Origin of the sequence: Paenibacillus sp. PAMC 26794, assembly GCF_000316035.1 — a bacterium.
In the GTDB taxonomy this organism is placed as follows: Bacteria; Bacillota; Bacilli; order Paenibacillales; family Paenibacillaceae; genus Paenibacillus.
Map to the genome: position 1 here is coordinate 1 of NZ_ANHX01000076.1, position 57,671 is coordinate 57,671.

Here is a 57,671-nt window from a genome sequence, read left to right on the forward strand (position 1 = left end):
TCAGCAACTTTTATATCTTACCACATCCGAACCAACTTTGCAAGCTCTTTTTTTAAGTTTCTTTCGAAGCTTATTTCATTTGCTTGCCGCACCGTGTGAACCGTGTTTTCTTGGCCGGACTTAGAATATATCATGTACAGATTTACATTGCAAGTCTTTTTTTTATTAATTATAAATCTTTCTATAATCTTCGTAGTATATCTACATTCCCACCACATTTATCTCACTTAAAAGGCCTCTCTATAAAAGAAAGGCCCTCTCATCAAGTTACTTTAATATCTATTGTTATCCGATAACCTCTTGGATGTGAAGCTGCCGTTGCTGCATCAGGTTAATGATGGTTCCTTCTACTGACACCATAGGCCGTGTAGGATGATCTCGATCAGAGAATACGATCTCTCCAATTTGGTTATTGCTGAGTTTTACTCGAATGCCATTATGAATCTGAGTCGACCGTTGAACAAATACACTTACGATTGCAGGATCCAATTTCCCAAATGCCTCACTTTGGATCTGTTCTAGGACTAGGTATGGTGATTGTGCCTTGCGGTAGATCTTCTCCAGCGTCATGGCGTGGAAAATATCAGCGATAGCTACAATCTTGGCATAAATATGAATCTGCGTCCCACTAAGCTGCAACGGGTAGCCTGATCCATCCACTTTTTCATGATGCTGCAAAGCTGCAAGTCTGGCTCCCTCATTAATGGACTTTGCCTGTTTAAGGATCTGATAACCATACTTCGTATGCTGACGAATCTCTTCCTGCTCTGTAGCCGTCAACGTGGATGGTTTATGGAGAATCTGCGGATCTACCTTGTTGTTACCAATATCATGGAACAAACCTGCAAAAGCAACTTGCATCCAATCCTTGGAGGGGAGATCGATCCATTGAGCCAGTTGATAGGATGTGATCGCGCTCAGTACGGCATGGTGATATACATAATCATGTTCTTGCATTACTCGTGGACTGAAGGTAAGCACATTATATTGTTTGAGATGTGCAAACACAGCCTCCAACTGTGTACGTAACTCATAGACCGGTAATTCAGCCGCCAAAGAGGACAGGAAAGCATTTTTCGTTAGTCCGACCATCTTCTCATACTCATCCTGCAAAGACGTTACTACAGGAGTTGTGGTGACGTTCCCTGTCTTCCCTGCCCGTTCACCATTGTTGTCATTGGCAGAACTTCCTGCGGACACAGATGCACCTTTGGTTCCTGTACTACTCGACGCCATTCTTTCTTGTTCAATATCTACCTGTTGAATCATAAAGGCTCTGAGCACTTCCATATCCTTGGGTAAAATGACTTTTCCCTTCTGAAGCAGAACGTTGCCGCGAAGTGTTTGCACATCACTCCCAAGTTTGAGTCCTGGTTTGACTTTTGACAGGGTGATTAATCCCATGTGTATTCCCCTCACTCATCGTTCTTCTATGTTAATACAAACAAGACCATAGTCCCGGTTTTTCATGATATTTCCCATTATATTATTCAGGAATCAGGCTGTACATCCCAGATTCGGAAGAATAAAAAGAAGAGATTCCTTTATACAAACAAAAGGGCTCCCCGTGGGAGCCCTCGCAATCTTCTTCCAATCTCAAAGAGATCAGTCTTTATAAAATTCTATTCTTATGCTTCCGAACCGGAATCGTCGTCCTCAACTTCAGCATCAGCGTCCGCGTCAGAAACGGTGCCTTCTTCCAGGCTTAGTGCAGGAGCTTGGGTTTCCCCGCCTTCCAAGCCTTCAAGTGACTCATCGTCTGGTTCTTCTTCATTTTTGTCAATTCGGCTGACTGTAGCTACCGAATCCTCGTCACGAATATGAATCAGCTTCACACCCTGCGTGTATCGACCCATAGTGGATATGCCTTCCATGCTCATCCGGATCAACGTACCGCTAGACGTGATAATCATCAGATCCTCTTCGGTTTTAACCATTTTGAGGCTGACTACTGAGCCGTTCTTCTCTGTGACATTAATAGTCTTGATCCCTTTACCGCCACGAGTCTGCATCCGATAATCACTGACAGGTGTACGTTTACCGTAACCTTTGGCTGTAACGATCAGAACATCAAGCTCTTTATCAACTACATCCATGCCGATAACAGCATCCTGTTCATCCAATGTAATCCCCTTAACTCCGGTTGCACTACGTCCCATGGAACGTACGTTACCTTCCGAGAATCGAATAGACATTCCGTGAGCTGTACCCATGATGATCTCTTGCAATCCATCGGTCAGCTTAACATCGATCAGAACGTCATCATCACGTAAGGAAATACCGATCAAGCCACCTTTACGAATATTGGTGTAATCCTCAAGTGGCGTCTTCTTCACAACCCCTTGGCGGGTAGCAAAGAACAAGTATCTGTCACTTTCGAATTCCTGAACCGGAATTACGGCATTGACCGATTCGCCCTGCTCGATCTGGATCAGGTTGATAATCGGCGTTCCCCGTGCGGTACGTCCAAGCTCTGGAATCTCGTAAGCTTTGAGACGGTACACTTTACCTTTGTCGGTGAAGAACATGAGGTAGTTGTGAGAGTTGGTCACAAACAGATGCTCGACAAAGTCGGTATCTTTCGTATCCATTCCCACAACCCCACGTCCACCGCGTTTCTGGCTACGATATGTGGATACTGGCAGACGTTTCACGTAGCCTGTATGGGTAATCGTGATGATAACCTCTTCACGCGGAATCAGATCCTCATCCAGAATGCTTTCTTCACCTACAGTGATCTCTGTACGGCGATCATCGCTAAAGCGATCGCGAATCTCTTGCAGCTCCGTACTGATTATCTCAAGCACCAGATGCTCATTGCCCAGAATTTCACGATACTCCTTGATTTTAACCATCAGTTCGTTATATTCATTCTCAATACGTTCCCGTTCCAGACCTGTAAGGCGTTGCAAACGCATATCGAGAATGGCTTGAGCTTGATCATGACTGAGTGAAAAACGCTCAATCAACCCTTCTCTGGCTGCATCTGCATTGCTGGATGAACGAATTAATTTAATAATTTCGTCGATATGATCCAGCGCAATACGTAAGCCTTCCAGAATGTGTGCACGAGCTTCAGCCTTCTTCAGATCAAACTGCGTACGTCTGCGAATAACCTCAATCTGATGCTGCAGGTAGTGATACAACACTTCACGCAAGTTCAGAATTTTAGGTTCTTTATTAACAATCGCAAGCATGTTAATCCCAAAAGTGGATTGCATCGATGTATGCTTGTACAGGTTGTTCAGAACAACCCCCGGATTCACGTCTCTGCGGAGCTCAATCACGACCCGCATACCGTTACGGTCAGACTCATCACGAAGGTCTGTAATACCATCAATTTTTTTATCACGTACCAACTCAGCAATTTTCTCAACGAGTCTCGCCTTGTTCACCTGATATGGGAGTTCCGTAACGATAATACGGGCCTTGTTATTATTTTCTTCGATATTGGTTTTGGCCCGCATTGTTACAGATCCGCGTCCGGTCTGATACGCCTGGCGAATGCCTGAACGTCCCAAAATATAACCGGAAGTAGGGAAATCTGGCCCTTGAATGTAATCCATTAATTCCATGGATGTGATCTCGGGATTCTGAATCATCGCCTGTACGCCGTCAATGACCTCTCCCAGATTATGAGGAGGTATATTGGTTGCCATACCTACCGCGATCCCGCCGACACCATTCACAAGCAAGTTGGGGAAACGAGCTGGCAGAACGATTGGTTCGTGTTCTTCACCATCATAGTTCGGCTGGAAGTCAATCGTATCCTTGTTGATATCTCTGAGCATTTCCATTGCAATCTTGGACAGACGAGCCTCGGTATAACGCATAGCTGCTGCCATATCACCATCGACCGATCCAAAGTTACCATGCCCATCTATATGCATGTAGCGCAGGGAGAAATCCTGTGCCATCCGTACCATCGTTTCGTATACGGCAGAGTCACCATGCGGGTGATACTTACCGATAACTTCGCCGACGATTCTGGCTGATTTTTTATGTGGTTTATCGGGTGTCATGCCGAGCTCTGACATCGCGTAAAGAATACGCCGGTGAACCGGCTTCAATCCATCACGCACGTCAGGTAAGGCACGGCTAACGATGATGCTCATCGCATAATCCATAAACGATTCACGCATCTCGACGCCTATATCCCGATCTGTAATCTGAGAGTTCATTTCTTCCGCCATGCTGGACCTCCTTCTTGTCCTTCAACAAACGTTCCATTCCGTCATGCAAAAAAGTTGATTATATGTGAAAAGCCTAACAAGGCTAAAACCGCGCAAGAACGCTACTCTTTATTATATTACTTTCACAAAAGTTACACAATTAAACGTCCGCTGGGCAATAGCCTTTCTTCCGGGAACTTCTGCGTGTCTGGGGATACGCCCTGCCTTCCTCCCCAATTGCACATACAATGCTAGAAAAAAGGCATATGTACTGTGCCTACCGAGGCTAAAGCCATTCCCGTCCTACGATCAAACTGCAAATTGTGCAGCTCATCGCACAAAACGCCATATTTCTCTATTATACCACTGAAATCGTCTCTTGTCCTTTGATTTCTCCGTGTCTTTCCCTCTTTAGAACTGAACAAAACATGAAAGGACTGATGAATCTTGGGTATCCAACGCGTCTCCAGCAAATGGGCCAAAACAGCTGTGTTACAACGCAGTCGCATTGTGAATGAATATATCCCAGTGACCCGAAAATATAGCCGTCAAACTTTGGAACGAATGACTGAATTATTTGAGTCAAACTATATCAAACCGGACCGTGGTACTTACGGTAATGGCGTTATGCGGGTGAAAACAACCCGTTTATACGAACCTATTGTTAATTCCGAAGATTCCACCACAGATGCAGAGGTTTCGGAAGAAACCAATGATCGGAACCTGGCTGATGAACCCGAAGCAAGTGCTGTTACCTCCAGAGCTACCTATCTCACAACAACATATCAACTCCAATACGGTACAGAGGAGAGATCATTTCATTCCCTGGACGAACTCGAACGAGCACTGAATGATCGCATTCAGGAACGTGATTATATCATTCAACAGGGAATCTCGCTGATGAAGCATGGAGATTTGCCTTTTGACTTGCGTGTGTTAACTCAGAAGAATCTGCAACACAACTGGGAAACAACAGGTATTCTGGGACGTGTTGCTGCGCCAGGCAAAATCATCACCAACATTCATGGCGGTGGGCGATTGGCCACGTTTGAAGAACTCGTACTCCCCCATCTTCACCAGGATGGCTTCAAAAAACTTCGCACTGAGCTTTACCGCTTAGGTGTTCATACCGCTGTGCAATTGCAAACATCATTTCCAAGACTCAAAGAGATTGGTATAGATATTGCGCTAGACGAAGCAGGGCGTCCCTGGATTCTTGAAGTCAACACACTGCCAGGCATTTACGCCTTTGGCTTATTACCGGACAAGGAGACGTACCGGAAGATCAAACGCTATGCAATTGCGTACGGTCGTTTGCCCTCCAAAAAGAGTAAGAGTTCTCGTCCATCCCCCAAAGCACAGGCCTCGTCTACCAAAAAACGTGTACGTCGATAACAAAGGGATACAAAAGTCTACTGCTTCCTATTTCGTGATTCCAATAATATAAAAAGGCGCCCTCGCAGGCGCCTCTTCGAATATCGTTAAATGTCGAGGTTTTTCACGTATTTCGCATTTTCCTGAATAAAGTCACGACGCGGTTCAACGTTATCCCCCATCAAGGTGTCGAACATGGTATCGGCAAGTATGGCATCATTGATCGACACTTGCATCATGGCCCGGCTTTCCGGATCCATCGTCGTTTCCCATAATTGTCCGGCATTCATCTCACCGAGACCTTTGTAACGCTGAATGTTGAATTTCGCATTTTCGCCGAGCGTAGCAATAATTTCATCACGCTCTTTCTCGGAACCGGCATAGCGAATCACTTTGTTACGCTCAATCTTGAACAATGGCGGCTGAGCAATATATACATAGCCTGCCTCAATGATTTTACGCATGTACCGATACAGGAATGTCAGCAACAGTGTTCGGATATGAGCACCATCGACATCGGCATCGGTCATCAAAATGATTTTGTGATAACGGGCTTTGGCAATATCGAAGTCATCACCAATACCTGTACCCATCGCCGTAATAATTGCTCTAATCTCGGCATTACCCAATATCCGGTCAAGACGAGCTTTTTCCACGTTCAAAATCTTACCACGCAACGGCAAAATCGCTTGGAAATGACGATCCCGGCCTTGCTTCGCTGATCCGCCTGCAGAGTCACCTTCGACGATGTACAATTCACTGATTGAAGCATCCTTGGATGAACAGTCTGCCAGTTTACCTGGAAGTGAGCTTACTTCGAGTGCACCTTTACGACGTGTCAGTTCACGGGCTTTACGGGCAGCCTCACGCGCACGTGCTGCTTGCAGCCCTTTTTCCAAAATACGACGGGATACGGAAGGATTCTCTTCCAGAAATTCCTGCAGCTTCTCGGCAAACAAGGATTCGACAATACCACGCACTTCGCTGTTTCCCAGCTTGGTCTTCGTCTGTCCTTCAAATTGCGGTTCCGGAATCTTGACCGAAATAATGGCCGTCAAACCTTCACGCACGTCATCTCCGGAAAGGTTCCCCGTGCTGTCCTTGATTACACCCGCCTTACGAGCATAGTCATTGATGATCCGTGTAAGGGCACTCTTGAAACCTGATTCGTGCGTTCCGCCCTCATGCGTGTTGATATTGTTCGCGAAGGAATAGATATTCTCGGTGTAGTTGTCATTGTATTGCAGGGCAACTTCCACCTGGATGTTATCTCTGGAACCTTCAACGTAAATTGGATTCTCATGCAGTACTTCGCGCTTCTGGTTCAGGTAGGAGACGTATTCGATAATGCCGCCTTCGTACATGAAAGAGTTGGTTGCACCGGTACGCTCATCCGTCAATGTAAGACCGATGCCCTTGTTCAGGAATGCCAGCTCACGAATCCGGGCAAGCAAGATGTCATATTCGAACACTCTTGTTTCCGTGAAAATTTCAGGATCTGGATGGAATCTAACCGTTGTTCCCGTTTCTTCTGTTGTACCAATCGTTCTCAGATCATATTGTGGAACACCACGGCGGTATTCCTGTTGATACACCTGGCCATCAACCTTAACTGTAACAATGACTTTCGCTGATAGAGCATTGACGACCGATACACCTACCCCATGTAGACCACCGGATACTTTGTACCCACCACCGCCAAATTTACCACCAGCATGCAGAACAGTCATAACAACCTCAAGCGCAGGACGTTTCATTTTGGCATGTTCGCCGACAGGAATCCCCCGCCCATTATCGACTACAGTGACGCTGTTATCTTCATGAATAGTAACTTCGATATGATCACAATAACCTGCGAGTGCTTCGTCAATACTGTTGTCCACTACTTCCCAAACGAGATGATGCAGACCTCTGGCACTGGTGGAACCAATATACATCCCCGGTCGTTTACGTACGGCTTCCAGCCCTTCAAGTACCTGAATTTCATCTGCACCATATGACGGTTGATTCATAGACATGCTTTCACCTACTTCTATAGATTCAATATCGTAAATATGCGTTAACTAAGAATGTTTGCTGAAATAGGCAACGTCCTTCATTTCAGCCAGCTATCCAAATTTAAAGACAAGCAGCAAAAGAGACATCTTTTATGCCACACAACGCTAGAGATCAGGAAAAATGTGAGCCCGCTTCTTCAGCGTGGCTGAGGAAATAGGCGAGTAGTACACAATGTTTTTGGTCACCACAATGGACTTGGCTTCCTCTTCGCCGATGTGTTCCACTGTTTTTTCCTGCTCGGCATGCGTGACATACTGCTTGGAGATCTTTGAGGATTTTTCAATCGATATATCAAAAATAGCGACCAATTCGGAAGAACGGATGATCTTCTCACCGCCCAGATGAATGTACATAAGCCCTCACTCCTTAGCGTTCAACCTGTCCGGCATGAACGTGATAAATACTGGCATCTTTGAGCTTGTCAACGTTCAGGCTCTCAATCCCCGTAGCCGTAATAAAGGTTTGCACCTTGCTCTGGAACGTTTCGATCAGCTGCGTCTGGCGAAAAGGGTCCAGCTCGGACAGAACATCATCCAGCAACAGAACTGGATATTCTCCGATTTCTTCATGAATCAGTTCAATTTCCGCAAGTTTAAGGGACAACGCCGTTGTGCGCTGCTGCCCCTGCGAGCCATATGTTTGTACTTCCCGATCGTTAATGAAAAAGGACAGGTCATCCCGATGCGGCCCACTAAGGGTTGTGCCTCGGCGAATCTCCTGCTCTTTCATTTGTGATAATTTTATCATAAATTGGTCCATTAAGACAGCTTCATCTTCCTCAGCGGCTTCGCTGAAGGAAGGAAGGTAGGCCAGCCGCAAGACTTCTCCGCCTCCGGTGATCCCCTGATGAATCGTTTCTGCCCACTTTTGCAGTTTCTTTATGAATTGTTTCCTTTTTTTGACGATTTTAACACCATGCTCAACCAGTTGTTCGTTCCACACCTCAAGCATGGTCTGGGCCGATGCCCCTTTTCCCCATAACTGCTTAAGTAAATTGTTTCGTTGGACGAGCACTTTTTGATATTGCTGCAGATGATACAGGTAGCCTGGTGCAACCTGTCCGATCTCCATGTCAAGAAACCGGCGGCGGACCCCCGGTGTGCCTTTTACAATCTCCAGATCCTCCGGTGCAAACATCACAACATTGAGCGCTCCGACAAAATCACTTAACTTGCGCTGCTCCAAGCCGTTAATCTTTGCTTTTTTGCCTTGTTGCGACAAAGATAGTTCAAGCTTGACCGATCCGTACTTTTTGTCGACCTCTGCTGCAAGTCTGGCACGTTCCTCACCGAAACGAATTAACTCCTTGTCACGGGATGTACGGTGGCTCTTGGTGAGTGCAAGTACAAAAATCGCCTCTGCAAGATTGGTCTTGCCTTGGGCATTTTGCCCGATCAACAAGTTTACGGGACCAAAAGAATCCAGTCTCAGATGTTCATAATTGCGGAAATTCTGCAGATCAATGCTGTTCACAAACACGCGGTAACCTCCCTTTTATCCCGTCCGTCAGGAGGCAGCAGGATCGAACTGGTCTTCTTATTCTGCAGCAACTTCGTATGTGCCTTCTCCGTCCACTTCAACGATATCCCCAGGGTATAACTTACGTCCCCGGCGTTCCTCAGGCTCTTTATTCACACGTACAAGACCTTCCTGAAGCAGAGCTTTGGCCATACCTCCAGTTGGGATGCAATCAGCCAATTTCAAAAATTGATCAAGCTTAATATATTCCGTACGAATCGTAACTTGGTTCACTGTGATCTTCCTTTCGTTAGTTGGTCGTCCGATATGGCAATATCACGTAAAGGCTGTGACTGTCATCCAGCGGTTTCAAGATAATTGGACTCATGACTCCTGTAAAAGCGATCATCAGCTGCTCACTTTCAACAACTTTCAGCACATCCAGCATGTATTTGGAGTTGAACGAGATTTTTAACGGATCTCCTGTAAACTCGGCAGGTTCGATTTCTTCTCTTACTTTACCTAGCTCGGAAGAGCTTGAAGAAATTTCAACGGATCCTGAATCCATCGTCTGCATACGCACGATGTTTGTTTTCTCTTCACGCGACAGCAAATAAGCCCGGTCAATGGATTCGCTTAATTTTTTTGTATCTAAAACAAGTTCTGTTTTGTATGACGTTGGAATAATTCTAGAAGTATCCGGATATGTTCCGTCCAAAATACGGGAGTAGAACAATACACGGTCGATTTTGAACAGGACCTGATTATCTGCAACAACGATATCGACAAGGGTATTTTGATCCGGAACGATTTTGCTGAGCTCGTTCAGCGTTTTACCGGAAATGACCACGTTGTTGAAGCGGATACCTTCTGCATTATCCAGCATTGCTGATCGAGTAGCAAGACGGTGACGGTCTGTTGCCACAAATTTCAATTCGTTGTCACCCAAACTCCAGAGTACACCTGTCAGGATTGGAGTAGTCTCATGTGTGGAAATCGAGAAGACGGTTTGTTTGATCATATTTTTCAGCAAATCTCCTGGAATGGAGACCGTTTGGTTTTCTTCGATGCTTGGCAGTACCGGGAATTCTTCCGGATCAAGACCTACCAGTTGAATCTCGGTAGCACCTGCGGAGATAAAGGTGTTGAAGTTCTCTTTGACTTCCATGTGCACTTCCTGTGATGGCAGCTTCTTAATGATCTCCACAAAAAACTTGGCTGGCAAAACTACACTGCCGGGTTGATCTACCTGAACTACGCTTTTATCTCCATCTTCAAGCGGGATGAAGGATTGAATGGATATATCGGTGTCACTTGCTGTCAACGTTACACCTTGATGATTCACGTCGAATTTGATACCGCTCAGAATCGGAATCGTTGTACGGCTCGAGATCGCTTTGGATACTTGCTGTATGGAATCGTTTAAGTAGTTTTTCATTATGCTGATTTTCATGGTTTCACTCCTAGCTGATTTTTTGGGTGTTGGGGTGTTAAAAGGCGTTTTTCGAAGGCCGAAGGCTAAGCTCCGAAATGGCTATTTTGGAGATGATATCTTTAAGATCTTTTTAGTAATAATAGTAATAGGGGCACTGAATATGTGGATAAGTGGGTATAAACCCGTACACCCAAGCCTATCCACATGTGTATACGTTGTGCATAGGCTTGGGACTTGTTCAGGTTGGATTCTTTATTTTTTCGGTTAAGTTGTTGATAACTTTATAGAGATCCTGATCGATTTTAATCGCTTGGGATATTTTTTCGTGCGCATGTATGACAGTGGTGTGATCTCGTCCTCCGAATGCTTCTCCGATTTTGGGCAGAGAAAAGTCTGTCAGTTCACGAGAGAGATACATGGCAATCTGTCTTGGGAAGGCAACTGCCTTGGTCCGTTTCCGTGCTTTGAAATCTTCAAGCTTAAGGCTATAATACTCGCCGACCTTTTGTTGGATGTCATGAATAGTGATCATTTTGGGACGACTGGAAGGAATGATGTCCTTCAGTGCTTCAGCTGCCAGATGAGTGGTTACATCTTGATTAGTCAGCGAAGAATAAGCAACGACCCGAATCAGGGCACCTTCCAGTTCACGTATGTTGGTGTCAATCTGGTTGGCAATGTACATCATCGCTTCATTCGGAATATCCAGGTTCTCCGCACGTGCCTTTTTACGCAAAATAGCGATCCGTGTCTCCAAATCTGGAGGCTGGATATCCGTAATTAACCCCCATTCAAAGCGAGAACGAAGTCGTTCTTCCAGTGTCGGAATTTCCTTCGGTGGTCTGTCGCTGGAGATGATAATCTGTTTCCGTTCCTCATGCAGCGCATTAAACGTATGGAAAAATTCCTCTTGTGTCGATTCTTTTCCCGCCAAGAACTGAATATCATCAATGAGCAGAATGTCGACGCTCCGGTATTTGTTACGGAAGCTTTCCCCGCGGTTGTCACGGATCGAGTTAATGAATTCGTTTGTGAATTTCTCAGACGACAAATAAACGACTTTGCTGCCCGGATCATGCTCCAGAACATAATGTCCGATCGCATGCATCAAGTGAGTTTTACCGAGTCCTACTCCTCCATACAGAAAGAGAGGATTGTAAGCTTTGGCGGGCGCTTCAGCGACCGCCAGCGATGCGGCATGGGCAAAACGGTTGCCCGGCCCGATGACAAATGTATCGAACGTATATTTCGGATTCAACATGCTAAGCACCGCTTCTTCCTTTACAACAGTCGGCGTTGGCGCCGGCTGTTGTGGGTCCGGTTCAGCAGGTTTGTTCTCTTCGATGACAAATTTCACATCGACTTGTTTGCCAAGCAGCTCGTATACCGTCGAGCCAACCAATTTGGTGTAACGGCTCTCCAGCCATTCGACGGCAAACGTGGTTGGAGCGGAAATGACGATTGAACGGTCATTCAGCTTGGTTGCTTTGGTTGCTTTGAACCAGGTGTCAAAGCTGGGTTTGCTGAGTTTGTTTTGTATAATTGATAAAATTTGCTGCCATAAATCAGAAGTATGGCTGTCCACAGACTGTCACTCCTTTTACATGTTCCAAGTGTGGCTTAAGCCATGATGCAGTGTCGAAATACGAGATATATTGTTGAATTTATCCCCAAACCCCCGCAGGTCGAAAACAAAAAAAGTCTGAACAACTGAAAATTGTTCACAACTTTATCCACAGGCTGTTGATAATATTATGAGTCAGATCACATATTCACATCCAAAAGTAATACAATCATAGCAAAAGAAGCCTCGCATTTCAACGTATCGTGTGATTTTATCCACAAATTCAATAACTTGTGTATAATTTTTAGTCACAACACAATATATTGTTTATAAACTGTTTAACTTTCGACAGAATGACCCAAAAACCAAAAATTTTTTATCCACAGGTTATCCGTCAAATGATGCAAATTGTGTGTGAAAGTATTCTTGGTTTGTGAATAACCTGTCTGTGGATAACCGTGTAGTGAAAATGAAGCATGATCGAGATCGGAAAAAGAGTGACCTCTCACCCTCGTGTTTTTCTTGCCAATGGGACGATGATGAAATCCACGAATTCAGTGTCAGGATGGGAGACGGAGAGGGGAGTAAACTCATGCCTTTAATTGAATAAGATCAGTGGTGTGTTTTCTGAGCAGATGATAATTCTGTGATGGCAATGTATAAGAATAATGGACATGGATGACTTCATTTTGAGACATATGTAATCTAAATTATCAGGAACAAGAGGTAAGCTGATGCTCGAATATGGAGGTTGAAGTATATGAATGTATGATATGAATCCAAAGGACATTTTATGAATTTATATCAAAAGAGGGTGTCCCCTGAAACCGATTTTTGGTTTCAGGGGACACCCTCTTTTTTTGGTGCAGAGACGTAGTATGGATTGATGATTTAGAGACGGGGAAGGGACATCTTACGCTGGAATTCAGCGATATCTGCGTATTCCTCTTCCAGTTTGCGAGAGATCCGAATAAAGATGGGCAGCAGCTCTTGGTAGAGTACAGCATTCTCTTTGACAGGGGTATGCCGATGCGTTGTACCCACCATGGAAGAAACGGCATGAAGCGATTGGATCCGCCCTGTAGCGTACAAACCAAGCACGACGGCACCCAGACAGGAACTCTCGAAGCTCTCGGGTACAACCACTTCCTGATTGAAGATATCGGACATCATCTGGCGCCAGAGAGGAGAACGGGCGAACCCACCTGTGGCTTGAATGGAGGTAGGTTGCCCAATCTGTTCTTCCATGGCGAGCAGTACCGTATATAGGTTGAAAATAACCCCTTCCAGGACAGCACGGATCATATGCTCTTTCTGGTGATGGAGTGTTAAGCCAAAAAAGGAACCACGGGCATCCGGATTCCATAAAGGGGCACGTTCGCCCGAAAGGTACGGATGAAACAGAAGTCCTTCCGATCCCGGCCGGACACGTTCGGCAATTTTGGTCAGAACATCATAGGAATTGATGCCGAGTCGCTTCGCTGTCTCCACTTCAGACGCGGCGAATTCATCCCGTACCCAACGAAACAGCATGCCACCGTTATTCACAGGTCCACCAATGACCCAAAGATTCTCTGTGAGGGCATAACAGAAGGTTCGACCTTTGGGATCGGTAACCGGACGGTCCACGACAGTGCGAATGGCCCCGCTGGTTCCGATGGTTGCTGCGACAACACCAGGTTCAATGGCGTTTACGCCGAGATTGGATAAAACCCCATCACTTGCGCCAATAACAAAGGGCGTGGAGGGGGAGAGAGCCATTTTTTCAGCCGATTCGTGATTCATTCCTTCTAATATATGTGTTGTAGGTACGAGCTTCGAGAGATGGTCGGGTGTAATGCCTGCAATCTCAAGGGCCTCTGCGTCCCAGTCCAGTTGTTCCAGATTGAGCAAACCTGTGCAGGATGCGATGGAATGGTCGACGACATATTGTCCGAATAGACGGAAGAATAGATATTCTTTAATCGAAATAAATTTGGCGGTGCGCTCAAAAAGTTCAGGTTCATCGTGGCGCAGCCACATTAATTTGGTCAGCGGTGACATGGGATGGATCGGTGTACCTGTGCGCAGGTAGATGCGATGGCCCAATCCATTCTCTTGCAGCTGGGCAGACCAAGCTGCACTTCGATTATCCGCCCAGGTGATGCAACGGGTTAAGGGTTTGTTATCCTGTCCCATGGCAATGACACTATGCATAGCCGAGCTGCAGGATACAAACAGGATCTGCTCGGCAGCAACACCACTCTGATCCATGACTCCTTGCACAGAGCGGAGGGCTGCTTGCACAATCTCTTCAGGGTCCTGTTCGGCAACATCGGGTGCAGGGGTGTACAAAGGATATTCCTGCGTTGAGGTACTGACGACGGAGCCTTGCTCGGTAAATAACACGGATTTGGTACTGGTGGTACCAATATCGATCCCAATCATATAGTTGTTCATGTATTTAATCCTTCTTTCTCCAGAAAGCGATGAGATTTAATTTCTTTCTACTATAGAGAGTCCATTTATACCACTGTACTCAGGAGCAAAATAAAGATCAGTCCGACTACGGACAATAGTGTTTCCATAACGGTCCACGTTTTCAATGTCTGGGAAACGCTCATACGGGACCTGCAATAATCGCTGTAGGAATACCAACAATAAGAGAGTACAAAATGGTTTTACCCAGATCCGCGCTGAAGGCTTCAATTGCTATCATTGGCGCCGGGTGTGGTGGAACCAAACCGTGTACAGTCGACAGACCCGCCAAAATGGGAATACCAATCTGCAGCAAAGACATGTTGGTTTTACGTGCAACGGTAAAAATGATGGGGATCATCAAAATCAAGCCAACTTCGAAGAAAACGGGAATACCAACGATAAATCCAACAATCATCATGGCCCAGTGCACACGTTTCACACCAAACCGATCAACCAATGTAGTTGCAATGCGCTCGGCACCGCCAGATTCGGCCATCATCTTACCAAGCATTGTACCGAGAGCAATAACAATTGCGATGGTTCCAAGTGTGCCTCCAAGTCCCCCGGTAATGGAAGAGATCACATCGGCAGGTTTCATGCCTGTAAGCAAACCGAGCATTAATGCGGACAACAGCAGGGTGATAAAGGGATTCCATTTATACTTGGAGATCAAAACGATCAGAAAAACGATCGCAATTAACGTCCAAACTAATAATGTTGCGTTGTGGGATAGTCCAAAAAGAGTGCTCATGATGTTGTGTGCTCCTTTATTTCTGATATAGAACGCTTACAAGTGAAATTATCGTCAACAATTAAAGTTGTGCCCATACTGAAGAAGAGGTGTTGGCGAAAAATGTAGTTTTATCATCCCAAATTTGAAACAAAATCGCATTTTGTATACTTGTCGACAAGTTAAGCTGCAATCATTCACGACGGATATGATTGCAAACGCCTTGCACCGATTAGGAATCAAAGCTTTCGTGCAGGGTTTTGCCGGAATCTTGAAAATACGTGCGGACTCCAGCCTGAATGAGCATCTTGTCACCTGATTCAAGTGCTTCAACGAGCAAACGATGTTTCTCAATTACAGCGCTTACTTTCTGCTCGCCTTGAACAAATACTCTGCGCGTCGTGAGCAGCATAACGGTCATCACAACATATCGAATACTCTTCCATAGATGTGAAATACGGGAATGCTGGGCAGCTTCAATGATGGTTTCGTGGAAAACGAGATCCTGATAGGCGAATTCGACGGCGTCCTGATGCCGTCCAGCAAGTTGCATTTTGTCGATCACGTTACGCAACTGGGTGATTAATGATTCTGGGACATCACCAGCAAGTCGCTGCTGCACAAAACTTTCAATCAGGAAACGGACATCATACAATTCTTCGACATCCTTGATTCGTAGTCCAATGACAACGACACCCATACGTTCAAGTCGAATAAGACCTTCATTAGACAATGTTCGTAACGCTTCACGGACAGGTGAACGACTGCTGTCAAAATCAGCCGCAATTCGATTTTCCGACAAAATTTCTCCAGGACGAAGGGTACCGCTAATGATCCGCAGCCTTAATTCGCAGGCAATAGCTTCACCACGGGAAGCTCCTTGGAGCCAGGAAGAAGGAAATAACATATGGCTAACGCTCCTATTAATAAGTAATCAGTTCATTACTGATCATAGCATAACTATTTTGCGGACTGGACATTCAGTTCAATCCATAGTCTGTAGCTACAAGCTAACGGCTAATTGTTTTTTTCAAAGGACTACTTGTATACAAGATGTGATTTTTATCCTACACCTTTCTCAAAAGCTTGTAAACCTTAATTGAAGCGGATACAACCTGAATAGAATTCGACGATATTAATAGCTTATAATCATTATCCACATGTGAATAACTTTAAACAGGATGTAATGAAGGAGATAACAGGTATTGGAGGGTGTGGATAACTAAAAACGCTGAAATATGGTGATCTGATCAGGGTCTGGGGATAACTTTCAGGACTCTCTTCGGGGCTTGATCATGGTGTTGAAGTGAACGGACTGTGGTCATTACTATGGGTGGGATGGAGAGCGTATATAAAAGAGGGAGAAGCCTTGCGCCTTGCAGTTGACTTTTCCAGGTGGTCATGGTTAAATATATAAAGGTGTTTTCTGTGAAGATGAAAGTGATTCATCACATAAGTATTTCCTTGTGAGGAGGTGCAATACATTGAGACCTACATTCAAACCGAACGTTAGCAAACGTAAAAAAGTTCATGGTTTCCGGAAAAGAATGAGCACGAGCAACGGCCGTAAAATTTTGGCCGCACGTCGCCTTAAAGGCCGTAAAAACCTGAGTGCTTAATGCATTGAAGACCACCGAGGTGGTCTTTTTTTTCTTAATTAGCTCAAATCAGACTGGATGCTGCTACAGATCAGGTCTGAATGGTCTGCGAAAAAGTGCTGAATATACACGATGTATGTTGAGTGAGTTTTCCATTTTTCGAAAACTTACCTTATATAATGATGAACGTTTATTCAAGTAACCGTTCAACAATCATCCGGGATGATTGTTTGCTCAGTTTAAGTAGCTGGCCAACAATCATCCAAATGAAGTTGTCGCCAAGACGGTTTACCGTCATTCAAGAAAGCCTATACTAAATCAGTAATGAGGCCTCCGTCAATAACATTGGTGGAGAACAGCAAGGAGAAGCGCCGTGTATAAAAGACTGCGTCTACGAAACCGGGCGGATTTTAGCCGCGTATACCGGTATGGAAAATCGTTTGCCAATCATCAATTCGTGGTGTATGGCTGCCGCCGTAAAGATACGGAACAATTTCGAGTGGGCGTATCATGCAGCAAGAAAATCGGAAACGCTGTCGTACGCAACCGGATGAGACGCATGATTAAGGAAATTGTTCGTCATCATGAGCATGAGATCGTCACGCAGATGGATCTGATTTTTATCGTCAGAAAAGGTGCACTGGACATGCCCTATAAGGAAATGGAAAAAAGCCTGCTACACGCGATGCGTAAGGGCTCTCTTTTGAAGTCGGGCAAGCGGTAAGCTTCGGTTTATTTGTCCTCCTAATTATGGTATGATTTTACGATGGAATGGATTGGTTAAGAGAGGGGTTATGAAGTGTCGCGATTGAAGACATCAAAGGGGAAGTGGATTCTCCTCATTGCAGTCATTGCAATGGTCACTGTACTCGCCGGATGTACTCCACAAGGAGCCGGGGTTACAACGGAAGATCTGAAGAATAGTGATTCTTTTTGGCAAGCTAATGTTATTTACTGGTTCTCACTGGCGCTCGATACATTCGCCAACTGGTTCAACGGTGAATATGGACTGGCCGTCCTCGTGATGGTGCTTATTGTACGGACATTGATTTTACCATTAACAATGAAACAAGTCCGTAGCTCCAAAGCTATGCAGGCAATTCAGCCGCAGCTGAAGGAGATTCAAGCCAAGTTTAAAGATACACCTGAGAAAGTTCAGCAAGAAACGATGAAGTTGTTCCAGGAGAACAAAGTTAATCCGATGGCCGGTTGTCTGCCACTTATCATTCAGATGCCGATTTACATCGCACTTTATAACTCAATTTACGGAAACTCCAGTCTGAGAACGCATGATTTCTTGTGGCTCCAGCTCGGATCACCCGATCACCTGTTTATTTTGCCAGTGCTGGCCGCTATTACAACATTCATTCAAACATGGATGATGATGCGTATGAACCCTGCACAGCAAGTGGGACCGATGCAGTTTATGCTGTGGGTGTACCCGATTTTGATCTTCGTGATGTCTTATCAGTTCCCGTCAGCGCTTCCGCTGTACTGGTTCTACAGTAACATCTACACGATCGTGCAAAACTATTTCCTTTACCGGAATAATGATAAAATCGTGGCTGAGGTCAACGTGAAGCAGAATAGCTCTTCCAAAAATGGAGCTAAACGCAAAAACGGTGGCAAAGCGACCGTCTCTGGAAAAGGGTCGAAAGGGGCCAAAAAATCGAAATGACCAAAGTCATTACGTCAGGAAAAACCGTTGAAGATGCTGTAAACCAAGGATTGACCGAGCTTGGCGTAAGTCGGGACAAGGTCGAGATACAAGTGTTAGAGCAGCCGTCAAAAGGATTCCTGGGTTTGTTCGGGGTGAGGGCGGCCAAAGTTGAAGTGAAATTATTGCCTGTACCGGAAGTTGTTCCACAGCCGATCAAACCAGCTGCATACAAACCTGAAGTAGATGCATTACTTGAGGATGTCGCAGCTAAAAATCCCTATGAAGAAGCGGCTGCTTTCTTGAAAGAGGTCGCAGCAGGTATGGGACTGGATGTTGAAGTGCATATCAAAAAACAGCGGGATGGACATATCTTCAATATTGCCGGCGAAGATCTGGGCATGATTATTGGCAGACGTGGACAGACGCTGGATGCGCTTCAGTATCTAACGAACATTGTAGCGAACCGATATTCGGAAAGCTTCGTTCGAATTGTGCTCGACGCGGAGAATTTCCGTCAACGTCGGCGGAAGACACTGGAGGATCTGGCTGAACGGTTGGCTGGACAAGCAATCCGTACCGGTAAGGAAGTTGTACTGGAACCAATGCCTCCGCTCGAACGAAAAGTCATCCATGCAAAACTGCAAAATCACCCGCAGATTAAGACGTTAAGTAAGGGCGAGGAGCCTAATCGGCGTGTGGTTATTACGACGAAATAACACGAAATTGAAGACGCAATGGCTTCCTGCCCGGTGCAGAAGCCATTGCTTTTTTCGTACAGAAGCAATTTGATAAGGTGCTTAGAACAAGTAAAGAGTGAACTTAATACGATAAGTGACATGTCATATGATATATCATTAATAGATTTGAAAATGGATATGGCGTCCCCCGAGGGGCGGCAATTTTAAAATAGAGCAAGGAGAGATAACCATGATCAGTGATACGATCACAGCGATATCAACGGCTGTCGGAGAGGCGGGTATCGCCGTGATCCGGGTCAGCGGCCCGGAAGCAGTGTCGGAGACGGAAAAGATTTTTCGCAGCAAAACCCCTTTAACTCATGCAGCATCTCATACGGTTCATTATGGTCATATCATAGATCCTGTTAATGGGGAGAAGATCGAGGAAGTGCTGGTAACAGTCATGCGAGCACCACGCTCGTTCACAACAGAAGATGTGGTGGAGATCAGTGCGCATGGCGGTGTAGTGTCTGTAAAACGGGTCATGGACCTGTTGTTGCAGCTTGATATTCGTCTGGCTGAACCTGGTGAGTTCACGAAGCGTGCTTTCCTTAATGGGCGGATTGACCTGTCTCAGGCTGAAGGTGTCATGGATCTTATTCGTTCCAAATCGGACCGGGCTTTCTCGGTTGCATTGAAACAGGTTGAAGGCAAACTTTCTTCCAAACTGCGTGATCTACGATATACATTGGTGGAAACACTGGCTCATATTGAAGTGAATATCGATTATCCCGAGCATGATGTGGAGTCGTTAACGTCTGATTTTATTAAAGAAAAGTCTAGTCAGGTTATGACTGAAATTGATAAATTGCTGACTACAGCAGAGCAAGGTAAGATCCTGCGAGAAGGTATCACGACGGCTATCGTTGGAAGACCTAACGTGGGTAAATCCTCATTGATGAATACACTGGCTCAAGATAATCGAGCTATCGTCACGGACATTCCAGGAACAACTCGTGATGTAATTGAAGAGTTTATTACGATTAATAATATCCCGCTCAAGTTGCTTGATACGGCAGGAATACGGGAAACGATGGACGTTGTAGAGAAGATCGGGGTAGAACGTTCTCGTTCTGCGGTAAGTGAAGCCGATCTGATCCTGATGGTTGTGAATGCTGCTGAGCCACTTCATCCCGATGAGATTGAATTATTGGAACAAATCCGCGGTAGACAATCGATAATCATTATGAATAAAATGGACTTAACGCCACAGGTAGAACGTGACGTGCTGCTTCGTTACATTCCGGAAGAACGGCTTGTGCCGATGTCAGTGAAAGATGATCTGGGTGTGGATCGGCTGGAAGATGCCATCTCTACGCTATTCTTCAGTGGTAAACTGGAGTCCGCAGACCTGACCTATGTCAGTAATGTGCGTCATATTGCTTTGCTCAAAAAAGCGAAGCAGTCCCTGGTTGATGCCTATGAAGCAGCAGAACAGTTCATTCCGATCGATATGATTCAGATTGATGTTCGTTTGGCGTGGGAGCATTTGGGCGAGATTGTTGGAGATACAGCACATGATGCATTAATTGATCAGATTTTCTCCCAGTTCTGTCTAGGAAAGTAAAAATAATATACTGCCGATTGACTTAGATCGTAGTGTATGATAGAAAGGTACAATTTCTGCCTGTTGTCAAAGGATGGAATGATGTTGTAGCCATTACGTGTTGGTTTCATATAGATAGGAATGCAAGTTCCGATGAACGGTTAGAAGTAGTTTCATGATTGTAGAACGTGATCCGCCTGTGTGAGTTACACCAAATGCAGCGGAATAAGGAGGTAAACGGGAATGGCTTTTGATGGCGGCAGTTATGATGTAATCGTCGTTGGTGCAGGACATGCTGGTGTGGAATCCGCGCTGGCCGCAGCTCGTATGGGGTCCAAAACACTAATGATTACGATCAATCTGGACATGGTGGCCTTTATGCCTTGTAACCCATCTATTGGGGGACCGGCTAAAGGACATGTTGTCCGTGAGATTGATGCACTTGGTGGAGAAATGGGACGGAATATCGATAAAACCTTTATTCAGATGCGGATGCTTAATACAGGTAAAGGACCTGCTGTTCACGCGCTTCGTGCTCAGGCAGATAAATTCTCATACCAGCATAAAATGAAGGAAACGATGGAGAATGAACGTAATTTGACGATGCGTCAAGGTATGGTTGATCGCCTGATCGTTGAAGACGGAAAGTGTGTAGGAGTTGTGACTCAGACCGGAACAGAGTATCGGGCCAAAGCAGTCGTTCTGACAACAGGCACATACTTGCGCGGCAAAGTGATCATGGGTGAGTTGATGTATGAGAGTGGACCAAACAATCAACAACCCTCTCTTAAATTGTCAGAGAATCTGCGTGAACTGGGCTTTGATCTGGTTCGTTTCAAAACAGGTACACCACCACGTGTGCATAAGGATACGATTGATTTTAGCAAAACCGAAATTCAGCCTGGAGATGACAAGCCGAAGTTCTTTTCCTATGAGACAGAATCTTCCGATAATGAGCAACTGCCTTGCTGGTTGACGTATACATCTGTGGAAACACATCAGATTATTAATGATAATCTGCATCGTGCTCCGATGTTCTCGGGTCTTATTGAAGGAACCGGACCACGCTATTGCCCTTCCATTGAAGATAAAATTGTTCGTTTCAGCGACAAACCGAAACATCAGATTTTCCTGGAGCCGGAAGGCAAGAACACATCCGAGTATTACGTACAGGGGTTGTCTACGAGTATGCCAGAAGACGTTCAACTGGCTATGCTGCGTTCAATTCCAGGTATGGAAAAAGTGGAAATGATGCGTAATGGTTATGCGATTGAATACGATGCGATGGTGCCTACACAATTGTGGCCTTCACTGGAAACTAAACGTCTACCAGGTCTGTTTACGGCGGGTCAGATTAATGGTACCTCCGGCTATGAAGAAGCAGCAGGACAAGGTGTTATGGCTGGAATCAACGCTGCACTCAAAGTACAGGGGAAAGAGCCGGTAATACTGGATCGTTCCCAAGGTTATATTGGCGTGCTGATTGATGATCTGGTAACAAAGGGTACAAATGAACCGTATCGTCTGCTGACTTCACGTGCCGAGTATCGTTTGTTGCTTCGTCATGATAATGCAGATATGCGTTTAACGGAAATCGGACATGATATTGGCCTGATCCCTGAAGATCGTTATGCCAAATTCCTGGATAAAAAGGCGAAAGTCGAGCAGGAAGTCGCGCGTCTGAAAGTGGCTAAAGCTCGCCCGGTTGAAGTGAATGCCAAGTTGGAAGAGTACGGATCTACACCTATTCAGGATGGTAGTACGTTGCTTACCTTGCTGCGTCGCCCGGAGCTAGGGTATGAACTGATTGAACAGATCTCACCATCTGAGGTAGAACTGACAGCAGATATGAAAGAACAAGTCGAAATACAAATTAAATATGCGGGTTATATTGAGAAACAATTGATCCACGTGGAACGTTTGCAAAAGATGGAGAAAAAGAAAATCCCGGACACCATCGTATATGATGAGATTCATGGTCTTGCTATGGAAGCCAAGCAGAAGCTTGCTACGATTCGTCCAATCTCGATTGGTCAGGCTTCTCGTATTGCTGGGGTTACTCCTGCCGACATCTCCATTCTGCTGGTCTACCTGGAGCATTATAACCGTGTAACCGCAGCAAGGGGACAATAATGGACGATATTCAACAGCAACTGCAGCGGCGCTTAAAGAAACATGGATTAGAGCTGGGAGAACTCCAATTGGAGCAATTCGAACTGTATTATCAGGAGCTGGTATCCTGGAATGAAAAGATGAATCTGACCGGAATTACGGATCGTGAGCAAGTGTATACCAAGCATTTCTATGATTCGGTATCGCTGGCCTTTTATACAGACATGACCAAAGTGAATAAGTTTGCTGACATTGGATCTGGAGCGGGTTTTCCTGGATTGCCACTGAAAATCTGTTTCCCGCACATTAAGCTGACGATCATTGATTCATTAAATAAACGGATTGGCTTCCTACAGCATGTGGTAGATATCCTTGGCCTGACAGACGTGGAGTTGGTCCATGGACGTGCTGAAGAGATTGGACGCAAAGAAGGGTATCGTGACAGCTACGATCTCGTTACGGCGCGTGCAGTAGCCAAGCTGGCTGTGCTAAATGAATTCTGTCTTCCTTTTGTTCGTAAAAGTGGAATATTCGCTGCCATGAAGGGTGGAGATCCGCGTGAAGAAATGAAGGAAGCGGAGTTCAGCTTCAATCAGCTGAAAGGACGGGTTAAGGCTGTTCATCCATTCCAGCTGCCGGTTGAAGAATCAGAGCGTCATATCATTCTGATTCAAAAATTTGATAAGACACCATATAAATATCCGCGCAAACCAGGTACTCCAATGAAGACTCCGCTGATATAGTTGCTGGATGGTTTTGAAATCAGTCAAAACAAAATAGAATTTTAGACATAGATAAAGAGAATGTTTCACGTGAAACATTCTCTTTTTTTTGTTTTCTGAAATGGAGGACTGGATTAACATTACAGATACTCTGTATTACATATGTCTTAAAGAACCCTGTAATGATGAATTTTATGCACAGTAGCTCAGGAACATTTTCAGGAATTCAATGTGTACAAGTCGTCATATTTTCAATATTCACAAAGAAAAAGCAGGAAAATTAGCAGAGTTTAAAGAATAGGTAATCATAGGATTATGATAGAAAAGATGATAGAATAGAAGTATCCGATCCTGGGTCACAGCGATCATAGATTATATGTATAGATAGATGGATATGCGTTCGATGTTGCATGACAGGAAGCGTTATGAAAGGCAAAACTTATTCCAAGAACGATGCATGTGAAGGGTCGCTTATTGAATAAGAAGCACCTGCAAAGACTGTGGGAGCTATTACGAAACTAGGTGGTAATCTGCGGAATGAAAGAACAATTTTCGAAGTTGTTTGGTTTGGCGGAGCGCAATAACGGAGATGAGATCAAACAAATTCCGGTTAATGAAATTGTGAGCAGCCCATATCAACCCCGTACTATTTTTGATGATGATAAAATTGATGAGTTGTTGCAGACGATCAAAACACATGGCGTAATTCAGCCTATTGTCGTGCGCGTGCGAAATGGATCATATGAGATTATTGCCGGGGAACGTCGCTGGCGTGCAGTTCGAAAACTCGGTTTGGATACCATTCCAGCCATTGTGCGTGAATTTAATGATTCACAGGCTGCATCTATTGCACTCATTGAAAATCTTCAACGTGAAGGGTTGACCTCCATTGAAGAAGCAGTTGCTTATCAGAAGCTGATCGACTTGCATCAACTGACACAGGAGAGCCTTGCACAACGATTAGGTAAAAGCCAGTCTACCATCGCGAACAAAATTCGGTTGTTAAATCTTCCGGATGGAATCAAGATGGCACTGATGGAACGCAAAATTTCTGAACGGCATGCAAGAGCATTACTTTCTCTCGATACGGAAGAACTGCAGATGAAGTTGCTCGGCGAGATTATCGAGAAAGAATTGAATGTGAAACAGACAGAGGTACGTGTTGCCTTCTACAAGGAATCTTCCAAGATCAAAAAAACTAGACGTGTTTCTTTTACCAAGGACGTAAGACTTGCACTTAATACGATTCGCCAATCCATTGATATGGTAACTGGCTCCGGTCTGGACATCAAAACAAAAGAAGCAGACCATGAGGATCATTATGAGATCGTTATCCATATTCCAAAACGCAAATAATTGAAGCTTATGGCGGCAATGGGCCGCTTTTTATGTCTATAAAGCAAGTTAGGTCTGACATTTTTAAAGAACGGTCGGTATATTGATGGAACGGTAGTTGTTGTTTGTGTGGACGATAGCCGCCTGCTTTTTGTTAACAATATCTCACAACCTACAGAAAAGACTCCTATTTTATTTGAGGTGAAGTAATTGTCTAAGATTATGGCCGTAGCAAATCAAAAGGGCGGTGTGGGGAAAACGACGACATCTGTTAACTTGGGTGCAGGACTGGCTTCACTCGGGAAAAGAGTATTGCTTGTCGATATTGACCCTCAGGGGAATACAACCAGCGGAGTCGGAATCAATAAAGCAGATGTGGCTAATTGTATATATGATGTCATTATTAATGAGGTTCCTCCTCAAGAAGCGATTGTGGAGACTCAGATTGAAGGACTTCATATCATACCTGCAACGATTCAGCTTGCCGGAGCCGAGATCGAATTGGTGTCCACGATATCACGGGAAGTTCGCCTGAAAAAATCACTCGCCATGGTGAAAAAAAACTATGATTACATACTGATCGATTGTCCACCATCTCTTGGTATGTTAACGATCAATTCGTTGACTGCTTCCGATTCGGTGATCATTCCGATACAGTGTGAGTATTATGCACTTGAAGGATTAAGTCAGTTGCTCAATACGGTTCGTCTGGTACAGAAACATCTGAATACATCCCTGCAGATTGAAGGGGTATTGCTAACGATGTTTGATGCGCGGACCAATCTGGGGATTCAGGTTATTGAAGAAGTGAAAAAGTATTTTCAACAAAAAGTATATCAAACGATTATTCCGCGTAACGTACGGCTTAGTGAAGCACCATCTCATGGTCAATCCATTATTACGTATGACCCTCGTTCAAGAGGGGCGGAAGTGTATTTAGAGCTCGCAAAGGAAGTGATTTCTTATGAGTAAGCGGCTTGGAAAAGGTCTTGATGCCCTCATTCCTTCGCTTTCAATTAATGACGATGATAAAGTCGTAGAAATCCCGATTAGTCAACTGCGGGCTAACCCCTATCAACCACGTAAAGTATTTGATGAGGGCGCAATACATGAACTGGCTGAGTCCATTCGTCAGCATGGTGTCATACAACCCATTATTGTTCGTCCTGTATTACGAGGTTATGAGATTATTGCCGGAGAACGACGGTTCAGAGCTTCGCAATATTGTGGTAATGCCACGGTACCTGCTGTAGTTCGCAACTTCAGTGATCAGCAGGTAATGGAGATTGCGTTGATTGAGAATCTGCAACGGGAGAATCTGAACGCCATGGAAGTTGCAGTTGCTTATCAGGGGTTAATGGATCAATTCGCGTTGACTCAGGAAGAGTTGTCTGTAAAAGTAGGTAAATCACGTTCTCACATTGCTAACTTCTTGCGTCTGTTATCATTGCCCGAAGAAGTAAAAGACCATGTTTCACGTGGAACATTATCAATGGGACATGCACGTGCAATCGTGGGTGTGAAGGACGAGGTTGTGGTGAAGCAACTTGCCAAACAAACCATTGATCAGCAATGGAGTGTACGTGAGTTGGAGGAAGCTGTTCAACAACTGGATCGTTCCAAAACAGGTGAGGCTAAAGCCAAATCGAAGTTAAAAAAGAAAGATCCATTCATTGATACATTGGAAGAATCTCTGCGTGAACGTTTCAAAACAACAGTGAAAATCAAGCACAATAAAGATAAAGGTAAAATTGAGCTCAACTACTACAGTCAACAGGATCTGGAACGGCTATTGGAATTGTTACAATAACAGTCGGGTCTAAGATTCATTAACAACATGCGGGGCTTACTCATGTCATGACATATCGCCTCTGTACCATGGAGAAACGATATGTCATTCTTTGTTTATAGGGTTATATGTGCAATATGTGCAGGCGAATTATTAATTTATGGGACAGAGGTGGTTGTGAGGTGGAGGGAGTTATCTATCTAGATCATGCAGCAACATCTTGGCCCAAACCACCTGCTGTCGGTGATGCGATGTTGAGTGCATTGGAGATTGCCGGAGCCAATCCTGGCAGAGGAAGTCACCGTATGGCTGTTCAGGCAAGTCGTGTATTGTTCGAGGCGAGAAAATCCATATCCAATATGTTTGGTATCAAAAATGCGAATGATGTTGCCTTCGGATCAAATACGACAGAAGCGCTAAATCTAGCTATTCAAGGTTCGCTCAAAGAAGGCGACCATGTGATTGCCACCATGGCTGAACATAACTCAGTCAGACGACCACTGGAATACATGCGCAGAATCCGAAATGTGGAGATTGATTATGTACCTGTTAATGCTGCGGGAGACATTGATCTGATGCAAATGGAACGTATGTTTCGTTCGAATACCAGATTGGTGGTATGTACACATAGTTCGAATCTGCTTGGCAGTATTCTTCCTATTGGAGAAATTTCGCTCCTGTGTCGTAGACATCGGGCGATCTTGTTGGTAGATGCGGCTCAAAGTGCTGGGGTTATGCCTGTGAATGTACAACAATTGGGCATTGATATGTTGGCTTTTCCAGGGCATAAGGGACTGCTCGGTCCTCAGGGTACAGGGGGCTTGTACATTGCTCCAGAGCTCGATATAGAGCCTTTACTTCATGGAGGAACAGGAAGTCAGTCAGAAGCTCTCGAGCAGCCAAAGGTCCGTCCTGATCGGTATGAAGCGGGGACGCCGAATACAGTCGGGATCGCAGGGCTGAATGCGGGTGTGAAGCATGTACTTGAGATGACACCAGCGGTCATCTACCAACATGAGTGGGAACTGACCCAACATATAATGGATGGGCTGTCATCCGTTAAGGGCATTCGAATGCTTGGTCCAGAGATTGGACAGCCACGCACCGGATTAGTATCTTTTACTGTAGATGGGTATGATTCAGCACAACTCGCCTTCCGTTTAGATCGGAATTATGGGATTGCGGTTCGCTCCGGTTTTCATTGCACACCGCTTGCACACGAATCTGCTGGTACAACCGCTACCGGAGCAGTAAGGGCCAGTGTGGGGTACAATTCAACTAGAGAACATGTGGAATCACTCGTTAAGGCAGTGTTGGAATTGACTGGGGCAGACTAAATTAGAGTTGAAATGGTGAACTCATCTGGTACACGGTTGCATGATTAAGCTTATGGATATCGGGTTGATTTATAATGAATGATAATATTACAGGACCGACGTTAATCTGATCAAAAATATAGAGGGGTAGTTGCACTTACATGACTGAATTAAACGAGCTGATTCTGGAACAGCTGTTATGGATTATTGGCGGAATGGCATTACTTACGGTGATCTTGCTGATTGTGAGTATTGCTCAAGGGGCAAAGTTACGAAAGTTTAAACGTAAATATGAAGCCATGATGGCTGGCAGTGGAGTAGAGGACCTGGAATCGTTGCTGATTAATCTGAAAATTCAGATGGACAGCATTGAGGATGAACACAAACTGCAAACGAATCAGCTGCAAATTGTCATGCAAAAGCTTACCCGCATTCAAGGTAAAGTTGGCGTGAAAAGATACAATGCATATGGAGAGCGTGGCAGTGATCTGAGCTTCTCAATGGCTATGATTAACGACAGCCAGGATGGTATGATCCTTACGGGGATATATAACCGTGACGGTTCTTACGTATATGCCAAACCTCTTAAAGGGGGAGAGTCCACGTATACTCTTTCCCCAGAGGAAAAGGAAGCTATTACTCTGGCACAGCAAGCAGAGTAGAACGTGTATGCCATTCCCGGATGGCCGAGTATAGACTGCTGGATATAATCTCGGACATGCGCATAACAAGACTGAGCCGTGTGTTCTGTAGAACAAAGTATTCCATAAAGCCGCCGACGTTAACGATACCTGTCAGATGGATATCGCCGACCGGCGGTAATTCTTTATTTACCCCCGCACCTGGTTTGAGTGGACCATTCACAACTTGAATGCATCCCACACTGGATGATTGTCCGAGACAGGCGTCAATGCCTATCACATAAGGGTTATGGTGTGTTTTCTGTATGTTGTGGAGTGTATCCTGCAGGTTCATCGCATGGACTGGTTCATCCAAGGTACCATATAGATGGAATAAAGGGCTGTCCCACTTGGAAAGGGCTGATCCGACCAGAGGACCAAGGCAGTCGCCTGTTGAGCGATCTGTGCCGATGCAGACAATCACTACATTTTGCAGAGAATGGGCTTTATAGAGATGGAACATTAAACGATGGGTAATGGCCGAGTGAATGCTTGGATCGGTATGGGGGATTTTCAAACTGGTCATGTCTTGTGATGAAAAGGAACGCGAAGTAGGATTCATAGGATCTATCCTTTCCCTTGGAATAGTAGTAACAGTATATGGAAAGGTAGAGCGTTTTATACTTCACGAGGACAAGCTTTTTCTCTAGGGTTGGACGTATGGCGAAAGGAGCCGAACATGGACGAATGGATTAACGATTGGATGCTGATTGCGTTTGATTCAACACAGCAGGCACTGCGTGCTGAAATGCTGCTGGAGTTTGCCGAGATTGAGATCGACTTGTTCCCTACACCAAAAGAAATTACAGCAGGGTGTGCGCTATGTATCCAGTTTCCAAAGGAGGATCTGGAGCGAGTGCAAAAGATCATTCGTAACGAGTTCGTAGAGATCCGAGGCCTCTATTTCAAAACAGAAGACAGCTATGATAACATACCGATGTAGAGGAGGCATGATGGATGTTGCCATTTCAGTTAGCTCAAGGGAATGATGCCGGTGCTACTGGTGCTGTGAATGAAGCACTTCGTTTAACAGATCAAATCTGGAACAAAATTGCGGATGCCGATATGTGGCTTAACATTATGTTCAGCTCAATCCGGATCATCATTATTTTTATTATCACCCGTATTGTCATTAAGGTCGTATATCGAATTATAGATCGTTCCATGGAACGCAAGCAGGAAGGCAAGATTCGTGTGAATCCGCGCAGATTCGTAACCGTAGGGGAACTGTTGAAAAATGCGACCTCCATAACATGTAATTTTATTATGATTCTGCTACTGTTATCTGAGATCAATATCCAAGTGGGGCCGCTGCTGGCAAGTGCCGGCGTGCTCGGACTTGCCATTGGTTTCGGTGCACAGGGGCTGGTCAAGGATGTTATTACGGGTTTCTTCATTATATTGGAGGACCAATTCGCTGTGGGGGATGTTATTCAGACGGGAACCTACAAGGGAACGGTTGAGGTGATTGGACTTAGAACAACCAAACTGGTCAGCTGGCAGGGTGAGGTGCACATTATCCCAAACGGGGCGATTGCAAGTGTAACGAACTACTCCATGTCGAATTCGCTGGCTGTAGTGGATATTCCGATGAAGGCGGACTTAAGTCTCGATGAGTCGGTACATCTGGTGAAGAAGTCCTTGGTCGGGATTGAAGAGCGTGACCTAAATATTGTGAAGGTGCCGGATGTGCTCGGTATACAGTCGATGTCTACATCTGAGTATGTGGTGCGAATTGTAGCTGAATGCATGCCTAACTCTCGTGCTTCTGTGGAACGTCAGATTCAGGGCGATGTGAAAAAAACACTGGAGTATCATGAGATGAGTCATCAAGCCGTATTGGAACAGGCAGTAGCTTTGGAGAAAGATGAGGGGGATGGCACAGGTGGAGCGTAAAAGTTTCCAGCTTGGGGATACAGTGCAGATGAAGAAGCAGCATCCCTGTGGCAGCAATGAGATGGAGATCATTCGTATGGGTATGGATATTCGAATCAAGTGTGTCGGATGTAAACACAGCGTGTTGATTCCAAGAGCAAAATTCGAAAAAAACATGAAGAAGGTACTGCGTTCAGCCGAATATTCCACTGAATCCTGACCTTGAAAACATTCGGGATTTGGTAGTCAAAATAGCGTTTACATGCAGGCTCTGTATGGGTGTTGCGTTCTGTAAATGATCATGCTATAATCAATATTGTTGCGGAAAGGTACCCAAGAGGCCCAAGGGGGCTGACTCGAAATCAGTTAGGCGTGTCACAGCGTGCGTGGGTTCGAATCCCACCCTTTCCGCCACTTCAATTGTAACTTACTCAATACACATTGAGTTTAATAAAAAGATTGATAAGAAGGCTTTCCATTAGGAAAGTCTTTTTTTGTATAACGTTTTATCGAACATGTATTGAACACATATCCATATCAGATGCATCATTAATGACTAAAGACGAAAATAAAGAGCCCCGAAGGGCTCTTTATCCGGCGGTGCATTTGTTTGTTAGGAAACAATCGGTCGTAACAATCAGAAACTTGGTGTACTGCACGTAGCAATACGCGTGCTTCAGACGAGGGGCCTTACAACACATAACCACTTGCTTCTTAAATTACGTGATGAATCTCCAACAGCGAATGATCGGCTTCGTTGTCCAACGGAACCACACCTCTCTCGTGCACCGCCTGATTGTATCATGTGCTTTATTCCGTTTTATATACATGGATCGTAAAAAAGAATTGCGATTAATGGACGCGGGCTTTGGTCAGCTTCTTCCACTTGCGATTATGATTGCTTGTTTCGGGAAAAGATTCACCTTTTTGCAGCGTTACCCGCTTCGGGTTCTGAATTTCCGAGACAAAGCTTTTTTCCCCAACTTCCGTGTATTCTCCATCGTTTGGAGCTTTGTCTCCTGGTTCAAACTCGGTTTTTTCACCCATGATAAAACCTCCTCTGCAGATTATGTTACTTTGTTGCTTCTGTAGTGTGCTCCATAGCCGGGCTGATCATGTGCCAATATGTACAGGGAACGTTTGCTTGCACTTTGACTCGGTATTTGTTATATTAATATAGTTCGAGTTTGTGCTCGTTCCTTGCTCTCAACCTAGATTGAGGGCCAGAGTCCATAAGGAGGTGAAAATTATGCGCAAATATGAAGTGATGTACATTATTCGTCCTGACATTGAGCAAGATGTTGTTCAAGCTACAGTCGATAAATTCCAAGGCATCATCTCCAACGGCGGTGGTGAAGTTACAGCTCACGACGTTATGGGTAAACGCCGTCTTGCGTATGAGATCAAGAAATTCCGTGATGGTTTTTATGTTCTGGTACATTTCACTGCTGAACCAGCAGTTGTAACTGAACTTGAGCGTCTCATGAAGATTTCTGACGAAGTAATTCGTTATCTCATTACCAACGACGTTAAGTCTGCTTAAGACAACTCGTGATTAACGCACCAATACGCTCTGAAGGAGGGGATTACATTGTTGAACCGTGTCATTCTGATCGGACGGTTAACCCGGGATCCTGAGTTGCGTTACACTCCAGCAGGAGTAGCAGTTACGCAATTTACTTTGGCAGTAGACAGACCGTTTACAAGCCAAGGGGGAGAAAAGGAAGCCGATTTCATTCCGGTCGTAACCTGGAGACAGCTTGCCGAGACCTGTGCGAACTACTTGCGCAAAGGACGCCTGGCTGCAGTCGAAGGACGCATTCAAGTACGGAACTACGAGAATAACGAAGGAAAACGTGTATACGTGACCGAAGTCATTGCCGATAATGTCCGTTTCTTGGAGTCAGCTAACCGTGATAATAGCGGTGGCGGCGGTGGGCAACCAATGCGTGAAGAGCCTTCTTATGGAGGCGGCGGACGCGCGAACAATAACAATAATTCGCGTAGCAACAATCAGGATCCTTTTTCCGATGACGGAAAACCGATTGATATATCGGATGATGATTTGCCATTTTAACATGAGCTGATACTCTTAGGAGATATGGGTTACATGATAGGAAAGGACTGAAAAGCATGGGCTTCAAGCAAAGAGAAGGCGGAGACAACGATAAAAGACCGGCACGTCGTGGCGGCCGTAATAAACGTCGTAAAGTGTGCTTCTTCACAGCTAACAAAATTACTCACATCGATTATAAAGATACGGACTTGCTTCGTAAATTTATCAGCGAACGTGGAAAAATTTTGCCACGCCGTGTAACAGGTACTAGCGCTAAATATCAACGCATGCTGACGATTGCAATCAAACGCTCCCGTCAAATCGCATTATTGCCATACACAACTGAGTAGTTTTTACTCAGCTTGCATACGAAGCAGTCGGCTTATAGCCGGCTGCTTTTTTGTATATATCAATAGAAGTAATAGAAATAACAGATCCACTCTAACAAATGGAAGAATTCAATACTATGGTGATAGAAGCATTCAAGGCTCAAATGAATTATAATAGAGTCTAATCTACTGAAAAGGTTCAGGCAGCAGGAATAGCTGTTTATTTCAGAATAAACACCAGGAGTGGATATGAATACATCAAAACGTAAAGGCAAACAGAGAAAAAAGAGTCTGAAAACCTGGATTATAGGTACTCTTTTACTTTCCATTATATATGTGTGGTTACAGCAAAAAGGTGATATAGATAACATGTGGCCCGGGACAACAATCCAAGAAGCTGTGCCAATCACCGGCCTACATCCTGTGGTAGCAGAGAATGAGAAATTATTGGTACGTAAGGCAGTGAGACGTGGAATAGAGATTGTGATCACCCACGGCTACCGAAGTTCCGAGGAGCAAGATGCACTATTTAACCAAGGACGCTCAAGCGCAGGCAATATCGTTACTAATGCACGTGGTGGTGAATCATATCATAACTACGGATTGGCAATTGATTTTGCACTGAGGACGCCTGAGGGTGATGTGGTGTGGGATATGGAACGTGATGATAACGGCAATGGCGAGGCAGACTGGATGGAAATTGTGGATCTTGCCAAAGAGTTAGGTTTCACTTGGGGTGGAGATTGGGCAAACTTTCCGGACTATCCTCACTTGCAGATGGATTTTGGCTTGAATATCAATGAGTTAAAACGTGGTAAAAGACCTCCTGATTCTCAGTAAAGGGTGTTATATATACACTTAAATGAATAAATATTAGATAAGCTCTGCATTTTGCAGGGCTTTTTTCTTTCTTTTGTAAAATAAATGATAAAAGATTACAATTTGGTCTTTACATTAGCAAATAAATAAAACTATACTAGATTAACTAGATTTTTTGCTCTGATCGCACATATTATTTCAATTGTAAGCATAACGGCGTCGATTCAATAAAATTCAGCTATAGATCGAGAAATAATCACCACTCATATATGTAACATTTACCTCACGCAAAATTAAGAATGTCTACTTAAATCAGAGCATATACATACACTAGATGTAACTACTATGTTATGTATATGTTATTATGACCAATTGCCTATGTACACCTCACAGCCAAAAACAAGATAACACCTCTCAAAATTCCTTCTATATGCCTTTATAGTATTACTAATATCCAAATCTGTAGTATAAAAAACATTTATGCCAAAAATCTCAAAATAAGCATTGACGTTAGCTAAAATTACACGTATGATTACATTAATTATTTTGATATATAATTCCGCTAGGAATTATCAACATTAATTGACCAATGGTCTAAATATAAGTCTCTTAAACTTGTTTCTCCTAACAATTTGGTATTTTGTATAAGCTATTGTTCGTTATCTTCAAGAACTTGGAAATATACAGTGGATGCATTTCTCTACACACGAATACAATCTACGGAAATTATGGGGTTAGGGTGATTGATTTGAATACAGAGCTATTGGAAGTCAGAAATCTAACAACATCATTCAGAATTGAAGATGACTATTATGCAGCAGTGGATCACGTTAACCTTACGGTGAAGAAAAATGAAGTGTTGGCAATTGTAGGTGAATCCGGGTCAGGTAAAAGTGCTTTTGCATTCTCTCTTATGGGTTTGCATAACAAAGCAAAGATCGAAGGCCAGATCCTCTATAAAGGACAAGATATTGCCAACATCTCCCCAAGCAAGTTAAACAAGCTACGCGGTAAAGAAATGGGCATGATTTTTCAGGACCCATTGTCCGCACTAAATCCTCTAATGATTATTGGTGAACAGATTGAAGAGATTCTCACACTTCATCAGTCCAAGCTGTCTTCCAGAGAGAAGAGAGAAAAGGTCATTCACTTATTGAATCAGGTAGGGATTCCACGTCCCGAACAAATATACAAGCAGTATCCCCACGAATTATCTGGTGGTATGAGACAGAGAATTGTTATCGCCATTGCGATTGCCAACAAACCGGAACTACTTATAGCCGATGAACCAACGACGGCGCTTGACGTTACGATTCAACTACAGATCCTGGAGCTAATCCGTGATCTGAAGAATGAAATTAACGCAGGCATTATTCTGATTACACATGATCTGGGTGTCGTAGCTGAGATGGCTGATCGCGTTGCAGTTATGTATGCAGGCGAAATTGTTGAAATCGCAGATATCTTCACATTGATGAACGATGCGAAGCATCCATATACCCGCTCACTGTTGAACTCTATTCCCACCCTGTCTGAAGAAGGATCCAAATTGCATGTCATCCAAGGTATTGTACCATCACTCAAAAATCTTCCTCGCAAAGGGTGCAGATTCAAAGCCCGAATTCCATGGATTAGTGAATCGGCTCATGAAGAGAACCCACAGATGCATGAAATTGCACCAGGTCACTTTGTACGGTGTACCTGTTACCAGCACTTTCATTTCCCTGACCAAAGCTGAGGAGGAATAACATAATGGCATTACTCGAAGTAGAAGGGCTCAAGATACACTTTCCGATTCGCGGTGGATTGCTTAAACGGGAAATTGGCAGTGTAAAGGCTGTTGATGATGTTAGCTTCTCCATTGAAGAAGGACAGACTTATGGTCTGGTTGGCGAATCAGGTTCAGGTAAGACAACAACAGGCAGAGCCATTATTGGGCTAAACCATGTCACTGACGGAAAGATTCTGTTTAACGGCAAAAATCTGGCTACGGAGCGACGTAAGAACAGGCAGCTCCAGCGGGATGTACAAATGATTTTTCAAGACCCATATTCATCACTGAATCCAAAGAAGCGGGTTATCGATATTATCGCTGAGCCGTTTCGTAACTATGAGCGTCTGACAGCTACCGAGGAGAAAAGACAAGTAAGAGAATTACTTGAAAAGGTTGGCTTGAGTCCGGAATCAATCTACAAATATCCGCATGAATTCTCAGGGGGGCAGCGTCAACGGATCGGTATTGCACGGGCTATTGCACTGAAGCCGAAGCTAATTATCGCTGATGAACCTGTATCTGCACTCGATGTATCGGTACAGGCTCAGGTACTCAACTTCATGCAGGAGATTCAAAAAGAATTAAATCTGACCTATCTGTTCATCAGTCACGATCTGGGCATCATCCGTCATATGTGTGATGAGATTGGAATTATGTATAAAGGTCGATATGTGGAACAGGGCACGACAAATGATATTTTTGAGAATCCGCAACATATCTATACCAAACGTCTCATTGCAGCCATTCCGGATATGGACCCAACCAAACGAGAGGAAATGGTAGCCTTCCGTCAACAGGTCAAATCCGAGTATGAACATTCATACCGAAATTTCTTTGATGAGGAAGGGCTTGCATACTCGCTCAAATCCATTTCCGATACTCACCGAGTAGCTCTACCTCAGAAAGGTTGAAGGCCATATGTGGAAAACGATAGTACGCAGAATTATCATAATGATCCCTCAGATATTTTTACTTAGTCTTTTGGTCTTTCTGATGGCCAAGGCCATGCCGGGCGACGCGCTAACCGGATTGCTTGATCCAAGCGTTGATCCCAAAGCATTGGAAGCCCAGCGAGAGAGACTGGGATTGAATAATCCTTGGTACGTGCAATATTGGGACTGGATCAAAAATGCCATCCAAGGTGATTTTGGACAATCCTTCCGTTTCAAAATGCCGGTTACGGACCTGATCGGTCAGCGTGTAGCAAACACATTTTGGCTCGCGCTGGCGACACTTGTACTGACTTACCTGATCGCTATTCCACTGGGTATCATCAGTGGTCGTTACAACGATACCTGGTCTGATCGGCTGATCACGGGATACACCTACCTGGGCTTTGCCGCACCATTGTTCATCTTCGCACTGGTGATGGTATGGATCTTCGGATTCCACTTCGGCTGGTTCCCGACAGGAGGTAGCGTTGCGCCAGGGCTTACACCAGGCACATTCAGCTACATAATGAGTAAGTTCTATCATCTATTATTGCCGGCACTATCCATGGCACTGATTACAACGGTATCTACGGTTCAATATTTGCGTAGTGAAATCATTGATATCAAGCATAAGGAATTCGTTATTACTGCCAGAGCCAAAGGTGCCTCGGAATCCCGGATCTACAACAGGCATATCTTGAGGAATTCACTATTACCTATCGCCGCGTTCTTTGGATATGAGATCACAGGACTTATCGGAGGTACGGTATTTATCGAAAGTATATTCAGTTATCCAGGTATGGGGCAGTTGTTCCTGAGTTCCATCTCATTGCGTGACTTCAGCGTTGTGACTGCACTCGTATTGTTGTATGGCGTAGCTTCCATTCTCGGGGCATTGCTGTCTGACATAATTCTAGGAATTGTAGATCCACGTATACGGATCAAGTAAGAACTTGAAGATTTCGGGGTGAAAACAAGATGAGCAAGGCCAACGAGGTAGTTATAACTTCACAAAAGGTTGATAAAAGCCCCTCCAGCTTGAGTATTTTATGGAGGGAGCTTGTCAGAGATAAGGTGGCACTAATCTCGCTCATTTTCTTGGGCTTGGTCATGTTGCTGGTATATGGCACGTCTCTCATTCTGAATCAGGATGATATCGTACGCGTGGATCTGTTTGCCTTATATGAACCACCATCTGCGAAATATTGGCTTGGAACGGACTATGGAGGTCGTGATGTATTTGGCCAACTGGTCATCGGTACACGTAACTCCCTGACCATTGGAATTATCGTAACGTTAATGACTGGCTTCATAGGTATCTTAATTGGCCTTTTATCCGGTTATTTCGGTGGAATGATAGACAACCTGTTTATGCGTGTTGTTGATTTCTTCATGATCCTTCCGATGTTGATGATTGTTATCGCGTTTGTTACGGCAGTACCGAAATACAATATCATCTCGTTCTCTCTAATCATGACGGCATTTCTCTGGATGGGTATCGCCAGATTGATTCGCTCCAAAGCATTACAGGAACGGGAACTGGATTATGTAAAAGCTTCAAAAACATTGGGCTCTTCTCATCTGAAGATTATGCTCTCACAGGTTCTTCCGAATCTGAGCTCGATTATTATCGTAACGATGACATTGAATCTCGCTGCCAACATTGGCCTCGAATCGGGGTTGTCTTTCCTCGGGTTTGGTTTTCCCGAAAGTACACCCAGTCTTGGAACACTCGTAAGTTATGCACGTAATCCGCAAACCCTGGAATCCAGATGGTGGATATGGCTACCCGCATCGGTGCTGATCCTGGTATTGATGTTGAGTATAAATAATGTCGGTCAAGCCCTAAAGCGTGCGACTGATGCAAGACAAAGAAGAGGTTAAAAAAAGGGAGGAAAGGTTCATGAAAAAGGGATTATTTTCACGGGGACTATTTTTCACGATGATGCTGGTCTTTGTATTGGTGCTCGCAGCATGCTCGGAGAAAGAAGCAGCTACTCCAGCTCCAACTACAAACACAGAAGAGGGAAAAACAGAGGAAAAACCTGCTAATGAAGAGGGCGTTTACTCCATTGAAGACTTTAACAATGTCAAAACGAATGAAGGTACTGCGATCGAAGGTGGATCGATTACATTCGGACTTGTATCGGATACTGCTTTTGAAGGTACACTGAACTACAACTTCTACTCCGGTAACCCGGATGTTCAGGTACTACAATGGTTCGATGAGCCATTGCTTACATGGGACAAAGACTATGTATACACCAATGATGGTGCAGCAACGTATGAGACATCTGAAGATGGAAAAACGTTCACACTGACCATTCGTGACAACGTAAACTGGCATGATGGCAAGCCGGTAACGGCTGAAGATCTGCAATTTGCTTATGAAGTTATTGGTAACAAAGGGTATGATGGTCCACGTTATGACTCCAACTTTACTAGCATAGTAGGTATGGAAGAATTCCATGCTGGAAAAGCAAAAACAATCTCTGGTATTAAAGTGCTGAGCGACAAACAAATCAGCATTACGTATAAAGAATCTACTCCGTCCCTGCTGACAGGTGGCGTATGGACGTATCCACTGGCTAAACATATCTTCGGCGATATGGATGTAGCAAAAATGTCTTCTTCCAAAGAAGTACGTGAAAAACCAATTGGTTTTGGTCCATTTAAAGTGGATGTTATCACTCCAGGTGAGTCTGTAACTTATGTTAAGAACGAAGACTACTGGCGCGGGGCTCCGAAACTGGACAAAGTGACTCTGAAAGTTATCAACCCGACAACGGTTGTTCAAGAACTGAAATCTGGCGGGGTAGATCTCGTGGATGCATTCCCGACAGATCAATACAAAGATAATGCTAACCTGTCCAACGTAGAATTCCTGGGCGCAATCGATCGTGCTTATACGTACATCGGTTTCAAACTGGGTACGTGGGATGAAGAGAATGGAAAAGTTGTAAGCAATGCCGAATCAAAAATGGGCGACAAAAACTTGCGTAAAGCAATGTGGATGGCTGTAGATAACGATCAAGTTGGTAAACGTTTCTATAATGGCCTGCGTTGGAACGCAACAACCTTGATTCCACCGTCTCACCCAGAATTCCATGATTCCAACAATCCGGGTGTAACATATGATCCAGAAGCAGCGAAAGCATTGCTCGACGAAGCTGGTTATAAATTGGATGGTGAATTCCGTACGAATCCGGATGGAACACCACTCGAAATCAACTTTGTATCCATGACTGGTGGCGACACAGCTGAACCATTGGCTCGTTATTATGTTCAATCATGGGCAGCTATTGGTTTGAAAGTAAACCTGGAAATGGTTGAGTTCAACAGCTTCTATGACCGTGTAGGTAACACAGGTAAAGATGATCCAAACATTGATGTGTATCAAGCAGCATGGGGCGTTGGTATTGACGTAGATCCATCTGGTCTGTATGGCCGCGATGCACTCTACAACTTCTCCAGATTCTCCAGCGAAGAGAATGACAAATTGCTGGCACAAGGTATCTCTGCTGAAGCATTCGATGTAGACAAGCGTAAAGAGATCTACAATCAATGGCAGCAATACATGGTAGATGAAGTTCCTGTATTCCCTACACTGTATCGTGCAGTTGTAGCACCAGTTAACAAACGTGTAATGAACTATGCGATTGGTGATGGAACAGGCGTTTACCTGAGCGACCTGCAAGTTAATGCAGACAAAGCAGTTGTAGCTCAGTAAAACATTCTTAAATTAGCAGCTGTAAGGATTGGGGTCCTTTAAGAAGCCGGTTGTTAGATTATTAATGAAGAATTCTCCTGGGAAAATGATTAAAAAGTGTCTTTAAAAACATGGATTCTGTACACTCTGGCATGGGTGTATGGGGTTCATGTTTTTTTTTGTAACCAAAAAATAAAAAAATTTAACTTTTTTTCAAAAAAGTGCAGACAAAATGCCTCTTCACTTCGTCTATATAGGTAAGAGGTGATTATCTTATGAAAAAATGGTGGAAACGGGCAGGCATGCTGCTGGCTCTGCTGCTTATTATATATTTGGGTGTGAAACCGGACATGCTGGTAGGCAAACCGGGAATTAAAGCTGAATCTGCGGTATTAATGGATATGAACTCTGAACAGATCTTAATGGATTTTAACGGCTCCGAAGAGATTGCTCCGGCAGGCGTCAGTAAGTTGATGACAGAACTGTTAGTGATGGAGGCCGTGATCAATGGTGATATAAGCTGGAATGATCTTGTTAATGTGAGTCTGTATGCCAGCTCCGTGGGCGGCAGTCAACTGACCCTGAAACAGGGAGAGCAGTTCACTGTTCAGGAGTTGTTCGAGATCGTAGCTGTCTATTCAGCCAATGATGCAACTGTCGCTCTGGCTGAACATATCAGTGGTACAGAGCAGAAGTTCGTGCAACAGATGAATCAGAAAGCAACTCAGATTGGACTTTCTGAGGATACACAATTCACGAATTCAACGGGCCTCAGTGAAAAGCTGCTTGGTCCTAACCGTCCGATGGAAATACAAGGGCAGACCTTAATGACGGCTATAGATGCATGCAAGCTTGCGCGATATTTGCTGAATTACCATCCCGAGATTTTAAGAATATCCAGTCAAATGCAAGTATCAATGCATCAAAAAGGGATGTACATGAGTAACACGAACTGGATGTTGTCCTCTATTGGCGGGCCGTATGCTTACGATGGGAATGACGGATTGAAGACCGGGTATGATGAGGATTCCGGCTATCATTTTGTGGGGACAGCAGAACGGGATGGCAAAAGGCTGATTTCAGTTATATTTGGAACAGATACACGTGAAGGGCGTTTTGTGGAGACACGGAAGTTGTTTAACTATGGATTTTCGGGCTCAAAATAAAGAGTGGACATGAGCATCATCAAGGAGACCCATCTTGCTGTTAACTTGTGGTTAATCATGGTAATGACTTACGTATAATTCCATATTATTATGTAATTCACTTTAAAGGGGGAAATTGTTTGAACGCGATTAGTAAAAAGGTATACGCTCTCACGCTTACCATGGCCATGTCCATTGCACTGATTCAACCAGCTGTACAGGCGGCCGAAGCCGTAAAACCTACAGCCTCAGTCTCGGAGGTCATTGCTTCCAAGGCGACACAAACACTGCAACAACTGGGATACATAGATGGCACCACAGATGGCATGACCCAATTAACGACTCCAATCACTCGCGCGGAGGCAGCGATCATTCTGCAACGTGTGCTTAAACTGGATACGCCTGCATCACTTACAGGTTTTGCAGATGTTTTGCCGGAGAATGAAGCTGCGCCTGCAATCTACGCATTAAAGCAAGGCGGATTCATTCAAGGGAAGGCCAAAGGCTATGCCCCCGATGCTCCACTTACACGTGCACAGATGGCATCGTTGTTCACACGTGCATTCGAACTGAAAGATAACGGAATCCAGGTAGTATACAGTGATGCCGATCAGATTCCAGCTGTGCATGCGAATGACGCTGCGCGGGTTAAGCAACATTTTATTATCGAAGGTAGCGCCTTTAATGCCAAACAATCAGTCACCCATGGGGAATTTGCTGATGCACTTTATCTGGCGCTTGGACTCGATGTGAAGTCGGATGGTCTTACGCCTCTGGAGGACTTCTTCAAACAGCCTGCTCAGGCAGGGTTCCAGATGTCGCCGGACGGTAAGCATCTTGCTTACCTGGAGCCCTGGAACAACCGCATGAATATCGTAGTTACTGCAAACGGTCAGGATAAGCCTGTACGCATTACAAGCGAAACAGAACGTAATATCGCAGCATTTGCGTGGGCAACCAATGATAAGCTGCTTTATGTACAAGATAAGGCAGGCGATGAGAATTACCATCTATATGTCACAGATATCGATGGTAAAAACAGCAAGGATCTGACGCCGTATCCTAACACAAGAGCCATCCTGATAGATCCGCTTGAGAATATTCCGGATGAGATTCTGGTAGGCATGAACAAGCGTGATCCGCGCATTTTCGATGTGTATCGTATTAACATCAAGACAGGGGAGGCTGTACTTGCCGCAGAGAACCCGGGTAATATTACGGGCTGGCTGACGGATCACGAAGGTGAAATTCGTGTTGCTGTGTCCAGTGATGGCAATGTGTCTTCGTTACTGTATCGTGAATCAGAGGATAAAGAATTTGAGCCGCTTCTGACAACGAAGCTTGGAGAGACTTTTGCTCCAGTCATGTTCACGTATGATAACAAAAATATCTATTCAATATCCAACTTGGAGCGAGACAAAACGGCAATTGTCGAGTACAGCCCAAGCAGTAAGAAGGTAACCAAAACCATCTATGAAAATAAAGATGTGGATGTAAGCAGCTTCGTACCCTCCAAAGAAAAGGGTACCATTCTTGCTGCTGTGTATGAGACAGATAAAGTGAACTATGAATTCTTTGATCAAGAGTTCAAAACGTTAATGCAGGATATCAAAGCGAAAGTGCCAGGCAAGGAAGTTAGTATTAGTAGCATCAGCGACGAAGGTCAAGTATTGTTCGTAGCATATAGTGACAAAGCGAGGGGCACGTATTATTTTTACGATTCCAAAACAGGCAAACTCAATAAACTGGCTGATGCCGCACCTTGGATTGATGAGAGTCAAATGGCGGATATGAAGCCCATTACGTATAAGTCACGTGATGGCCTCACCCTTCATGGTTATCTAACACTGCCTCAAGGAGCTGAGACTTCCAACCTGCCATTGGTGGTTGTTCCACATGGTGGTCCTTGGGCGCGTGATTCATGGGGCTTCAATCCTGAGATTCAATTCCTCGCAAGCCGTGGTTATGCGGTACTTCAGGTCAATTTCCGTGGTTCCACGGGATACGGCAAGGAATTCCTTGATGCAGGTAATAAAGAGTGGGGAAAAGCTATGCAGAACGACCTCACAGACGGTGTTAACTGGCTGGTTGAAGAGGGGACGGTTGATCCAAAACGTGTAGCAATATATGGAGGATCTTACGGTGGATATGCCGCTCTGGCAGGACTGGCGTTCACACCGGATGTCTATGCTGCTGGCATTAGCTATGTGGGACCTTCCAACATCTTCACCCTACTGGACTCACTGCCACCTTATTGGGAGTCAGAGCGCAGTATGTTCTATGAACGTGTGGGAGATCCCGAGAAAGACAAAGAACTGTTAACGGCGATTTCACCGCTCTTCCATATCGATCAGATGAAGGCTCCATTATTCGTGGTTCAGGGCGCTAATGATCCACGTGTCAAACAAGTTGAGTCAGACCAGATCGTTGAAGCATTACGCAAGCGTGGAGTTGATGTACCCTATATGTTAAAGACCAATGAAGGTCATGGCTTCGCGAACGTGGAGAATCAGCTTGATCTGTACCGTGCGATTGAGAAATTCCTGAATCGTCATCTGATGCAGCCATAATACGTTAGATATGAGGGCTGTCCCACAGGTTTTATCAAACCTGTGGGCAGCTTTTTTTATCGGATCAGAGGTAAAATGAACCAAACATCATATTATTAAATTGACATATGGTTTTCTTTTGTTTTAAAATGACCAGTGAGTCATTATTATTCAATGCGGTTTAATATATATGTACCAAACCAACTGTACGATACTGAATTTACGATCTGATCGGGAGGTAACATGTGATGCAAAAACAAATGAAATGGCCGCTAATCCTGTTTGCCATAGGGGTATTTATGGCTGCGTTGGATAACGGAATCATCACCTCTTCACTGACCACCTTAAATGCATCATTTGGTGTGTCGCCAACGTGGGGGGCATGGACGATTACGCTCTACACGCTTGGGCTTGCGGTAAGTGTTCCTATTGCAGGCAAACTGTCGGACCGTTATGGTCGCAAGAAACTGTTTTTGATTGAGGTGGCGTTGTTTGGGATCGGGTCGCTGCTGGTCGCGCTAAGCACATCGTTTACCTTTTTCCTAATCGCTCGTGTCATTCAAGCTTTGGGCGGTGGGGGGATATTTATCATTGCCAGCTCATACGTATTAAGCAAGTTCCCGGCGGAGCGTCAGGGTACAGCTTTGGGTCTGCTCGGAGGTATGAATGGTGTTGCCGCTATTTTGGGGCCCAATGTCGGTGCTTTTATACTGGATCTTACTGGAAACTGGCATTGGTTATTCCTGATCAACGTGCCTATCGCCATTCTGCTATTCATCGCAGGTATTCGATTTATTCAGGAAGAGCAGGAACTGAATCGTGCAGCAGTGGACTGGAGCGGTATCGCTGTCCTGACGTTGGGTGTACTCAGTTTAATGTATAGCTTCAGCAATCTGGACGGTGTGAACATGCTTCAAAGCCTGGGATCACCGATGTTCTACGGCTTTTTCTTGGCAGGTGTAATCCTTCTTGTGCTCTTTTACTTCATGGAAAAAAGGCTGGAAGGATCTGAACGTGAACCTGTTGTATCGACACAGCTTCTGGGCATTGCGTCCTTTCGCTGGACGTTGCTGATTGCCTTTTTCTCGGGAGCCATTCTGGCCTCGGTGATCTTTATTCCAGGCTTTGTAGAGCAGTATCTCGGCGTATCCAACACAGCTTCCGGTTACTGGTTCACTCCGCTTGCGTTGGCATCCGGGATTGGGGCGGCTGGCGGTGGATTCCTCGTTGACCGCAGAGGTCCGATCTGGACGTTATCGGTTGCGGGGCTGCTATCTGCCATTGGATTCCTGCTGTTCCCGCTATGGGTAGAGCAGATCTGGCAATTTGTCATCGCGAGTACACTCGTAGGAATCGGCTTCGGAATGATGCTTGGTGCACCAGTTAACGTACTTGTCACAGAACAGGCGGGGGAGAACAACAAAGGCATCGCGGTAGCGACCAGCTCGTTATTCCGCCAGATGGCGATGGCTATTGCACCTACGATTTTCGCCGGATTCCTGGCACGTTCTTTCATTAATCTGGGGTCCAACATTCAGGCAGGATTCGCTGACAAAGGAATTCAGGTGCCGCCCGAGATGCTACAACAATATGCCTCGGGAGGGTCATCAGGGAGTGATGTCTCCAGTCTGACAGAGGGCCTTTCCCAGATTCCTGATGAAGGTATCCGCGATGTGTTGCTTCAGGCAGTGCATCAAACGACAGGGGAGGGTTACAATGGCCTTTTCTGGTCTGCGGTGGTATTCAGTGTGCTTACGCTGGTAGCTGCGCTTATAACGGGACGTCTACGTCAAAAAGAGAAGAGTCATCATGTGAAAAGTGTATCCACAAACGGATAGGATTGGGTGTGAAAATGAAGAGAACAGTGCACCTTTTGTAGCTAAAAAGGAGTCGCTGTTCTTTTTAATTTAACCGGATTGTAACTTTTCTTGCTCCTGCAATGATTACAATAGAACGAGCGTAAGCGGTGTCTTGATTCCAGAGAGAGAAAACTTCAGAGAACACCGAGTCACAAGGCATCCCAGACGTTTAATTGGTATTATGGATTATCATTTTGACAGTGAAGAAGGAATCAATGGATGAAAAGCAGAACTAAAGATAAGAAGAAGAAAAGAAGAAAAGGCCTATATATAACGCTCGTTTCACTTGTTGTTTTGTTAATCGGAGGTTATTTGTTCCGTCAGCAGCTGGCTGTAGCGGCATTTGATCTGTTTCTCGCCGGTTCGGTAGAAGATCAGCTATCCCGCTCTTATGTACCGCAAGAAGGCAACAACACGCCTGATCCAACGGTATACCGTAAGGAACCTTTCTCCGTATTACTGCTCGGTTCGGACAAACGCGCCTATGAGAAAACGCGAGGACGTTCGGATACCGTCATCTATGCTGTAGTACGTCCGAAGGAATCCCGTGTACTTCTGGTATCCATTCCACGTGATACGTATGTGCAGATTGTAGGACGGGATGCCAACAAGGACGGCGAAGATGATTATGATAAGCTGGCGCATGCCTATGCTTTTGGTGGGGAGAATATGTCCATCAATACCGTGGAGAAATTTCTTTATGCTGATGTGGGTTACTATGCAACGATCAACTTCGACGGAATCAAAAAAGTGGTTGATGCACTTGGTGGTGTAAAACTGCCAATTGATGAGGACATTGTGAACAAAAACCCGGATCATGTGCAATTCACGATTGAAGGCGGTAAGCCGATCTATGACGGGCAGGAAGCATTGTATTATGTAAGATACCGTGAGGATAGCGATTTTAATCGTACCAAGCGGCAGCAGATTTTCCTGAACGCGATGGCGAATGAGATGCTGAATTTGAATCAAATCGCCAAAATTCCAGAATTGATTCAGATCATGGGAGACAGCTTCCAGACGGATATGCGAGCTTCTTTCATTATTGATCTGGCTAAACAAGTGCTTACTCAGGAGAAACCACAGATTTCGAGCTTCACCATCCTAGGTGAGGGGATGAAAAAAGACGGTATCTATTATGGTCAGGCTGACGAGAAAGATGTCCAATATGCCAAAGAGCTGATTAACAACTGGATGGATCAATCGACCCCAGCCGGTGAAGTAATGATCCCTGACCGGCAAAAGATTGAATAACCAATTCCATACCAATGATGTGTTGTAGACCACAATCAGCAGTACGTTTATTCGCGGGCTGCTGTTTTTTTTCTTTGTATTGAGAACTATTATCCTTTTGGAACATCCTGCGTTCTGATCCGTATAATATAAGTTGAGCGAGATAAGTTGAACGAAGAAATTCACAAGGAGGATACACAAGGGTATGAACATCGCATTTTTTTTGCTACCCAAACAAGAGGTTACGTGCGTGACGTCGGATTCTACGCTGCGGCAAACGTTGGAACGGATGGAATATCATCGTTTTACGGCGGTACCCATTTTGAATAAAGAGGGCAAATATATTGGTACGGTTACCGAAGGCGACTTACTGTGGTATATGAAGAATGCCGAGGGAAAGATTTCATTTGAAAACGCTTCAAAGTTCTTGCTCAAGGATGTTCCCCTTCGCTTGGATATTAAACCTGTATCCATTAACGCCAACATGGAGGACCTGATTAATCTGGCTAAAGTTCAGAACTTTGTTCCTGTGGTCGATGATATGGATCGGTTCATTGGTATTGTCAGACGGAGTCAGATTATTGAGTACTGCGAGGGCATTGTAGCCAAAGAATCGATCAAGGCTAAGTAAGTCTGTTACGAATTTAAACATTATTGTGTCATTAGGGATAATCACAGCCGTCAGGTATCATGTTAAACTTAAGAAGTCCTGAACCAGGGGCGCATTCGAAGTTTTTTACAAATATATAGGTCGATAGGATGTACGGAGGACTCCGCATAAGTACCTGACATCAGTTTCGGAGAACTTCTCCGCTTTTTGGGGTAATTTTGCGGGCCCTCTTTTTATGCTATAATCGAGAATAAAGCTTTTTCGGGGGAGAGTGACTTTCGCCAAATGCCTAAAGAACTGGATGTAGCCAAACGCGCTAAAGTGATTGAATGGCTGAAAACCGAAGTGCTTGATCAGGTATCCCGATTATTCAAGGCGTTATGGGAAGGCAGTACAACTCGAATCGGGGACAGTCTTGCCAGTTTGATTATGAGTAGTTACATATTGGGCCGCAGGCTCGGTATTCCTTTCAAGGATCTGGATGCACTGCTAGTTGAGAAGTTGAAAAAGCATAAACAGGAAGGTCACCAGCTTGAAGACTGGTACCAAGATATTTCCGCGCTAGAAGATCATATGCGTAAGAGGTGAATTTGTTGAAATTTAGCTTTAAATCAGCTGTTTGGAGCGCAGTCTATCTGCTCTTGCTACTTTCGCTGTTAACTCCTTTATCGGTACTTGCCATATTTTTTATGATGATTCCGGGAGTTATTTTGTATGCTTCATTATCTTTAAAATCATTTATATGGCATCTCGTGCCCGTAGCCGTTATTTTGGTCGTATTCCACCCCATCTATCTGTTACTATTGCTCATCTTTACCCTGCCTGCGATCGTTATGGGTCACGCGTATAAAACGCGCAAATCGGCCCTGTTCGCCCTGATGGCGGGAAGTGGCATGATGTTGGCAGAATACTTGTTGTTGCTCTTGGTCGGCAGTGTCATTTTCCAATTCGACCTGTCCAGTTATATTGAAGATGTGGTCAAATTGACCATTGAACCGTTAACCAATTCATCGAATCAGATGATTAACGGTTTTGCATGGACACCTGAGATGACCGAGGATGTTGCCAAACAAACGCAGCTTATGATTCCGTTTGCTCTCGTTGTCACGTCGATGGTAATGGCCTTTATTACACACGCCATTGCTCGTCCGATTCTGAACGTGATGGGTGTGGTGGTATCGAAACTTCCACCAGCGAGAGAATGGCGTATGCCGCGTGCGTTGATCTGGTATTATTTCCTCGCATTGTTGATCGAAGTGATCTCCAGACAAAGTGATGGAACGTACTGGACCATGATTGCCATGAATCTGTCCCCGTTAATTAATCTGGGCTTCATGATTCAAGCGATCGGTTTCTTCTTCTTTCTCTCACATACAAAGAAATGGAATCCGGTTATACCATATTTCCTGGCGGCTGCGGTCTTCTTCATTGGTCCGCTTCGGATTATCGGAATTATCGATCTGGCGTTCCCGCTTCGTGAGGCAATATCGAAATCAAAACGATAGGGTGATGAGTCATGCCTAAATTTCTGAAGAAACGCTGGCACGGCTACTATACCGTATGGGCGTTCATACTGCTGCTGTTGCTCGTTATGTTCGTTACCATTTATAACTGGACGCTTGGTTTGATTAGTCTGATACTGGCTTCGGCGCTGGGAATCGTCATGATTAAGGCGGAGCTCGCGTTCCGCCGTGAGCTTAACGACTACATTAATGGCCTATCTATTCGGATCAAACGGATGGAGGGGGAAGCGGTCAGCATGCTTCCATTCGGAATTGTGCTGTACAGCGAAGATCGTACGGTAGAGTGGCATAACCGCTTTGTCGCGGAGATGTTCCAAGAGAAGACAATGGTGGGTAATCCGCTACTTAATTTGTTTCCCAAACTTCCTCAGCCTAAAGAGAAGAAGGATGGGACGAAGGAACATTCATCCAAGGAGTTCCATGACGAATTCCAGTTGGATGATCGGCATTATGGAGTTATTCATAACCCGCAGGAGCGGTATGTATATGTATACGAGATTACGGAGCTAGCCATTCTTCGTGATAAATATGAAAATGAACGCCTTGCACTGGGAATTCTCGTTCTGGATAATCTGGACGAGGCTGCCCAGGGCATGGACGACCAGCAGCGTACAGCACTGATTGCCCGTGTGACTAGCGAGATTACGTCATGGGCCAAGCAGTACGGAGTGTACCTGCGCCGGCTGTCTTCTGATCGTTATCTGTTGATGCTGAATCATAAGTCTTTGCAGGAACTGGAGCAGAGCCGATTTGTCATTTTGGATGAAGTTCGGGAGATGACTGCTGATCTCAAAGTACCAATGACACTCAGTGTAGGACTGGCGTTTGGTTCGGATAGCATCAGTGAGATGGGAGAACTGGCACAGTCCAGTCTGGACATGGCACTTGGACGCGGTGGTGACCAGGCCGCCGTGAAATCGGGGCAACGTCTGTCATTCTATGGTGGCAAGTCCAATGCAGTGGAGAAACGGACACGGGTAAGAGCACGTGTTATTGCGCACGCGCTGCGTGATCTCATGCAGGAGAGCGATAGGGTGCTCATCATGGGGCACAAAATTCCGGATATGGACGCGATCGGCGCATCCATCGGCGTATGGAAAGCGGCCAGTCTGTACAATGTGGAAGCCCGAATTGTATTGGATGGAATTAATCCATCGATTGAACGTATGATGGAGCAAGTGAACAAGGATGAGAAGTTATCCAAGGCATTTGTATCCCCTGAACAGGCAACCCAGATGATGACCGAGCACACGTTGTTGGTGGTGGTGGATACGCATAAGGCCTCCATGACCATGGAGCCAAAACTGGTGCAGTCTGCAACCCGTGTTGTAGTTGTCGATCACCATCGCCGGGGCGAAGAGTTCATCAATGACGCAGTGTTGATCTACCTGGAGCCTTACGCGTCCTCAGCTGCGGAACTGGTAACGGAGCTCTTGCAATACATTCATGACAAGGTACAGTTCACTCCGCTCGAAGCTACGGCTCTACTTGCCGGAATTACGATGGATACGAAGCACTTTGCATTGCACACCGGGTCCAGAACGTTCGAAGCGGCAGGTTTCCTGCGTCGTAGCGGTGCGGACACCATTATGGTCCAGCGGTTGATGAAAGAGGATCTGTCAGAATATATTGCTAAGGCAGAAATCATAAAGCATGCTAAAATGGTATATGGAAACATTGCGCTGGCGGTCACAGACCCTGGCAGCAAGATTTCACAGATGATGATTGCCCAGGTGGCGGACACATTGCTGAACATGACTGACGTAGCTGCTTCATTTGTTATAAGCGAGCGTCCGGATGGATTGATTGGCATCAGCGCGAGATCGCTGGGGCGCATGAATGTTCAGGTTGTCATGGAACGACTGGGCGGTGGCGGGCATTTGACGAATGCTGCTGTACAGCTTGAAGGAACGCTTGGAGAGGCAGAAAAACGGCTGACGAACGTACTGGCTGAAATCGAAAAGGAAGAGGGGCTGTTCGAATGAAAGTCATTTTTATAAAAGATATGAAGGGTCAAGGCAAGAAAGGGCAAGTGAAAGAAGTATCTGAGGGTTACGCACAGAACTTCCTGCTGCCACGAGGAATTGCACGTCTGGCAACGGACGGCAACATGAAGACACTGGACAACCAGAAGGCGGCTGAAGAAAGAATCAAGCAGGAAGAGAAAGCAGAAGCGGAAGCACTCGCGAAAAAGCTGGAAGCAGAAGTGACTGAACTGAAAGCCAAGTCCGGCGAAGGTGGTCGTCTGTTCGGCGCCATTACCAGCAAACAAATCGCAGAAGCTTTGTCTAAAAAAGGTCTGAAAGTAGACAAACGCAAAATTGAGCTGGACGAGCCTATTCGTACACTCGGCGTAACACAAGTAACTGTCAAGATTCACCCTGAAGTGAAGGCAACCTTGAAGGTACAGGTAACGGAAGAGTAAGATGGGCGGAGAAATGTTATTCGACCGGATTCCCCCGCAGAACCTGGAAGCCGAACAGGCCGTGCTGGGTGCAATCCTGTTGCAGGGCGAAGCCCTGATTACAGCGATGGAACGGGTGCAAACCGAGGATTTCTATGATAAACCCCATCAATTAATCTTTGAAGCGATGATCCAGCTTGGTGAGGGAAATCAACCGATTGACCTCGTGACACTGACTTCGCTTCTGAAGGATAAAGGTGAGCTGGAGGACATCGGCGGCGTTAGTTATCTGGCGAAGCTAGCCCATGGTGTACCTACAGCCGCGAACGTAGACTATTACGCTCAGATTATCGAAGAGAAATCGATGCTGCGTCGCCTGATTCGTACGGCAACACAGATCGTGAGCGAAGGATATACAGGCGGCGAAGATGTTGCAGCGATGCTCGGAGAAGCTGAACGTCGCATTCTTGAAATCTCCAACCGTCGCTCCAGTAGTGGTTTTATAGCCATTCAGGACGTACTGATGGAAGTATTCGATCGTGTAGAAACACTTCATCAGAATAAGGGTACAACGACAGGTATTCCGTCCGGGTTCATCGATCTGGACAAGATGACTGCCGGATTCCAGCGCAGTGACTTGATCATTGTAGCGGCCCGTCCTTCCGTAGGTAAGACGGCCTTCGCCCTGAATATTGCTCAGAACGTTGCCATTCGGGCACAGGAGACGGTAGCCATCTTCAGTCTGGAGATGTCTGCTGCCCAGCTTGTGCAACGTATGATCTGTGCGGAAGCTAACCTGGATGCCAGCGTGATGCGTATGGGTGACTTCAAGGGTGATGAAGACTGGCAGAAGCTGACGATGGGTATTGCAGCTTTGTCGGAGGCCAACATCTATATAGATGATACGCCAGGAATTACCGTAGCAGATATTCGTGCCAAATGCCGTCGTCTGAAGAAAGAGAAAGGCCTTGGCATGATCCTGATTGACTATCTTCAACTGATTAGTGGACGTGGTAAAGCAGGGGAGAACCGTCAACAAGAGGTATCCGAGATTTCACGTACACTGAAACAGATTGGCCGGGAACTGGAAGTTCCGGTTATTGCCTTGTCCCAGCTGAGCCGGGGTGTAGAGCAACGTCAGGACAAACGTCCGATGATGAGTGACTTGCGGGAATCGGGATCGATCGAGCAAGATGCTGACATCGTAGCGTTCCTGTACCGGGATGACTACTATAACCAGGAGACCGAGAAGAAAAATATTATCGAGATCATTATCGCTAAACAGCGTAACGGTCCGGTAGGTACGGTTGAACTGGTCTTCCTGAAAAACTTTAATAAATTCGTCAATTACGAGAGGGCACACAATGACGCCTTCGCGATGTAACGGGCAGATGCTGACAGCTTCGATCAGGAAGCAAATCCGTCTGTCCCGAAGATCAACCATTAGAGCAACTGAACTCAAACATGTCTTATAATTACCAGATATAGATTCACATTCAAAGGGGTATCCTTGAACCGGTGATAGCAGTCAAGCAAGCTTGGACTGAAGTCTCCGGTTTTTTGTGTCGAAATAATGGGTAAATCCCGAACATTACGGTTGTACTATATCTAATTGTTCGCCATTTGATTTGACTTTGAAAAAGGGTACTGGTACACTAATACTGCTGCGTTAAAGCAGCGCAAACCTTCCCTTGAATGTAACGGAAGGACATTTTTACTGTCCGTTAGCACGCTTCTCAGTCGGTTTATTGCGTAACATGCCTGCCGGGATAGAGGACGGACAGACCAATACAAAGGTGCGCAAGGCACCCACGGAGGAATGTTAACTATGTCAACGGTAGTTGTAGTGGGAACGCAATGGGGAGACGAAGGAAAAGGTAAAATCACGGATTATTTGGCGGAGAGCGCTGATGTGGTGGCTCGTTATCAAGGTGGTAACAATGCGGGTCATACAATTCTGATTGATAACAAAAAATATAAACTGACGATGATTCCATCAGGGATTTTCTACACGGATAAAGCGTGTGTGATTGGTAACGGAATGGTTATCAACCCGAAGGCACTCATCGAAGAAATTAACTATATTCATGACAATGATTTCACAACGAAGAACCTGTCCATCAGTGAGCGCGCACATATCATCCTGCCATATCACATGGTATTGGATGCACTCGAAGAAGAGAGCAAAGGTCCGAACAAAATCGGTACGACGGGCAAAGGAATTGGCCCATGTTACATGGACAAATCAGCTCGTATTGGTATTCGGATGGTTGACCTGCTGGATGCTGAAGATTTCGAACTGAAACTGCGTCATCTGGTCAAAGAAAAGAACCGCGTCATCGAGCAAGTCTACGGCGGCCAGCCTGTTGATGTGGAAGAGATTCTGCAAGATTACCTCGGATATGCTGAAATTCTGCGTCCTTACGTACGTGATACATCCGTTGTTCTGAACGAATATATTGATGAGGACAAAAAAGTATTGTTTGAAGGCGCACAAGGCGTTATGTTGGACCTTGATCAAGGAACTTATCCATTTGTTACATCATCCAATCCGTCCGCAGGTGGCGTATGTATCGGTTCTGGCGTAGGCCCGGCTCGTATTCAGCAAGTCATTGGGGTAGCGAAAGCCTACACAACCCGTGTAGGAGATGGCCCATTCCCTACGGAATTGCATGATGCAATCGGCGACCAAATCCGTGAGACTGGACATGAGTACGGTACGGTAACTGGACGTCCACGTCGTGTAGGTTGGTTCGATAGTGTTGTTGTTCGCCACGCGCGTCGTGTCAGTGGAATCACAGGTCTGTCCCTGAACTCTCTGGACGTAATGTCAGGTCTGGAAACCGTAAAAATCTGCACAGGATACAAATTCCGCGGCGAGGTCATCACACACTATCCGGCAAGCCTCAAAATGCTGGCAGAATGTGAAGCGGTATACGAAGAGATGCCAGGTTGGAGCGAAGATATCACTGGAGCTAAGAAACTTGAAGACCTGCCAGTGAACACACAGAATTATGTAAAACGTGTTTCCGAACTGACAGGCATTCCAATTGCCATCTTCTCCGTTGGTCGTAACCGTGAGCAAACGAATCAAGTTCTTCCAATCTACGAGTAATCGAAGAAATAGAGAGATTGTTTCTTGAATTATAAAATAGAATCGTCTGCCGACTTAGGCATGTTAAGCCTCCAGTTGTTGCTTTTATAGCGATGACTGGAGGTTTTTTGTATGTTTATCGGATATAATCCCGAGATTTCCGTCAATACTGGTTAACAGTAGAGTCACAGACCCCGACATGCGCATGTTAGACGGGTGGGATAATCGGAGGGAGAGAACGGAATGAAGTTGCTTGTGTGGTTTGTCAAAATCGTGCTAACCGTGTTGCTGGTCAGTTCACTGACACTGCTCACGACCGGATTAATTGTACAGTCATATGCGAAGTCGCTACTCGCGAGTTTCAATATTCAGTGGGAAGGTCAACCCATGGGGTTAACCGCCATGTTCCAAGGTGCTTTGGGCGGTAAAACCAGCGAGGGGAATAAATCGGGAAATGGCACGACAGATCAGCCGACAGGAGCGGACGAAGAGAAGGCTCCGGAAGATGCTGTTTCAGTTATGGGGAATGGGACAGAGAGCGGTCAATCTGGCGTAGATGCAGGAAATAATGCGTCCCAAGGGAGCGGTTCAGGCGAGGGCGCAGGTGCAGGCTCAGGTACAGATACGACTGGCGGATCAAATTCAGGCACAAGTGCAGGCAATGGGACGGATACGGGCACGGGTAATGACTCAGGAACAGATCAGGGTAGTGGTACAGCTTCAGGTAATGGAACCGGAGCGGCCAGCGGAGGTGCTTCTTCAGGTAATGATGCTATTGTCGTATCACCGGATGACATTACAGGAGCGAAGGACAAGCTGCCAGCAGAGGAAAAAGAAAAAATTTTCAGCCTGCTCATGAACAAGCTGCCGCAGAAAGAAATGCAACAGATCTCAGGCGCCATGGAAGGCGGCCTAACGGAACAGGAACTGCGTGAGATTGAACAGGTAATCTCGAAGTACCTGACAAGTGAAGAGTACGACAACCTGATGGAAGTACTGCAAACGGAGTAAGATATGTAGGTTTCTATGATATAGGCGCACTGGTCTATTATCTGAAGACCATCCCGTGGCAAGTACCTGATTTCAAAGTAGAACAGTTCCGTCAGCCCTTAATGGATATTTATACGGAGATGGAGCAAAATGGATTCTGGGAAGTACAGCAGAAGCGATTTGTAATTCTTGCAGTCAAAGAATAGGACATAAAAGTTAATTTCTATTGTGGCATGAGATGAAATCCAGTTTAAGATAAACCACAAACAGGTTGTTTACGTAATCCCTTATCAGAGTTGATCTGGTGAGGGATTTTATTTGTATTTTTATGAAAAATAAAGCATATTTCACTGGGTCTTAGAACCTAGTCTTAAATTGCAAGCAAAAGTACATAGTACAGCGGATGTTGAGGCATAATGGGTGATGGATTAGCCGTGGTATCTTATGGATAATTCAGGGAAACCAAGCGGGGCGTGGCTTTGCGGTGTGACGTATAGAGTTGAAATGAGTGTAAAACCTGTGTTAAAGTATACGGGTGTGATAAAAGGTTAAAATTTTGACACTTTTACGAGCGCAGCTAAAGTCCTGATTTTGCGGACACCCAATACAAGTATCAACGAGCATGGGACAGACACGATGGGTGATGTCTTGACAGAAATGCGAACTGAGAAGTGCTGAAAAGGAGAGAATCATGAAAGGTTTCAGAGGCATACGCCAACCGGGCAAAGACCGGGTACACGAACAATCCGGGGAACACCGGACGGCCGAAGACAAAAACAACATGAGCATGTCCACCTTCAGTGTGAATAAGAAGCACGTTCTGGCCTCACGCAAATGGATTATTACAGCAGCATGTGGTGTATTCATCGCAGCATCGCTCGGGTTCGCAGGCAAACAATATGTTACTGCAAACACCGTACCGTACTATAAAGTAATGGTTAAAGGTAGCGAGATTGGTACCATTGCAGATGAGGCACAATTACAACAACTATTTACAGACAAAACTGAGGAATATCAACATAAATATCCGGATGCAGAGATGGTGCTGAACACGGATGGCATTACAACCGAAACGGTAAGAGCGTACAAACCTGAAGTGAACAGTGACGAGACGCTGGACAAACTGGGTGACATGCTGACAGCCTACGCCCAAGGTGTGGAGCTCAAGGTAGACGGTGAAGTCATTGGTATTGTGAAGGATCAGGCAACAGCTGATGCAATCCTGGAACAAGTGCAGAGCAAATACATATCGGCATCGGCTGTGCGAAGTTCGCTTAAGACGAAGTCGGTATCGGCTAACTCCTCGAAGAAAGACGAGGGACCAAGCACAACCCTGAAGTCGGTAGGCATCAAGGAAGATGTAGCGACAGATGTAGTGAAGGCTGATCCAAATAAAATATGGGATGTGTCCGAGGCGGTTAAAGCATTAACCGTTGGTAAAGACGCGCCTGTAACTTATGTGGTTCGTGAAGGAGATACAATCTCTTCGATCGCTGCAAAGTATGAAATTACACAAAGCGAAATTCGTAAGCATAATCCGGGCATTAAGGAAACGTCGCTTCAAATCGGAGACGAACTGACCTTGACCGTTCCGAAACCAGCGGTAACCGTTAAATCGGTTGAGCAGGTAGTTGAACAGATTGAGATCAAACCGCAAGTGGAAGTACGCAAAAGTGCTGACCTGAAGGCAGGTACAACAAAAGTCGTGCGCCCAGGACAAAGTGGCTTAAAAAGCATGCAGTACCGTATAACCAAAGAAAATGGTGAAGTGGTTCAGGAAGAGTGGCTTGGTCAGGAAGTGATCAAGGTCGCCGTTACCGAAGTTGTCCTTAGCGGAACGAAAGTTGTTGGTGAGGGTACAGGTGAATTTGCTTGGCCGGTATCAAATGCAACGATGAGCAGCAGCTATGGACAACGCTGGGGTCGCCAGCACAAAGGTGTCGATCTGGTAGGTAACCGCGATGTGAAAGCGTCTGACGAGGGTGTAATTACTTTTGCAGGACAGAAAAGCGGGTATGGTAATG

At 45.2% G+C, this 57,671-nt stretch carries 50 protein-coding genes, 1 tRNA gene and 1 pseudogene (1 of these 52 running past the window's edge); 39 read left to right on the forward strand and 13 right to left on the reverse strand.

The features are described 5' to 3' along the window. Positions 1–285: 285 nt before the first annotated feature. A complete protein-coding gene (locus D829_RS0123715) occupies positions 286–1,404 on the reverse strand; it encodes an HD-GYP domain-containing protein (RefSeq protein ID WP_017691401.1) in 1,119 nt (372 codons plus the stop codon). Between the two features lie 224 nt (positions 1,405–1,628). After that, positions 1,629–4,193 carry a DNA gyrase subunit A gene (gene gyrA / locus D829_RS0123720; RefSeq protein ID WP_017691402.1) on the reverse strand — a complete coding sequence of 855 codons (2,565 nt, stop codon included), beginning with the start codon at positions 4,191–4,193 and terminating at the stop codon, positions 1,629–1,631. Positions 4,194–4,619: 426 nt separating this feature from the next. Between gyrA and D829_RS31750 the strand changes: the two genes are divergently transcribed. Further along, positions 4,620–5,567 carry a YheC/YheD family protein gene (locus tag D829_RS31750; protein ID WP_017691403.1) on the forward strand — a complete coding sequence of 316 codons (948 nt, stop codon included), beginning with the start codon at positions 4,620–4,622 and terminating at the stop codon, positions 5,565–5,567. An 86-nt stretch (positions 5,568–5,653) separates the two neighbouring features. Here D829_RS31750 and gyrB read toward each other — a convergent pair whose 3' ends face one another. The 9 genes and pseudogenes from gyrB to D829_RS0123770 all read right to left on the reverse strand — a co-directional run bounded on the left by gyrB (position 5,654) and on the right by D829_RS0123770 (position 16,158). Further along, the gene (gene gyrB, locus D829_RS0123730; protein WP_026081377.1) at positions 5,654–7,564 is read right to left on the reverse strand and encodes a DNA topoisomerase (ATP-hydrolyzing) subunit B; all 1,911 of its coding nucleotides are present in this window, start codon (positions 7,562–7,564) and stop codon (positions 5,654–5,656) included. A 144-nt stretch (positions 7,565–7,708) separates the two neighbouring features. Further along, positions 7,709–7,957, reverse strand: coding sequence for an extracellular matrix/biofilm biosynthesis regulator RemA family protein (locus D829_RS0123735; RefSeq protein WP_017691405.1), 249 nt, complete (start codon positions 7,955–7,957; stop codon positions 7,709–7,711). 13 nt (positions 7,958–7,970) lie between these two features. Then, complete coding sequence (recF, locus tag D829_RS0123740) at positions 7,971–9,083, reverse strand: DNA replication/repair protein RecF (protein WP_017691406.1); 1,113 nt, start codon at positions 9,081–9,083, stop codon at positions 7,971–7,973. A 57-nt stretch (positions 9,084–9,140) separates the two neighbouring features. Then, positions 9,141–9,356, reverse strand: a complete 216-nt coding sequence (gene yaaA / locus D829_RS0123745; protein ID WP_017691407.1) for a S4 domain-containing protein YaaA — start codon at positions 9,354–9,356, stop codon at positions 9,141–9,143. Positions 9,357–9,372: 16 nt separating this feature from the next. Next, the gene (dnaN, locus tag D829_RS0123750) at positions 9,373–10,515 is read right to left on the reverse strand and encodes a DNA polymerase III subunit beta (protein ID WP_017691408.1); all 1,143 of its coding nucleotides are present in this window, start codon (positions 10,513–10,515) and stop codon (positions 9,373–9,375) included. A gap of 220 nt (positions 10,516–10,735) precedes the next feature. Beyond that, positions 10,736–12,082 carry a chromosomal replication initiator protein DnaA gene (gene dnaA / locus D829_RS0123755; RefSeq protein ID WP_017691409.1) on the reverse strand — a complete coding sequence of 449 codons (1,347 nt, stop codon included), beginning with the start codon at positions 12,080–12,082 and terminating at the stop codon, positions 10,736–10,738. A gap of 870 nt (positions 12,083–12,952) precedes the next feature. Continuing rightward, positions 12,953–14,500 carry a gluconokinase gene (gene gntK, locus D829_RS0123760; protein ID WP_017691410.1) on the reverse strand — a complete coding sequence of 516 codons (1,548 nt, stop codon included), beginning with the start codon at positions 14,498–14,500 and terminating at the stop codon, positions 12,953–12,955. A 163-nt stretch (positions 14,501–14,663) separates the two neighbouring features. Then, positions 14,664–15,272, reverse strand: a pseudogene (locus tag D829_RS31755) (SLC13 family permease); the annotation flags it as partial. A gap of 211 nt (positions 15,273–15,483) precedes the next feature. After that, positions 15,484–16,158, reverse strand: coding sequence for a GntR family transcriptional regulator (locus tag D829_RS0123770; protein ID WP_017691412.1), 675 nt, complete (start codon positions 16,156–16,158; stop codon positions 15,484–15,486). A gap of 577 nt (positions 16,159–16,735) precedes the next feature. On the opposite strand from D829_RS0123770, the gene rpmH reads away from it, so the two are divergent. The 12 genes from rpmH (at position 16,736) to D829_RS0123835 (ending at position 28,728) form a co-directional block, all read left to right on the forward strand. Beyond that, a complete protein-coding gene (gene rpmH, locus D829_RS0123775; RefSeq protein ID WP_017691413.1) occupies positions 16,736–16,870 on the forward strand; it encodes a 50S ribosomal protein L34 in 135 nt (44 codons plus the stop codon). 352 nt (positions 16,871–17,222) lie between these two features. Continuing rightward, positions 17,223–17,573, forward strand: a complete 351-nt coding sequence (gene rnpA / locus D829_RS0123785) for a ribonuclease P protein component (RefSeq protein ID WP_017691415.1) — start codon at positions 17,223–17,225, stop codon at positions 17,571–17,573. A 75-nt stretch (positions 17,574–17,648) separates the two neighbouring features. Continuing rightward, positions 17,649–18,527, forward strand: a complete 879-nt coding sequence (locus D829_RS0123790) for a YidC/Oxa1 family membrane protein insertase (RefSeq protein WP_017691416.1) — start codon at positions 17,649–17,651, stop codon at positions 18,525–18,527. After that, on the forward strand, positions 18,524–19,225 hold the full coding sequence (jag, locus tag D829_RS0123795) for an RNA-binding cell elongation regulator Jag/EloR (protein WP_017691417.1): 702 nt from the start codon (positions 18,524–18,526) through the stop codon (positions 19,223–19,225). The genes D829_RS0123790 and jag overlap by 4 nt, the downstream gene beginning before the upstream one ends. A gap of 211 nt (positions 19,226–19,436) precedes the next feature. Then, entirely contained in the window at positions 19,437–20,813 is a 1,377-nt protein-coding gene (gene mnmE, locus D829_RS0123800) for a tRNA uridine-5-carboxymethylaminomethyl(34) synthesis GTPase MnmE (protein WP_017691418.1), read from the forward strand. 222 nt (positions 20,814–21,035) lie between these two features. Next, a complete protein-coding gene (gene mnmG / locus D829_RS0123805; RefSeq protein WP_017691419.1) occupies positions 21,036–22,925 on the forward strand; it encodes a tRNA uridine-5-carboxymethylaminomethyl(34) synthesis enzyme MnmG in 1,890 nt (629 codons plus the stop codon). Continuing rightward, on the forward strand, positions 22,925–23,647 hold the full coding sequence (gene rsmG / locus D829_RS0123810) for a 16S rRNA (guanine(527)-N(7))-methyltransferase RsmG (protein WP_017691420.1): 723 nt from the start codon (positions 22,925–22,927) through the stop codon (positions 23,645–23,647). The genes mnmG and rsmG overlap by 1 nt, the downstream gene beginning before the upstream one ends. A gap of 516 nt (positions 23,648–24,163) precedes the next feature. Then, positions 24,164–24,982, forward strand: coding sequence for a nucleoid occlusion protein (noc, locus tag D829_RS0123815; RefSeq protein ID WP_017691421.1), 819 nt, complete (start codon positions 24,164–24,166; stop codon positions 24,980–24,982). 189 nt (positions 24,983–25,171) lie between these two features. Beyond that, a complete protein-coding gene (locus D829_RS0123820; RefSeq protein WP_024629525.1) occupies positions 25,172–25,933 on the forward strand; it encodes an AAA family ATPase in 762 nt (253 codons plus the stop codon). Then, positions 25,926–26,771, forward strand: coding sequence for a ParB/RepB/Spo0J family partition protein (locus tag D829_RS0123825; protein ID WP_017691423.1), 846 nt, complete (start codon positions 25,926–25,928; stop codon positions 26,769–26,771). The genes D829_RS0123820 and D829_RS0123825 overlap by 8 nt, the downstream gene beginning before the upstream one ends. A gap of 161 nt (positions 26,772–26,932) precedes the next feature. Further along, positions 26,933–28,087, forward strand: a complete 1,155-nt coding sequence (locus D829_RS0123830; protein ID WP_017691424.1) for an aminotransferase class V-fold PLP-dependent enzyme — start codon at positions 26,933–26,935, stop codon at positions 28,085–28,087. 140 nt (positions 28,088–28,227) lie between these two features. Then, on the forward strand, positions 28,228–28,728 hold the full coding sequence (locus D829_RS0123835; RefSeq protein ID WP_017691425.1) for a DUF4446 family protein: 501 nt from the start codon (positions 28,228–28,230) through the stop codon (positions 28,726–28,728). Here D829_RS0123835 and yyaC read toward each other — a convergent pair. Then, positions 28,703–29,308: a spore protease YyaC gene (gene yyaC, locus D829_RS0123840; RefSeq protein ID WP_017691426.1), complete on the reverse strand. Its 606-nt coding sequence runs from the start codon at positions 29,306–29,308 to the stop codon at positions 28,703–28,705. The two genes, D829_RS0123835 and yyaC, sit on opposite strands and share 26 nt — an antisense overlap. Before the next feature lie 117 nt (positions 29,309–29,425). Between yyaC and D829_RS0123845 the strand changes: the two genes are divergently transcribed. The 4 genes from D829_RS0123845 (at position 29,426) to D829_RS0123860 (ending at position 31,035) form a co-directional block, all read left to right on the forward strand. After that, positions 29,426–29,689 (forward strand): DUF3343 domain-containing protein, encoded by a 264-nt coding sequence (locus tag D829_RS0123845; RefSeq protein ID WP_017691427.1) that lies wholly within the window; start codon positions 29,426–29,428, stop codon positions 29,687–29,689. A gap of 14 nt (positions 29,690–29,703) precedes the next feature. Continuing rightward, positions 29,704–30,642 carry a mechanosensitive ion channel domain-containing protein gene (locus D829_RS0123850; protein ID WP_017691428.1) on the forward strand — a complete coding sequence of 313 codons (939 nt, stop codon included), beginning with the start codon at positions 29,704–29,706 and terminating at the stop codon, positions 30,640–30,642. Beyond that, entirely contained in the window at positions 30,632–30,841 is a 210-nt protein-coding gene (locus D829_RS0123855) for a DUF951 domain-containing protein (RefSeq protein ID WP_017691429.1), read from the forward strand. The genes D829_RS0123850 and D829_RS0123855 overlap by 11 nt, the downstream gene beginning before the upstream one ends. 103 nt (positions 30,842–30,944) lie before the next feature. Next, positions 30,945–31,035: transfer RNA gene (locus D829_RS0123860), tRNA-Ser, on the forward strand. A 438-nt stretch (positions 31,036–31,473) separates the two neighbouring features. Here the strand turns inward: D829_RS0123860 and D829_RS0123865 are convergent. Next, positions 31,474–31,668 (reverse strand): YjzC family protein, encoded by a 195-nt coding sequence (locus tag D829_RS0123865; RefSeq protein WP_017691430.1) that lies wholly within the window; start codon positions 31,666–31,668, stop codon positions 31,474–31,476. A 202-nt stretch (positions 31,669–31,870) separates the two neighbouring features. On the opposite strand from D829_RS0123865, the gene rpsF reads away from it, so the two are divergent. The 22 genes from rpsF to D829_RS0123975 form a co-directional block, all read left to right on the forward strand. Continuing rightward, positions 31,871–32,164: a 30S ribosomal protein S6 gene (rpsF, locus tag D829_RS0123870; RefSeq protein ID WP_017691431.1), complete on the forward strand. Its 294-nt coding sequence runs from the start codon at positions 31,871–31,873 to the stop codon at positions 32,162–32,164. Between the two features lie 48 nt (positions 32,165–32,212). Then, positions 32,213–32,698, forward strand: a complete 486-nt coding sequence (gene ssb, locus D829_RS0123875) for a single-stranded DNA-binding protein (protein WP_017691432.1) — start codon at positions 32,213–32,215, stop codon at positions 32,696–32,698. Positions 32,699–32,754: 56 nt separating this feature from the next. After that, entirely contained in the window at positions 32,755–33,027 is a 273-nt protein-coding gene (gene rpsR, locus D829_RS0123880; RefSeq protein WP_017691433.1) for a 30S ribosomal protein S18, read from the forward strand. Positions 33,028–33,255: 228 nt separating this feature from the next. Then, entirely contained in the window at positions 33,256–33,846 is a 591-nt protein-coding gene (locus tag D829_RS0123885; protein ID WP_017691434.1) for a M15 family metallopeptidase, read from the forward strand. 727 nt (positions 33,847–34,573) lie between these two features. Beyond that, positions 34,574–35,563 (forward strand): ABC transporter ATP-binding protein, encoded by a 990-nt coding sequence (locus D829_RS0123890; RefSeq protein ID WP_026081379.1) that lies wholly within the window; start codon positions 34,574–34,576, stop codon positions 35,561–35,563. Positions 35,564–35,577: 14 nt separating this feature from the next. Further along, positions 35,578–36,510 carry an ATP-binding cassette domain-containing protein gene (locus D829_RS0123895; protein WP_017691436.1) on the forward strand — a complete coding sequence of 311 codons (933 nt, stop codon included), beginning with the start codon at positions 35,578–35,580 and terminating at the stop codon, positions 36,508–36,510. Positions 36,511–36,517: 7 nt separating this feature from the next. Continuing rightward, positions 36,518–37,480 carry an oligopeptide ABC transporter permease gene (gene opp4B / locus D829_RS0123900; RefSeq protein WP_017691437.1) on the forward strand — a complete coding sequence of 321 codons (963 nt, stop codon included), beginning with the start codon at positions 36,518–36,520 and terminating at the stop codon, positions 37,478–37,480. Between the two features lie 29 nt (positions 37,481–37,509). After that, positions 37,510–38,415 carry an ABC transporter permease gene (locus tag D829_RS0123905; RefSeq protein ID WP_017691438.1) on the forward strand — a complete coding sequence of 302 codons (906 nt, stop codon included), beginning with the start codon at positions 37,510–37,512 and terminating at the stop codon, positions 38,413–38,415. A gap of 19 nt (positions 38,416–38,434) precedes the next feature. Next, entirely contained in the window at positions 38,435–40,261 is a 1,827-nt protein-coding gene (locus tag D829_RS0123910; protein WP_017691439.1) for an oligopeptide ABC transporter substrate-binding protein, read from the forward strand. Between the two features lie 254 nt (positions 40,262–40,515). Then, complete coding sequence (locus D829_RS0123915) at positions 40,516–41,406, forward strand: D-alanyl-D-alanine carboxypeptidase family protein (protein ID WP_017691440.1); 891 nt, start codon at positions 40,516–40,518, stop codon at positions 41,404–41,406. A 119-nt stretch (positions 41,407–41,525) separates the two neighbouring features. After that, on the forward strand, positions 41,526–43,955 hold the full coding sequence (locus tag D829_RS0123920; RefSeq protein ID WP_017691441.1) for an alpha/beta fold hydrolase: 2,430 nt from the start codon (positions 41,526–41,528) through the stop codon (positions 43,953–43,955). Between the two features lie 227 nt (positions 43,956–44,182). Further along, complete coding sequence (locus D829_RS0123925) at positions 44,183–45,772, forward strand: MFS transporter (RefSeq protein ID WP_017691442.1); 1,590 nt, start codon at positions 44,183–44,185, stop codon at positions 45,770–45,772. Positions 45,773–46,012: 240 nt separating this feature from the next. Beyond that, complete coding sequence (locus D829_RS0123930) at positions 46,013–47,047, forward strand: LCP family protein (RefSeq protein WP_017691443.1); 1,035 nt, start codon at positions 46,013–46,015, stop codon at positions 47,045–47,047. Positions 47,048–47,231: 184 nt separating this feature from the next. Then, on the forward strand, positions 47,232–47,657 hold the full coding sequence (locus D829_RS0123935; protein ID WP_017691444.1) for a CBS domain-containing protein: 426 nt from the start codon (positions 47,232–47,234) through the stop codon (positions 47,655–47,657). A gap of 264 nt (positions 47,658–47,921) precedes the next feature. After that, positions 47,922–48,224, forward strand: coding sequence for a MazG-like family protein (locus tag D829_RS0123940; RefSeq protein WP_017691445.1), 303 nt, complete (start codon positions 47,922–47,924; stop codon positions 48,222–48,224). A gap of 5 nt (positions 48,225–48,229) precedes the next feature. Next, positions 48,230–49,141, forward strand: coding sequence for a DUF2232 domain-containing protein (locus tag D829_RS0123945; protein ID WP_017691446.1), 912 nt, complete (start codon positions 48,230–48,232; stop codon positions 49,139–49,141). An 11-nt stretch (positions 49,142–49,152) separates the two neighbouring features. Continuing rightward, entirely contained in the window at positions 49,153–51,144 is a 1,992-nt protein-coding gene (locus tag D829_RS0123950; protein WP_017691447.1) for a DHH family phosphoesterase, read from the forward strand. Next, positions 51,141–51,584, forward strand: a complete 444-nt coding sequence (rplI, locus tag D829_RS0123955; RefSeq protein ID WP_017691448.1) for a 50S ribosomal protein L9 — start codon at positions 51,141–51,143, stop codon at positions 51,582–51,584. Before D829_RS0123950 ends, rplI begins: the two co-directional genes overlap by 4 nt. Position 51,585: 1 nt before the next feature. Further along, positions 51,586–52,947: a replicative DNA helicase gene (dnaB, locus tag D829_RS0123960; RefSeq protein WP_017691449.1), complete on the forward strand. Its 1,362-nt coding sequence runs from the start codon at positions 51,586–51,588 to the stop codon at positions 52,945–52,947. Positions 52,948–53,391: 444 nt separating this feature from the next. Then, on the forward strand, positions 53,392–54,678 hold the full coding sequence (locus tag D829_RS0123965; protein ID WP_017691450.1) for an adenylosuccinate synthase: 1,287 nt from the start codon (positions 53,392–53,394) through the stop codon (positions 54,676–54,678). 222 nt (positions 54,679–54,900) lie between these two features. Further along, positions 54,901–55,668, forward strand: coding sequence for a hypothetical protein (locus tag D829_RS33250; RefSeq protein ID WP_017691451.1), 768 nt, complete (start codon positions 54,901–54,903; stop codon positions 55,666–55,668). 670 nt (positions 55,669–56,338) lie between these two features. Beyond that, positions 56,339–57,671: the 5' portion of a peptidoglycan DD-metalloendopeptidase family protein gene (locus tag D829_RS0123975; protein ID WP_017691452.1), read on the forward strand. It continues 200 nt past the right edge of the window; the window shows 1,333 of its 1,533 coding nt (coding positions 1–1,333); its start codon is at positions 56,339–56,341; its stop codon lies beyond the right edge, outside the window.

Excerpts from the sequence above, each read along its gene's own strand:
- D829_RS0123845 (WP_017691427.1), top strand. The coding sequence starts at position 29,426 with ATGGACGAATGGATTAACGATTGGATGCTGATTGCGTTTGATTCAACA.
- D829_RS0123935 (WP_017691444.1), top strand. The coding sequence starts at position 47,232 with ATGAACATCGCATTTTTTTTGCTACCCAAACAAGAGGTTACGTGCGTG.
- gyrA (WP_017691402.1), bottom strand. The coding sequence starts at position 4,193 with ATGGCGGAAGAAATGAACTCTCAGATTACAGATCGGGATATAGGCGTC.
- noc (WP_017691421.1), top strand. The coding sequence starts at position 24,164 with ATGAAAGAACAATTTTCGAAGTTGTTTGGTTTGGCGGAGCGCAATAAC.
- yyaC (WP_017691426.1), bottom strand. The coding sequence starts at position 29,308 with ATGAATCCTACTTCGCGTTCCTTTTCATCACAAGACATGACCAGTTTG.
- mnmE (WP_017691418.1), top strand. The coding sequence starts at position 19,437 with ATGATCAGTGATACGATCACAGCGATATCAACGGCTGTCGGAGAGGCG.
- D829_RS0123915 (WP_017691440.1), top strand. The coding sequence starts at position 40,516 with ATGAAAAAATGGTGGAAACGGGCAGGCATGCTGCTGGCTCTGCTGCTT.
- D829_RS33250 (WP_017691451.1), top strand. The coding sequence starts at position 54,901 with ATGAAGTTGCTTGTGTGGTTTGTCAAAATCGTGCTAACCGTGTTGCTG.
- D829_RS0123965 (WP_017691450.1), top strand. The coding sequence starts at position 53,392 with ATGTCAACGGTAGTTGTAGTGGGAACGCAATGGGGAGACGAAGGAAAA.
- gntK (WP_017691410.1), bottom strand. The coding sequence starts at position 14,500 with ATGAACAACTATATGATTGGGATCGATATTGGTACCACCAGTACCAAA.
- gyrB (WP_026081377.1), bottom strand. The coding sequence starts at position 7,564 with ATGTCTATGAATCAACCGTCATATGGTGCAGATGAAATTCAGGTACTT.
- rpsF (WP_017691431.1), top strand. The coding sequence starts at position 31,871 with ATGCGCAAATATGAAGTGATGTACATTATTCGTCCTGACATTGAGCAA.
- D829_RS0123825 (WP_017691423.1), top strand. The coding sequence starts at position 25,926 with ATGAGTAAGCGGCTTGGAAAAGGTCTTGATGCCCTCATTCCTTCGCTT.
- dnaB (WP_017691449.1), top strand. The coding sequence starts at position 51,586 with ATGGGCGGAGAAATGTTATTCGACCGGATTCCCCCGCAGAACCTGGAA.
- D829_RS0123950 (WP_017691447.1), top strand. The coding sequence starts at position 49,153 with ATGCCTAAATTTCTGAAGAAACGCTGGCACGGCTACTATACCGTATGG.
- jag (WP_017691417.1), top strand. The coding sequence starts at position 18,524 with ATGACCAAAGTCATTACGTCAGGAAAAACCGTTGAAGATGCTGTAAAC.
- opp4B (WP_017691437.1), top strand. The coding sequence starts at position 36,518 with ATGTGGAAAACGATAGTACGCAGAATTATCATAATGATCCCTCAGATA.
- D829_RS0123835 (WP_017691425.1), top strand. The coding sequence starts at position 28,228 with ATGACTGAATTAAACGAGCTGATTCTGGAACAGCTGTTATGGATTATT.
- dnaN (WP_017691408.1), bottom strand. The coding sequence starts at position 10,515 with ATGAAAATCAGCATAATGAAAAACTACTTAAACGATTCCATACAGCAA.
- D829_RS0123865 (WP_017691430.1), bottom strand. The coding sequence starts at position 31,668 with ATGGGTGAAAAAACCGAGTTTGAACCAGGAGACAAAGCTCCAAACGAT.
- D829_RS0123930 (WP_017691443.1), top strand. The coding sequence starts at position 46,013 with ATGAAAAGCAGAACTAAAGATAAGAAGAAGAAAAGAAGAAAAGGCCTA.
- D829_RS0123910 (WP_017691439.1), top strand. The coding sequence starts at position 38,435 with ATGAAAAAGGGATTATTTTCACGGGGACTATTTTTCACGATGATGCTG.
- D829_RS0123770 (WP_017691412.1), bottom strand. The coding sequence starts at position 16,158 with ATGTTATTTCCTTCTTCCTGGCTCCAAGGAGCTTCCCGTGGTGAAGCT.
- mnmG (WP_017691419.1), top strand. The coding sequence starts at position 21,036 with ATGGCTTTTGATGGCGGCAGTTATGATGTAATCGTCGTTGGTGCAGGA.
- D829_RS0123905 (WP_017691438.1), top strand. The coding sequence starts at position 37,510 with ATGAGCAAGGCCAACGAGGTAGTTATAACTTCACAAAAGGTTGATAAA.
- D829_RS0123940 (WP_017691445.1), top strand. The coding sequence starts at position 47,922 with ATGCCTAAAGAACTGGATGTAGCCAAACGCGCTAAAGTGATTGAATGG.
- rplI (WP_017691448.1), top strand. The coding sequence starts at position 51,141 with ATGAAAGTCATTTTTATAAAAGATATGAAGGGTCAAGGCAAGAAAGGG.
- D829_RS0123925 (WP_017691442.1), top strand. The coding sequence starts at position 44,183 with ATGCAAAAACAAATGAAATGGCCGCTAATCCTGTTTGCCATAGGGGTA.
- rpsR (WP_017691433.1), top strand. The coding sequence starts at position 32,755 with ATGGGCTTCAAGCAAAGAGAAGGCGGAGACAACGATAAAAGACCGGCA.
- D829_RS0123735 (WP_017691405.1), bottom strand. The coding sequence starts at position 7,957 with ATGTACATTCATCTGGGCGGTGAGAAGATCATCCGTTCTTCCGAATTG.
- D829_RS0123715 (WP_017691401.1), bottom strand. The coding sequence starts at position 1,404 with ATGGGATTAATCACCCTGTCAAAAGTCAAACCAGGACTCAAACTTGGG.
- D829_RS0123850 (WP_017691428.1), top strand. The coding sequence starts at position 29,704 with ATGTTGCCATTTCAGTTAGCTCAAGGGAATGATGCCGGTGCTACTGGT.
- rsmG (WP_017691420.1), top strand. The coding sequence starts at position 22,925 with ATGGACGATATTCAACAGCAACTGCAGCGGCGCTTAAAGAAACATGGA.
- D829_RS0123885 (WP_017691434.1), top strand. The coding sequence starts at position 33,256 with ATGAATACATCAAAACGTAAAGGCAAACAGAGAAAAAAGAGTCTGAAA.
- D829_RS0123895 (WP_017691436.1), top strand. The coding sequence starts at position 35,578 with ATGGCATTACTCGAAGTAGAAGGGCTCAAGATACACTTTCCGATTCGC.